The organism is Pseudonocardia acidicola (assembly GCF_012911935.1).
In the GTDB taxonomy this organism is placed as follows: domain Bacteria; phylum Actinomycetota; class Actinomycetes; order Mycobacteriales; family Pseudonocardiaceae; genus Pseudonocardia; species Pseudonocardia acidicola.
Genome location: NZ_JAAXLA010000002.1, coordinates 170,013 through 213,842, shown reverse-complemented (window position 1 = coordinate 213,842; position 43,830 = coordinate 170,013). Strand labels below are relative to the sequence as shown.

Genomic DNA, 43,830 nt, shown 5'->3' with positions numbered 1-43,830 from the left:
GGGCGGGATCGCGGTGCACCGGCTCGGACTGCCCGACTCCGGGCTCGCCGGGCGCTCCGACGAGCTCACCGCCGCGCTGCGCCCGTTCCTCGCCGACGCCGGCGCCTATCTGGCGCCCTGGCCCGGCGATCCGCATCCCGACCATCGGGCCGTCGGCATCGCCGCGGCCGCAGCTGCGCCGGTGACCGCGCACGGCTGGTCGTACCCGATCTGGATGTGGGCCTGGATGAACCCCGGCGACCCGGCCATCCGATGGGATCGCGCCCACCTCCTGCCGCTGGACCCTGCGGACCGGGCCGCCAAGCAGGCCGCCATCGCCTGTTTCACCTCCCAGATCGACCGCTCCCCGGACGGCTCCCCACCGGTGCTGAGCCCGGCAATGCTCGCCCACACCCATCGCGACGCCGAGCTGTTCTTCCGCGAACCACCGGCCGTCTCCGCCCCGCTGGGCCGGTTCGCGGAGCTCTACGCCGGGGGAGCGGACCCCTGGCAGGCCGGCTCCTGGTACGAGCGGCGCAAGCGCGACGTCGTGCTGGCCTGCCTGCCGCAGGAGCGCTACCACCTCGCGTTCGAGCCGGGGTGCGGCACCGGTGAGCTCACGGTCGCGTTGGCCGAACGCTGTGATCGGGTGCTCGCCTCCGACCCGGTCGCCGAGGCGGCCTCCCGGGCCCGTGCCGCCACCGCGACGCGCCCCGGGGTGCTGGTCACGCAAGCCGCGCTGCCGGCCGCGGTACCCGAGGAACCCATCGACCTGGCCGTGTTCAGCGAAGTCCTCTACTACCTCGACGACGAGACGGTCGGGGCAACGCTCGACCGCACCGTCGACGTCCTCCGACCCCGGGGGGATCTCGTCGTCGTGCACTGGCGCGGCTGGCCGGCCGAAGCGCCCCGCGACGCGGGCGCCACCCACCGGATGGTCCGCGCGCACGCCGCTCTCGACGACGTGGTCGAGCACGTCGACGAGCAGTTCGTCCTGCACGTGCTGAGGCGCCGGTGATCAGCGCCGTCGGAGTGGTGATTCCCGCGCGCAACGAGCAGGACCGGATCACCGAATGCCTGCGCAGCGTGCGCGCGGCGCTGCGGCAACTGCCGCCGGCGACCCACAGGGCGGTCACGGTCATCCTCGACCGGTGCACCGACGACACCCCGGCGCGGGTCGCGGCCGCACTCGACGACTGGCCCGAAGCGGCGGCCGTTCACCTCGGTCCCGGGCTGGCCCCGGCCGTGACCGGCGCGCCCGCCCGGGTGGAGAACTGCCGGTGCGGCCTCGGTGGCGGTGCCGTCACCGGACACGTCGCCGCACTCCCGGTGGACGGCGCCGCATCCGCCGTCCCCCCGCGGGACTCCGCGCCCGTCGGCGTCCTGGCGGCTGCTCCCGGCCCGGCGCCGACCGCCCTGGCCGCGCCCGACCCGGGCCCGGCGTGCCCCGCAGCGAGCGGGGTGCCGTCGTGGCGGCGTCCGACCGGGGTCGGGTGGATCCGCGACGTCGGCGTGCGTCACCTCCTCGGCCGCCTCCGCGGACACGCCGCGGAGACCATCTGGCTGCTGAGCACCGACGCCGACACGAGAGTGCCCCGGGACTGGGCCACCGCCCACCTCTGGCACGCCGCCGGCGGGGCGCACGGCGTCGCGGGGCTCGCCGACCTGCACGCCCCGGCCCGGCTGTCGGCGGACGTCCTCGAGCGCTACGAGGCGCTGGTGGCAGAGGGTCTGCACGACGGCTGGCACGACCACGTCTACGCGGCCAACCTCGGGTTCCGCGCCGACGCCTACCTGGCCGTCGGCGGGTTTCCCGTCGAGGGCCACGGCGAGGAGCACGGGCTCTGGCGCAGGATGGCCGCTGCCGGCTACCGGCTCGTCGCGCCGACCGAGGTCCGGGTACGGACCAGTGCGCGGATCCGCGGCCGGGCGACCGGGGGGCTGGCCGACCTGCTCCGGTCGATGCACCGGCCTGCACAGGGGTGTGGCGGTGCTTGACCCGGCGTCGTCGCCCCCGCACGGTCAGCGGATGGTCCGGTCCGCGCCCGAGCTCGCCCCGGAGGTCGCCGCCGCACTGGAGGCGTTCCTGCAGTACCTCGACCTGGAACGCGGACGCTCCCCGCACACCGTCCGCGCCTACCGCGGTGACCTGACCGGCCTGCTCGCGGAACTGCCCCGGCCCGAACTCGCCGCCCTCGACCTGCCGTTGCTGCGACGCTGGCTGGCCGACGCCCACGCGACCGGCACCGGCCGCTCCACGCTGGCCCGCCGCGCCGCGGCTGCGCGCACGTTCACCGCCTGGGCCCAGCGCACCGGGCGGCTGCCCACCGACCCGGGCGCCCGGCTGGAGTCGCCCCGGCCGCGGGCCGCGTTGCCCGCGGTGCTGCGCGCCGATCAGGCCGCCGACCTGCTCGACGCGGCCGGCTCCGGCGCGGCCGAGAACGATCCGGTGGCGCTGCGCGACCTGCTGCTGCTCGAACTGCTCTACGCCACCGGGGTGCGGGTGGCCGAGGTGTGCGGCCTCGACGTCGACGACGTCGACGCCGGTAGGCGCACGCTGCGTGTGGTGGGCAAGGGCAACCGCGAGCGCACCGTCGTCTACGGCGTCCCGGCCGAGCGTGCGCTGCAGCGCTGGCTCGCCGTCGGGCGCCCGGCGCTCGCCCGGCCGGCCTCGCCTCCGGCGCTGCTGCTTGGCACCCGTGGCGGCCGGCTCGATCCCCGGGTGGCGCGCTCCGTCGTGCACCGGGCGATGACGGCGGTGCCCGGCGCACCGGACATCGGGCCGCACGGACTGCGGCACGCCGCCGCGACTCATCTCCTGGACGGCGGCGCGGATCTTCGTCACGTACAGGAGTTGCTCGGTCACGCTACGCTGTCGACTACGCAGCTCTACACGCACGTGACGGTCGACCGGCTGAAGGTGGTCCATGATCAGGCGCACCCCAGGGCTTGAGCAGTCCCTGGCGGAGTCGGCGCAGGTCACGGCCTTGCCCAGCGCGCTGGCCCCGGTGCTGGTGCGCATCGAGGAGAGGCTTCAGGGGGCGCCGCCGAGAGCCACCACGACGCCGGTCCCCGGCGGTCCCCGCCCGCCCGCGCTGCGCAGCGTCGTAGGCGCCCCCGAGCCCACGGGCGAAACGGATGACACGGACACACCGACCGAACCGATCGAGGAACGGATCCACGACCTCTGGCGGGACTACGTCGCGCATCGGGGCCGGCACCAGCGCGACCGGCTCGTCGTGCACTACACCCCGCTGGTCCGGGGGGTCGCCGGACGGATGGCAGGAGGCCTGCCGTCCTACGTCGATCTCGCCGATCTCGTGCAGTCCGGGGTCTTCGGCCTGCTGGACGCGATCGAGCGGTTCGATCCGGAGCGCTGTACGCGTTTCGAGAGCTACGCGGCGCAGCGCATCCGCGGGGCGATACTCGACGAGCTGCGCGCGCAGGACTGGGTGCCGCGCACCGTCCGCGGCCGGATCCGCGAGCTGGAACGGGTGCAGGAACGGCTGGAGGGCCGGCTGGGACGGGCGGTGGCCCCCCGCGAGCTCGCCGCCGAGCTCGGGATCACGCTGCGCGAGCTGAGGGGGATGGCCTGTCCGGTGCAGCTGGTGAGCGTGGAGGCGCTGGACGAGGGGGCCGGCACGATCCCGGTGGCCGACATGCTTGCCGATGATTCCGTCCCCGACCCGATGGCCGTCGTGCAGCGCCGGGAGACCTCCCGGCAGCTCTCGATGGCGGTCGGCCAGCTCGGGGAGCGCGACCGGCTGGTGGTGCGGCTGTACTACCTGGAGAACCGGACGCTCGCCGAGATCGGCCGGATGCTCGGGGTGACCGAGTCGCGGGTCTGCCAGCTGCACACGCGTCTGGTGACGCGGCTGCGTGGCCGGCTCGAGGAACTCGCGGCGGGCTGAGTCGGTCACCGCGTGCCGCCGGGCCAGGGATCCGGGACCGGCAGCAACCGGACCCGGGCCGGGCGCAGCAGCACCAGTGGATCGAGGTACTCCGCGGTGCTGCGCCGCACGCCCCAGTGCAGGCAGGCCGGGTCGGGGCAGCCCGGATGGCCGGGGGCGAGAGTGCCCAGCCGCTCGCCCCGCGCGACGACGGTGCCGGTCGTGACGGTCGGGGTGATCGGCTCGTAGGTGGTGCGCAGCCCGTCGGCGTGCTGCACGGAGACGACGCCACGACCGGCCACCGGGCCGGCGAACACCACCGTGCCATCGCGCGCGGCCAGCACCGGCTGCCCGGGCACCCCCGCCAGGTCGACACCGCGGTGCCCCGGACCGTAGCGGTGGGTGGGCTCGTGGAACGGTGAGCGGACCACGGGCAGGGGGTGCAGCGGCCAGGCGTAGGCCGCCCCGGGTGCGAGCGCACCGGCGCCGGGCGGCCGGGCGGGACCGGGCCGGCCGGGAACGGGACCGGGCTCGCCGGGCCCGCGGGACGGCTGCGGCGGCCGTGCCCCGGGCGGCACGTGCTGCCGCGGCGCCGGCGCCGGTGGTCCTTCCGCCACCGCCCCGGCGTCGATCGGCCCGAGAAGGACCGGTCCGACAATGACCGGCTCGGTTGCGACCGGCCCGGTCACCGCCGCCGGCGGCGTCGCAGCCCCCGCCGCCACTCCGGTGCCCGCCCAGCCGATCCCGAGGGCGATACCGGCGAACAGCGCCGCCGCGATCCGCGCCGGGCGCATCACCGCTGCATCCACCGGGCCAGCCTGACCCGCCACCCGGCCGGTCCGGCCCGCTGCGGCGCCGCCGGTGGACAGCGGGACCCGCATGTGGACAACCCGGCCGTCGCCGGGACGCCGGGTGAGGCAGCGCTGCGTCGCGGCGTACACTCGACGTGCGCCTCGAAATCTCGAGGTGACTTCGCGCGCTCGCGTGCCCGTGCGCTGCCCGTCCAGGACGGGCCGGCTGCAGGGGACGGTGCCCGGGCGGTCCCGCGGAACCACGGCCTCGTCACCGGACGAGCAAGTGGACCGGCGGGTCCGGACGCCGACGCGACGCCAGGGTGGAGCCGCCGGCCGGCGCTCCGCGAACCGCATGCGCGGCGACACGCCGCGCCCGAGCGAGAGGTGAACATCGGCCATGGCCGTCGTCACCATGAAGCAGTTGCTGGACTCCGGCGTGCACTTCGGGCACCAGACCCGGCGCTGGAACCCGAAGATGAAGCGCTACATCCTCACCGAGCGCAACGGCATCTACATCATCGACCTCCAGCAGACCCTGTCGTACATCGACCGGGCCTACGAGTTCGTCCGTGAGACCGTCGCGCACGGCGGCACGATCATGTTCGTCGGCACGAAGAAGCAGGCCCAGGAGGCCATCGCCGAAGAGGCGGGCCGGGTCAACATGCCGTACGTCAACCAGCGCTGGCTGGGCGGCATGCTCACCAACTTCCAGACCGTGCACAAGCGGCTGCAGCGCCTCAAGGAGCTGGAGTCGATGGAGCAGACGGGGGGCTTCGAGGGTCGCACCAAGAAGGAGATCCTCATGCTCACCCGCGAGAAGGACAAGCTGGAGAAGACCCTCGGCGGTATCCGGGACATGTCCAAGGTCCCGAGCGCGGTGTGGGTGGTCGACACCAAGAAGGAGCACATCGCCGTCGGCGAGGCCCGCAAGCTGGGCATCCCGGTCGTCTCCATCCTGGACACCAACTGCGACCCCGACGAGGTCGACTTCCCGATCCCGGGCAACGACGACGCGATCCGCTCGGCCGCGCTGCTCACCAAGGTGATCGCCCGCGCCGCGGCCGACGGTCTGATGGCCCGCTCGGCCCGCGCCCGTGGTGCCGAGGGTGAGGACAAGCCCGAGGCCGGGGTCGGCACCGACGAGCCGCTGGCCGAGTGGGAGCAGGAGCTGCTGAGCAACACCGGCAGCGAGGTCGGCTCCGACGGCGCCAGCCTGTCCGGTGCCGGCGCCAACGCCGAGGCCCCGAACGCGGCGTCCACCCCGGCGCCGGCGAGCACCAGCAACGGCACCCAGCAGACCGCCGGCTGACAACGCCCGTTCCGGCGGCCGGCCCGGCCCGGCGAGTTCCGGGTCCGGCCGGCCGCCGTTTCGAGCGAATCACTGCCGCACCACACTTCCTCCGCGACACGGATAAGGACGAAGAGACATCACGATGGCGAACTACACCGCCGCCGACGTCAAGCGGCTCCGTGAGCTGACCGGCTCCGGGATGATGGACTGCAAGAAGGCCCTCGAGGAGTCGGACGGCGACCTCGAGAAGGCCGTCGAGCTGCTCCGCATCAAGGGCGCCAAGGACGTCGGCAAGCGCGCCGAGCGCGCCACCTCCAACGGCCTGGTCGTCGCGTCCGGCGGCACCATGGTCGAGCTGGACTGCGAGACCGACTTCGTCGCCAAGAGCGATGACTTCCAGGCCCTCGCCGACCAGATCCTCCAGGTCGCGGTCGACCAGAAGCCGGCCGACGTGGACGCGCTGCGTTCGGCCCCGCTCGACGGCGGCACCGTCGAGGACGCGATCCAGGCGCTGTCGGCCCGGATCGGCGAGAAGCTCGAGCTCAAGCGCTACATCCACATCGAGGGCCCGTCCGCGCTGTACCTGCACCGCCGGGCCACCGACCTGCCGCCGGCGATCGGCGTGCTGGTCTCCTACGAGGGCGCCGACGACGAGGCCGCCCGCGGCGTCGCGATGCACATCGCCGCCGCCCGTCCGCGCTACACCACCCGCGACGAGGTCCCGGGCGACGTGATCGAGAACGAGCGTCGTATCGCCGAGGCCACCGCTCGCGAGGAGGGCAAGCCGGAGCAGGTCCTGCCGCGCATCGTCGACGGCCGGATCACCGGGTTCTACAAGGACGTCGTGCTCCTCGAGCAGCCGTCCGTGCAGGACTCGAAGAAGACCGTGAAGGCGCTGCTCGACGAGGCCGGCGTCACGGTGAAGGAGTTCGCTCGCTTCGAGGTCGGCCAGGCCTGAGCGGGTCTGACCGAATCGGGACAGATATGGACGACCCAGGGATCGACGTCGACGGCATCCGCCCCGGCTTCCGCCGCGTGCTGCTCAAGCTCGGCGGTGAGATGTTCGGCGGCGGGGGCGTCGGCGTCGATCCCTCGGTCGTCGAGGCGGTGGCCCGGCAGATCGCCGAGGTGGTCAGCAGTGGTGTCCAGGTCGCGGTGGTCATCGGCGGCGGGAACTTCTTCCGCGGCTCGGAGCTGCAGCAGCGCGGCATGGACCGATCACGTGCCGACTACATGGGCATGCTGGCCACCGTCATGAACTGCCTGGCGTTGCAGGACTTCCTGGAACGCCAGCACCACATCGACACGCGTGTCCAGACCGCCATCACGATGGGGCAGGTCGCCGAGGCCTACATCCCGCGCCGGGCGATGCGGCACCTGGAGAAGGGGCGCGTCGTCATCTTCGGCGCCGGCGTCGGGATGCCGTACTTCTCCACCGACACCGCCGGTGCGCAGCGCGCCCTGGAGATCGGGTGTGAGGCGCTCCTGCTGGCCAAGAGCGTCGACGGGGTCTACACCGCCGACCCCAAGATCGACCCGGACGCGAAGCTCTACACCGAGATCACCCACCGCGAGGTCCTCGAACGCGGGCTGAAAGTCGCGGATGCGACGGCCTTCAGCCTCTGTATGGACAACAACATGCCCATCATCGTGTTCAACCTGCTGACCGAGGGCAACATCGCCCGCGCCGTGCGGGGTGAGAGGATCGGGACGCTGGTCAGCACGCCCGAGAGCAGTGATATCACTGATGGGTCTGTGCCGGCTTCGCTCGGCATCGAGACATCGGACACGACCTGGGAGCAGCCGTGATCGACGAGACTCTCTTCGACGCCGAGGAGAAGATGGAGAAGGCCGTCTCGGTGGCCAAGGACGAACTCGCGAGCGTCCGCACCGGGCGGGCCACGCCGGCGATGTTCTCCCGGATCGTCGTCGACTACTACGGCGCGATGACCCCGCTGAATCAGCTGGCGGCGATCACGGTGCCCGAGGCCCGGATGGCGGTCATCAAGCCCTATGACCTGAGCCAGCTCCGGTCGTTGGAGAAGGCGATCCGCGACTCCGACCTCGGGGTCAACCCGAGCAACGACGGCCAGATCATCCGGGTGGTGATCCCGCAGCTGTCCGAGGAGCGCCGCCGCGAGATGGTGAAGGTCGCCCGCAGCAAGGGCGAGGACGCCCGGGTCACGATCCGCAACATCCGTCGCAAGGCGATGGAGGAGCTGCACCGGATCGTCAAGGAGGGCGAGGCCGGTGAGGACGAGGTCGGTCGTGCCGAGAAGGAGCTGCAGGGCACCACGGACAAGTACGTCCACCAGGTCGACGACCTGGTCAAGCACAAGGAAGCCGAGCTCCTCGAAGTCTGAGCCCGGTGACCCTCTCCCGTGACAGTGTTCCCGGCCCCGCCGCTCCCGCCGCGGCAGAGCCCCGCGTGGCGACCGTGAACCCGGACGTGCCCGGCGACGGCGCCGTCGGCCCCGTCCCCGGCAACGGCGCCGTCGGCCCCGTGCCCGGCCCCGCCGGTCCGTCGCGTTCGGCGCGGCTGGGTCGCAACCTGTTCGCCGCGATCGCGGTCGGGCTCGGGCTGGGCGCGGTGATCCTGGCAGCGCTGCTGCTGGTCCGGGAAGTCTTCATCGTCGTGCTCGCGGTGGCCGCCGCGGTCGGGACGTGGGAGCTCGCCGGCGCGTTGCGCCGCGGAGCCGGGATCTCGGTGCCGCTGCCGGTGTTGCTCGTCGGCGGCCAGGCGATGGTGTGGCTGAGCTGGCCGTTCGGGTTGTCCGGGCTGGCCGTGTCGTTCGCCGTCACCGCGCTGGCCAGCCTGCTGTGGCGGATGCGCGAGGGCGCCGCGCACTACCTGCGCGACATCAGCGCCGCCCTGTTCACCGCGGCGTACGTGCCACTGTTCGTCTCGTTCGCGACGCTGCTGGTGGTGCCGTCCGACGGGGTCGGTCGGGTGCTCACGTTCATGATCTGCGTGGTGGCCTCCGACGTCGGCGGCTACGCGGCCGGGGTCATGGCGGGCAAGCACCCGATGGCCCCGACGATCAGCCCCAAGAAGTCCTGGGAGGGCTTCGCCGGCTCGCAGATCGCCGGAATGGTCGCCGGGGCGCTGTGCGTCACGCTGCTCCTGCACGGCGCGTGGTGGCTCGGTGCGCTCACCGGCGCGGTACTCGTGGTTGCCGCCACCCTCGGCGACCTGATCGAGTCGATGATCAAGCGTGATCTGGGGATCAAGGACATGGGCTCGCTGCTCCCCGGCCACGGCGGGTTGATGGACCGGCTGGACTCGCTGCTGCCCGCGGCGTTCGTCTCCTGGCTGTTGCTCAGCGTCGCCGTCCCGGTCGCCTGACCCGGGCCGGTCACTGCACCGTGAACTCGCCCTTCATGCCCAGCAGGTAGTGCTGCGGTCCGGTCCCGTCGGTACCCGGCTTGGTGCCCTGGGGCACGAAGTCGGCCACGACGTAGCGCCCCGGTGTGAGGGCGGCGAAGACGGCTGTGATCTGTCCGGGGTCGGCGGTGGCGTCGCCGATCAGGGTGATCTTCTGCGCGTACTGCTGGCCGGTCAGCGACAGCAACTGGTCGAGGGTCTCGGTGTCGCCGACGGCGACGCGGGCCAGTTGTAGCTCGTGGACGTCGGTGCCGACGTTGCTCAGCATGAACGCCGTGTTGCCCGCAGCGACGGTGGCCGGCAGCCCCTGGTACCTGTTGTCGCTGGCGGTCACCGAGATCTGCGGGTAGCCGCAGTTGCCGAGCATGTACCGGTTGAGGTTGGCCTGGGCGTTGTTGAAATCGGCGGTGTTGAGCGTCGTCAGGTCACCGGCGGCGAACGCCGCACGAGTCCTCTGGACGATGGACGTCACGTCCGCCCTGGCCGGGTCCGTCGCGGTCTGCTGGAACTTGGCCAGCAGCGGCTCCACCTGGGCGCCGTACGCCTGCACGGTCGCCTTGACCTGGTCCGGGCTCGCCGTGGGATCGATCTGCGGCGGGTTGGCCATCGAGGCCTGCAGGTTGACCGCCGCACCGCAGAACGACGCGACCGCGGGCGTCACGGCGGGGGTGGCCGGAGCCGGTCTGGGAGCCGGGACGTTCCCGCTGGTGCCTCCGCACGCGGCGAGGGCGGCGAGGAGGACCCCCAGCGCAGCCCCGATCGCGAGTCCCCGTGCACGACGATCCGTCACATCACCGGCCATGTCAGGCCCTCCCCGGCGGGAATGCGCGCAACCACCGCGCGATACCTGCCCCCCTCGTTAGCGTCGCAGCGACGGTCCGGCTCGTTAACGGTTCACAGGGTGTTGCTAGCTTTCCGCCGTGCGACGTGCGGGAGGATCCATCGAGCCTCCGATCCCGAGCCCGAACATCTGGAACTGGCCTGACCTGTACGAACGGGAGAACGCCGCCCAGGACGTCGGTGGCGAGATCTGGGCGGCGCTGCGCGAACTGGCTCCCTGGGCCGGGCTCGACGTGCTCGACGTCGGCTGTGGCGACGGGTTCCATCTCCCGGTGCTCGCCGCCGACGCGGCTTCGGTGACCGGTGTCGAACCGCACCCGCCGCTGGTGCAGCGGGCCCTGAGCCGGGTGGCCGATCGGCCCAGGATCCGGGTGCTGCAGGCGGGAGCGGCCGCGCTGCCGCTGCCCGACGCGAGCGTCGACCTCGTGCATGCCCGCACGGCGTACTTCTTCGGCGCCGGCTGCGAGCCGGGGCTGGCCGAGGCGGAGCGCGTGCTGCGCCCGGGCGGTGCGCTCGCGGTCGTCGATCTCGACTTCACCGCGCCGCCGTACGGCGACTGGCTGCGCGCCGACCTGCCCCGCTACGACCCGGCCCGGGTCGAGCGGTTCTTCGACGCACACGGCTTCACGCTGCGGCGGGTTTCCACGACGTGGCGGTTCGCCGACCGCGCGACGCTCGAGGCGGTGCTGCGGATCGAGTTCTCCGCGGAGGTGGCCGACCGGGCGATCGCCGCGACCCCGGGGCTGACGGTGCCGGTCGGCTACCGGCTCCACGTCCGGCGGCGGCCGCGGACGCTCGTCCGTCCCTGAGCCGGCCGGTCAGGCGACGGTGATCTGGTCGCCCTTCACGGTGACCGGAACGCTCTCGAGAGGGCTCTGGGCCGGGCCGTTCACAACCGCACCGTCGAGGCCGAACGTGCTGCCGTGGCACGGGCACACGATCTCGGCGTTCTGGATCTGGTTGACGTTGCAGCCCTGGTGCGGGCACACCGTGGAGAACGCGTCGAACTTGCCCGCGGTCGGCTGGGTGACGACGACGCCCTGGCTCGCGTAGATCTTGGCGCCGCCGACCGGAACGTCCGAGACCGCGCCCAGCGCGGTTCCTGCGGGGGCCTGCACCCCGCCGCCCTGGCCGGCCGAGCCGCTTGCGGAGTCGTTCGCGGCGTTCGAGCACCCGGCCAGCACCAGGGTGGCGCCGAGGGCGGCGACGCCGGCGCCGGCGACGACGGTGCGGCGGGTCAGCGGGGTGGGGGAGCCGGTGTCGGGTGCGATCGCACCGCGGTCGGTGTCCTGGTCCTGCATGGGAGCGGCCTCCTCGGGGGCGGGGGCGTCGCGGCTGTTGCCGGTTCGGGGGTTCGTCGAGCTTGTCACACGGGGTGTGGGCCTGTTGTGGGGCCGCAGCACCGGCTCGCGTGGCTTGGCTACCGTGGACGGCATGACCAGACCGTTCCGCGTGACCGGTGACGCGCCGTTGGCGTTCCTGGAGATCGCGGTGGGTGCGCTGTGGTGGATCGTCGGGGCGTCGGCGCTGGCGAGCGGGCCGGGCACGGTGGTGCTGGCCGCGGGGCTGGGCGTGACCGGTGCGCTGTGGGCCGTGATGCGGCGCCGGCACGGCTCGGGTGCGCCGCTGGGGCCCGGCCGGCGGTCACGGGTGCTCCGGCTCGCCGTCGTCGCGGTCGGGTTGCTGGTGGCGGCCGCGGTGGTGCTGAGCGCCCTGAACTGGGGCGAACTCACGGTGCCGGTGGCCTGCGTGATCGTCGGCGCGCACTTGTTCCCGCTGTCCTCGGTGGTGGACGAGCGCTCCTGGATCGTGGTCGGCGCGGTGCTGATGGTGCTCGGCGCCGGCGGGGCGCTGCTCGCCCTGGACTCCGCCGGGCAGGCGGGCCCGCAGGGCCTGGTCGGGCTCGTCGCGGCGGTCGTGCTGTGGGCTGCCGGGGCCTACCGGCTGGGACTGCTGGAGGAGCTGCGCAGCCGCGCGGGCCGCTGAGTCAGGGCTGAGTCAGGGCTGAGTCAGGGCGCCGGCCTGCGCCCACGGGGCGTCCAGCCGCGCTGCGCGGTCGTCGGGCCCGCCGCGCTGCGCGCCGCGGCTGGCACAATCAAGGGGTCATGACTGCCCTGCCGCTCGTCTTCGAGGCGCCCAAGCGCGTCGCCCCGCCCCGTCATCTCGCCGATCTCGACCCGGCTGAGCGTCGCGCCGCCGTCGGGGAGCTCGGCCTGCCCGGGTTCCGCGCCGACCAGCTCGCCCGGCACTACTTCGGCCGGTTCACCGCCGACGTCGACGCGATGACCGACCTGCCCGCCGCGGCCCGCGAGCGGCTCCGCTCGCTGCTGCCGCCGCTGGTGGACCCGATCGTGGAGCAGGCCTGCGACGGGGGTGCGACGCGCAAGACGCTGTGGCGCGGCCACGACGGCACCCGGGCGGAGTCGGTGCTGATGGGCTACCCGGACCGGGCCACCGTGTGCGTCTCGAGCCAGGCCGGCTGCGGGATGGCCTGCCCGTTCTGCGCGACCGGGCAGGGTGGGCTGCAACGCAACCTGTCCACTGCGGAGATCGTCGAGCAGGTCCGGCGAGCGGCCGCCGCCGCCCGGGACGGCGCGCTGGGCGAACCGACGCGGCTGTCGAACGTGGTGTTCATGGGGATGGGCGAGCCGCTGGCCAACTACAAGCGGGTGGTCGCCGCGGTCCGCCGGATCACCGAGCCGGCCCCGTCCGGGCTGGGCATCTCCGCGCGCGGGGTGACGGTGTCCACCGTCGGGCTGGTCCCGGCCATCGACAAGCTGGCCGCCGAGGGCCTGCCGGTGACGCTCGCCGTCTCGCTGCACACACCCGACGACGAGCTGCGCGACACCCTCGTCCCGGTCAACAACCGGTGGAAGGTGTCCGAGGTGCTGGCCGCGGCCCGCCGCTACGCGCAGGCCACCGGCCGGCGGGTCTCGATCGAGTACGCGCTGATCCGCGACGTGAACGACCACCCGTGGCGGGCCGACCTGCTCGGCAAGCTGCTGCGCCAGCAGGTCGGCACCAAGCGGGTGCACGTCAACCTGATCCCGCTGAACCCGACGCCGGGCAGCCAGTGGGACGCCTCCCCGCTGCACGTGCAGGAGGAGTTCGTCGCGCGGGTCCGTGCCGCCGGGGTGGCCTGCACGGTCCGCGACACCCGCGGCCGGGAGATCGCCGCGGCGTGTGGGCAGCTCGCCGCGTCCGAGGTCTGAGTGCGTCCAGGCCTGAGTGACCGGGCTACAGCCGCTCGCCGCTCTCCGGGTGGAACAGGTGCAGTTCGTCGCTGACCGGTCGCAGGGCCACCGCGTCGCCGCGGCGGGCACCGGAGCGCCCGCTGGTCCGCACCACCACCGGAGTGCCCCGGTCGTCGCCGAGGTGTGCGTAGAGGAACGCCTCGCTGCCCAGCTCCTCGACGACGTCGACCTGCGCCGGTATCCCGCCGTCCCCGTTCGTCGTGGTCACCGCCCACTGCTCGGGCCGGATGCCCAGGGTGACCCGATCCAACCCCGCGTCGGCGATGGCCTTGCGCTGGTCGCGCGGCAGCGGTAGCTCGGTCCGCCCGATCCGGACCCCCTCGCTCTCGACGGGCAGCGTGAACAGGTTCATCGACGGGGACCCGATGAAGCCGGCCACGAACGCGTTCGCCGGCCGGTCGTAGAGGTCGCCGGGGGTGGCGAACTGCTGCAGCTCGCCGTCCTTGAGCACGGCGACCCGGTCGCCCATGGTCATGGCCTCGACCTGGTCGTGGGTGACGTAGACGGTGGTGACCCCCAGCCGCCGCTGCAGGGCCGCGATCTCGGTGCGCGTCGAGACACGCATCTTGGCGTCGAGGTTCGACAGCGGCTCGTCCATGCAGAACACCTGGGGCTCGCGCACGATGGCGCGGCCCATCGCGACGCGCTGGCGCTGTCCACCGGACAGCGCGCGTGGCTTGCGGTCGAGGTACTCGGTGAGCCCGAGGATCTCGGCCGCCGCACGCACCTTCTCCGCCCGTTCCGCCTTGTCGACCCCCCGCATCTTCAGCGGGAAGGCCATGTTCTCCGCGACGGTCTTGTTCGGATACAGCGCGTAGTTCTGGAACACCATCGCGATGTCCCGGTCGCGGGACGCAACGCCGACCATGTTGCGCCCGTTGATGCTGATCGTGCCGCCGTCGATCTCCTCGAGGCCGGCCAGCATGCGCAACGCGGTGGACTTGCCGGAGCCCGACGGCCCGACCAGCACCACGAACTCGCCGTCGCCGACGGCCAGGTCGAGCTGGTTGACCGCCGGCTTGTCGCCCGGCGTGTAGATGCGCGACGCCTTGTCGAAGACGACCTCAGCCACGGTGCTTCCCCTTCGGCTCGGTGACGGTTCGGGTGCTCACTTGACGGCCCCGAAGGACAGCCCCTGCACGAGCTTGTTCTGCGCGATCCACCCGGCGATGATCACCGGCAGCGCACACACCGTGGCCGCGGCGCACAGCTTCGCGAAGTACAGGCCCTCGCTGGTGATGAAGCCGACGAGGAACACCGGCACGGTGGCGGCCCGGGCCGCGGTGAGGGTGACGGCGAAGAAGAACTCGTTCCAGGCGAAGATGACGCAGATCAGCGCCGTGGCGGCGATGCCGGGGGAGACCACCGGCAGCACGACCTCGCGCAGCGTCCGGCTCAGCGACGCGCCGTCCATGCTGGCCGCCTCGAGCAGTTCCCTGGGCACCTCGAGGAGGAACGAGCGCATCATCCACACCGCGATCGGCAGGTTCATCGCCGTGTAGAGGATGACCAGGGTCCAGATGTTGTCGAGCATGCCGATGTAGTTCACCAGCACGTAGATCGGGACGATCGCCGCGACGACCGGCAGCATCTTGGTGCTGATGAAGAAGAACAGCACGTCCTTGGTCTTGCGCACCGGGCGCAGCGACAGCGCGAACGCCGCGGGGATGGCCAGCGCCAGCACGAGCAGCGTCGAGACGACGGTGGCGAACAACGAGTTGAGCAGGTAGGGCCCGATGCCGGCGCCGAACACCTCCTCGAACTGGGCCAGCGTGGGGGTGAAGAACAGCGACGGCGGGGTGGTGTACGCGTCGGCCTCCTGCTTGAACGCGGTGAGCACCATCCACAGGATCGGGAAGAAGAAGCCGATACCGACGATCCACGCCAGCACCCCCAGCAGCACGCTGCCGGTGCGGCGCCGCCGCGGGGCGAGTTTCTCGGCACCTGCGCTCTCGGCCGTCTCGCGCGCGGTGGTGACGGCTCCGGTCGTGGCGGCCATCACGCGGCCTCCTCGCTCCCGCTGAAGCTCTTGAAGATCAGTCGCAGCGCGAACGTCGCCACGATGATCGTGAGGACCACGACGACGACACCCATCGCAGCCGACTGCCCGATGTCGAAGCCCAGGAACGCCCGCTGGTAGATGTAGAAGGGCAGGTTGGTGCTCGCGATGCCCGGGCCGCCCTGGGTCATCATGTAGATCGTGTCGAAGGTGTTGATCAGGTAGATCGTGCCGAGCACGATGCCGAGCTCGATGAACCGGCGCAGGTGCGGGAGGGTGATCTCGCGGAAGATCGCGAAACCGGTGGCGCCGTCGACGCGGGCGGCCTCCAGCACGTCGTGCGGCTGGCTCTGCAGGCCGGCCAGGATCAGCAGCATCATGAACGGCGTCCACTGCCAGACCAGCGCGACGATCACCGAACCCAGCGGGAACGTGGACACCCAGTCCGTGGTGTCGGCGCCGAAGGGCTTGAGCACGAAGTTGATCAGCCCGTAGACCGGGTCGAACATCGTGGTCTTCCACAGCAGCGCCGCGGCGACCGGGGTGACCAGGAACGGCGTGATGAGCAGCGTGCGGACGACCCCGCGGCCGATGAACGCGCGGTCGAGCAGCAGCGCGAACAGCAGCCCGAGCACCACCGCGACGAGCACGGTGCCGACGACGAGCACCACCGTGTTCAACGTGACCGTGCGGAACTGGCTGTCGGTGAACACCTGGACGTAGTTCTGGAGCCCGACGAAGTGCCGGGAGCCCGGCCGCACCAGGTTCCACGACTGCAGCGAGTAGAACAGCGTGAACACGAACGGCAGCTGCGTGACGATGATCGCGAAGATCAGCGCGGGCAGCAGGGGCGCTCGGCGTACCCAGCCGTCGGCCCGCGAGCCGGGGCCGCGTACCGGCCTGGCGGGCGCGCGGGCCGGTTCGGCCGGCGGCCTCTCGACGGTGGTGGTCACGTCTGCTCCTCGCTGACGCTGGTAGGCGCCCTGCCCGCGGGTGCGGTGCCGGATGGTGACCTCGCGAGGCCGGTCACGACCCCTCCCCCTGGTAGGTCGCACCGACGGTCGCTGCGTACTTCTGGGCCTGGGCGAGCGCCTCGTCGACCGTCTGCTGACCGGCGATGGCGGCGCTCAGCTGCTGGCTGACCCGGGTGCCGAGATCCTGGAACTCCGGAATCCCGAGGAACTGGATCCCGGTATAGGGCACCGGCTGGAGGGTCGGTTTCTGCTGGTCGGCACTGCCGATGGCGGCGAGGGTCGGCCCGGCGAACGCGGCAGCGGCCTGCTGGTACTCGGGGATCTGGTAGGTCGACAGCCGTGCCCCCGGCGGCACACGGGCCCAGCCGAGCTGGGCCCCGACCAGCTTCGCGTAGTCCTTCGAGGTCATCCAGGACATGAACTTCCAGGCGGCGTCGACGTGCTGGGACGTGGTCGGGATGGCCAGCGACCAGCTGTACAGCCAGCCCGCGTTGTCCTTGGCGACGATCGGGGCCGGCGCGAAGCCGACCTTGCCGACCACCTTGCTCTCGGTCGGGTCCTCGAGCAGGCCCGCCGCGACCGTCGCGTCGTACCACATCGCGGCGTTGCCCTGGCTGAACTGCGTGGCGCACTCGGAGAACCCGGCGGTGGGGGCGCCCGGTTCGCCGTACCGGCGCACGGTGTCGACGTAGAACTGGGCGGCCTGGCGGACCTCCGGGGACTGCAGCTGGGCGTTCCACTGCGGGTCGTACCAGCGGCCGCCGAAGGTGTTGATCACGGTGTCGAACGGGGCGAGGATCTCCCCCCAGCCCGGCTTGCCCCGCAGGCAGATCCCGGCCAGGCCCTTGCTCGGGTCGTCGAGCCTGGCGGCGATGTCGCGAACCTGCTGCCAGGTCGGCTTCGCCGGCATGGTGAGGCCGGCCTGCTCCAGCAGGTCCTTGCGGTACATCAGGAACGAGGACTCGCCGTAGAACGGGACCGAGTACATGTTCCCGTCGTAGGACAGCGCGTTGCGGACGGCCGGGATGAAGTCCTGGGAGTCGTAGCCGGGGGTCGCGTTGATCAGTGGCTGCAGGTTGACCAGCCAGCCGTTGCGCGCCCACTGGGGCGTCTCGTAGTTACTGATCATCACGGCGTCGAACTCGCCGCCACCGGTCGCCACCGAAGCGGTGATCTTGGCGCGGGCCTCGTTCTCGGCCAGGCTGACGAACTTCAGCCGGATCCCCGGGTTCTGTGCCTCGAACTGCGGGGAGAGCTTGATCGCGTCCTGCATCTGCGGGTTGGAGACGATCGCGATCGTCACCGTGGTCACCCCGGCTCCGCCGCCACCCAGCTCGCCGGCCCCCGCGCAACCGGACAGCACGAGTGCGAGAACGGCGAGCACCGCGCTCGGCAGCGCGCGCAGCCGCTTGCCGCGGATCCGCCGGCCGGGCGGGCCGGTGGCAGGTACGGATGGGCCGGTCGGGGCCACGGTGCCCTCCCTCGAGCCGCGGGTCAGGGTCGGCCGCGCCGAGCGGCCGTGTCTCAGGTCACAGTGGCAGAACTGTAGGCTCGACGTAAGCGCTTGCGCAAGCGCTTACGCAGTAGCCTCGGTCATCCCATCGGGGCAGCAGCCGGCACGGGGCGCGATCCACAGGTGGTCGGCGCCACCACCGTGACCGTCCGGGAGGTGTCCCATCGCCACCATGGCCGACGTCGCCAGGATTGCCGGGGTGTCCATCGCGACCGTCTCGCACGTGCTCAACGGCACCCGGGCGGTCCGCGAGCAGACCCGCGACCAGGTGCTGGCCGCCGTGCGGGCCACCGACTACAGCCCCAACACCGTCGCGAGATCGCTGGCCACGGCGCGGACCACGACGATCGGGCTCGCGCTCTCGGCGATCTCCAACCCGTACTTCGGTGAGCTGCTCTACGCCATCGAGTCCGAGGCCGCCCAGGCCGGCTACACGCTGCTGCTCGCCGACCCGCACGAGGACCCGGGCTACGAGGACACGGTCGTGCAGCGGCTCTACCGGCGCCGGGTCGACGGGGTGCTCCTCGCTCCGTCGGCCGATCCCGGCTCCGCGCTGGCGTTCCTCGACGCGCGTTCGGTGCCGACGGTGCTCATCGACCGGATCATCGACGGCGGGTTCGACCAGATCGGCACCGAGAACGTCGGGCCGGTCGCCGGGCTCGTCGACCATCTCGCCGAGCTGGGCCACCGCCGGATCGCGCTGGTCGCCGGGCACGCGGGCCTGGCCACCACGATCGAGCGGATCGAGGGCTACCGGCTCGGGCTCACCCGCCGCGGCCTGGCGTACGACCCGTGGCTGGTCGTCGACGGCAACTCCGAGGCCGAGCCCGCCCGCCGAGCGGTGCACGCGCTGCTCGGCGCCGACCCCAGGCCCACCGCGATCATCACGGCCAACAACTCGATGACCATCGGCGCCATGCAGGCGCTGCAGGAGGCCGGGCTGCAGGTTCCGGCCGACATCGCGCTGGTTGCGTTCGACGACTTCCCCTGGGCGAAGCTCTTCCGGCCCCGGCTGACCGTCGTCGCGCAGCCCTTCGCCGACCTCGGCCGGCAGGCCGTCCGCCTGCTGCTCCGCCGGATGGCCGATCCGGCGGCCCCGCCGCACACCGTGCGGCTGCGACCGCGGTTCATGCACCGCGAGTCCTGCGGCTGCCCGCCAGGGGACGGGGCCGGAGATCGTTCCCCGGCGCCCACACCCTGAGGCCTGCCCGTTCGCGGCCGCGCCGGGCCGACCGGCGCCGGGGCTCAGACCAGCCCTTCGACGGTCGCCCGGGCGCCGTCGCGGTGCAGGGAGTTCAGCGCCCACAGGTAGCTCTCGGTGAAGCGCTTGTCGTCGACGAGGTCGCCGAACACCGCACGGTTCTCGACGAACACGAGGGGCTCCTCGCGCTGCCGGCGGGCCAGTGGCACGAGGGTCTCGGCCAGCCGGTCCTGGACGTCGATCGGCTCGCCCTTCTCGTCGACGCCCTCGGCGTAGCGGGCCCAGCTGGCCACGACAGCGACCGCCCGGTCGATCTCACCGCCGCTCGCCAACTGGTGCCGGATCACCGGCAGCACCCACAGCGAGATCCGGTCCGAGCTGCCGAAGTTGATGCGCGCCAGGGTGTCGGCGATCCCCGGGTTGGCGAACCGCTCGATGAGCGTGGTCTTGTACGCGTCGAGGTCGACGCCGGGCACCGGGCTCAGCGTGGGCGTGCCCTCCCGGTCCATGTAGTCGCGCAGGAACCGGGCGAACAGCGGGTCGCCGGCGACCTCGTGGACGTAGCGATACCCGGCCAGGTAGCCGAAGTACCCCAGCGCCTGGTGGCCGGCGTTGAGCAGGCGCAGCTTCATCAGCTCGTAGGGGACGACGTCGGGGACCAGTTGCACCCCGACGTCCTCCAGCGGCGGGCGCCCGGCGCTGAACTCGTCCTCCAGCACCCACTGGGTGAACGGCTCGCACACGACCGGCCAGCCGTCCTCGACGCCGAACCGGCGGGCCAGTTCCGCGCGGTCGTCGTCGCTGGTGGCCGGCGTGATGCGGTCGACCATCGAGTTGGGGAACGCGACGCTGCCGGCGACCCAGTCGCCGAGCTCGCGGTCGCGCATCCCGGCGAAGGCGGTGAAGACGCGCTTCGCGGTGTCCCCGTTGCCCTGGATGTTGTCGCAGGACATGATCGTGAACGGCGCTAGCCCCCGCTCCCGGCGCCGGGCCAGCGCCTCGGTGACCAGCCCGAACACCGTCCGCGGAACCGCTCCGGGGCGCAGGTCGGCCTGCACGTCCGGGTTCGCGGCGTCGAACTCCCCGGTGACCTGGTCGACGGTGTAGCCGCCCTCGGTGACGGTCAGCGAGACGATCCGGGTGCTCGGGGCGGCCAGCTTCCCGACGACGGCCTCCGGGTCGTCCGGAGCGAAGAGGTACTCGACGATCGAGCCGATCACCCGCGGTTCCAGTGAACCGTCCGGCTGCTTCACCACCAGCGTGTAGAGCCCGTCCTGGGCGTCCATGACCTCCTGCATCCGCCGGTCCGACGGCAGCACCCCGACCCCGCAGATCCCCCAGTCGAACCCGGTACCGGCTTCCATCAGCCGGTCCAGGTACATCGCCTGGTGCGCTCGGTGGAACCCGCCGACACCGAAGTGGACGATGCCACAGCGGACCCGGGAGCGGTCGTAGGCGGGAGTGGGGACGGTGTCGAGGGCGGATACGGTCTCGCCGTCGAGTCGGGTCATGGTTCCCCTCCTGCGCTGATGGCGAGTGGCCCCGGTCCGGCCGGGGTTCTCGCCTTCCCCCGGCGCCCGCCTGATACTGCCACCGTGGTCAACGATCCGGACAAGTTCGACGGTGCCATGGTGGCCGGCGTCGACTCCTCGACCCAGGCGACGAAGGTCGTCGTGGTCGACGCGGCCACGGGCTCGGTACTGCGTGAGGGCCGGGCGGCGCATCCGCCGGGCACGGAGGTCGATCCGCGGGAGTGGTGGTCCGCGCTGGCCGAGGCGTGCGCGGGTGGGCTGCTCGACGGGGTCTCGGCGATCTCGGTCGCCGGGCAGCAGCACGGCATGGTGTTGCTCGACCGCGCCGGTGAGCCGGTACGCGACGCGTTGCTGTGGAACGACACCCGGTCGGCCCAGGCGGCCGAGGACCTGATCGCCGAGCTCGGCGGGGCGGGCGCATGGGTCTCCGCCGTCGGCACCGTGCCGGTCGCCAGCATCACCGCCACCAAGCTGCGCTGGACCGCGCGGGCCGAACCGGGGACCGCGGAGCGCGCGGCCCGGGTGATGTTGCCGCACGACTGGCTGACCTGGTTGCTGATGGGGCGGCCGGGAGAGGCGGTCACCGATCGTGGTGAGGCGTCGGGCACGGGCTACTGGTCGACCACCACCGGTGAGTATCGGCCCGACCTGCTGGACCTGGCCTTCGGCCGGGATCTCGACGTGCCCCGGGTGTGCGCGCCGGGGGAGGGTGCCGGGCGCGCGGCCGAACTGGTGCCGGGCGCGGTGGTCGCAGCGGGTACCGGGGACAACATGGGCGCCGCGCTCGGGGCCGGCGCCGAGCGCGGCGACGTGCTGGTCTCGATCGGGACCAGCGGCACCGTGTTCGCGGCGCACGACGTGCCCGTCGCCGACACCTCCGGGGTGGTCGCGGGGTTCGCCGACGCCACGGGCGGCTACCTGCCGCTGGTCGCAACGCTCAACGCGGCGCGGGTGCTCCGGGCCGGCGCCGACCTGCTGGGCGTCGACCTGGCCGAGCTCGACCGGCTGGCGCTGTCCGCCGAACCCGGCGCGGGCGGGCTGGTGGTACTGCCCTACCTGGAGGGTGAGCGCACCCCGAACCGGCCCACCGCCCGGGGCGCGGTGGCCGGCCTGACCGGCGCGAACGCGACACCGGCGAACCTCGCCCGGGCCGTTGTCGAGGGCATGCTGTGCGGGCTGGCCGACGGGCTCGACGGCCTGGTGGCGCACGGCGTCCCGGTGCGCCGGGTACTGCTGATCGGCGGCGGCAGCCGGTCGGCGGCGGTGCAGGCGCTGGCCCCGCTCGTGTTCGGGGTGCCGGTCACCGTGTTGGCGCCCGCCGAGTACGTGGCGCTGGGCGCGGCGCGGCAGGCGGCCTGGGCGCTCACCGGGTCGGCGCCGGACTGGGCACGTCCCGAGGAGGCCAGCATCGACCTGCCCGTCGACGGCGCCGAGATCGCCGCGGCGGTCCGGGGACGCTACGCGCTCGTGCGCGGATAACGCTGTTCCGGCGACGATTTCCGCGCACGGGCGAGCCCCAGCACCTCGGCGAGATCGAAGCTGACCGGCTGTTCGAGCTGCTCGTAGGTGGCCGACCGCGGGTCGCGGTCCGGGCGCCAGCGGACGAACTGTGCGGTGTGCCGGAACCGCACGCCCTCCATGTAGTCGTAGCGCACCTCGACGACCCGCTCCGGGCGCAGCGGCGTGAACGACAGGTCCTTGCCCGCGTTCCACCGGCTCGTCTCGCCCTTGCGCGGCGTGCGGTGGCCCTCCTCCTGCCGGGCCCAGGCCCACGGGTGGTCGTCGAACGTCGTGACCAGCGGCTGCAGTTCGGTGAACAGCTCCTTGCGCCGCGCCATCGGGAATGCGCCGATCACGCCGACGGAGACGAGGTCGTCGCCGTTGTACAGGCCCAGCAACAGTGAGCCGATCGCGTCCGGGCCCGACTTGTGCAGCCGGTAGCCGGCGACCACGCAGTCCGCGGTCCGCTCGTGCTTGATCTTGTACATGACCCGTTTGTCCGGTTCGTAGGGCAGGTCCAGCGGCTTGGCGATGAGCCCGTCCAGCCCGGCCCCCTCGAATTGCTCGAACCAGCGGGCGGCCAGCTCGCGGTCTCGGGTCACCGGGGTGAGGTGCACCGGCGCCGTCGCCCCCGCGAGCGCCTCCTCGAGCGCGGCCCGCCGGTCGATCAGCGGCTGCCCGGTCAGGTCGGTGTCGCCGAGGGCCAGCAGGTCGAACGCGACGAAGCTGGCCGGGGTCTGCTCGGCGAGCAGGTTGACCCGGCTCGCCGCGGGGTGGATGCGCTGCTGCAGCGCCTCGAAGTCCAGCCCGCCGCGCTCCCGGTCGACGATCACGATCTCGCCGTCGATCACGGCCCGCTCCGGGAAGTTCGCCTTGACCGCCTCGACGAGCTCCGGGAAGTACCGGGTCATCGGCCGCTCGTTGCGGCTGCCGATCTCGACCTCGTCGCCGTCGCGGAAGATGATCGACCGGAAGCCGTCCCATTTGGGCTCGTAGAGCTGACCGTCGGGAATCGCGCCGACGGGCTTGGCCAGCATCGGCTTGACCGGGGGCAGCACGGGGAGGTCCACGACGGGCATCCTGCCCCGTCCGGCCGGTCTGCGCTGCCCCATTCGACCCGGCCGAGTGCTCCCGGCTGCGCGGCGGGAGGATCGGGCCCGTGATCGGGACGAGGTCGCGATGGCGAGGCTGACGGCGGCCGAGCTGGCGGCGGCGCGCGAGAAGACGGTCGACGACGTGCTGCCCGGTCCGGGGGGCCCGCCGCTGCGCGTGCTGTTCTGCGGGATCAACCCGGGGCTGGTCTCCGCGGCCACCGGGCACCACTTCGCGCGCCCGGGCAACCGGTTCTGGCCGGTGCTGTTCGGGGCCGGTTTCACCCCGCGGCTGCTGCGCCCGGACGAGCAGGGCGAGCTGGCCGCACTCGGGCTGGGCATCACGAACCTGGCTGCCCGCGCCACGGCACGCGCCGACGAGCTGACGGCCGAGGAGCTCGTCGCGGGCGGGCGGCGGTTGCGGGCGCTGGTGGAGCGGCTGCGCCCGCGGTGGCTCGCGGTCGTCGGGGTCACCGCCTACCGGACGGCGTTCGACGCGCCGAAGGCCGCGGTCGGGCCGCAGGACGCCGGGCCGGGGGAGACCGGGGTGTGGGTGCTGCCCAACCCGAGCGGGCTCAACGCGCACTGGTCGCGGGAGGCGATGGTGGCGGAGTTCGGCCGGCTGCGAGCCGCCGCGGACGCGTAGCGCCGTCAGGCGTCCAGGTCCTGGACGTCCTCGTCGGGTTCCGCCTCGCCGGCGCGCGCGTCCCGGTCGGCCCACTCCAGCAGCTCGTCGAGCATGAACACGGCGTCGTCGATGCCGGCGTGCAGGTCGCCCAGCTCGGCGAACCGGGCCGGCACGGTGGCGATGGTGAAGTCGCGCGGGTCGGCGTCGTCGATCTCGTCCCAGCGGAGCGGGGTGGAGACCACCGCCTCGGGCACGCCGCGCACCGAGTAGGCGCTGCGGATCGTGTGGTCCCGGGTGTTCTGGTTGTAGTCGACGAAGATCGACTTCGGGTCGCGGTCCTTGCGCCACCAGGTCAGGTCGACCAGCTCCGGGGCGCGGCGTTGCACCTCGCGGGCGAACGCGTGCGCGGCCCGGCGGACGTCGGAGAAGCCCCAGCGGGGCTCGATCCGCACGTAGACGTGCAGGCCCTTCCCGCCGGACGTCTTCGGCCAGCCGACCGCACCCAGCTCGTCGAGCACCTCGTGCGCGACGCCGGCGACCCGGCGCACGTCGGCGAAGGACGCCTCGGGCATCGGGTCCAGGTCGATGCGCCACTCGTCCGGCGACTCGGTGTCGGCGCAGCGCGAGTTCCACGGGTGGAACTCGACGGTCGACATCTGCACCGCCCAGACCACGTCGGCCGGGTGCGTGACGCACAGCTCGTCGGCGTGGCGGCCGAACCGGGGGAACTCGACACGGCACGTGCGCACCCACTCCGGGGCGCCGCGGGGGAGCCGCTTCTGGTGCACCTTCTCCCCGGTCACGCCGGTGGGGAACCGGTGCAGCATGCACGGGCGCTCGCGCAGGGCCCGGACGATCCCGTCGCCGACGGACAGGTAGTACCGGGCGAGATCCAGCTTGGTCTCGCCGCGGGCCGGGAAGTAGACCCGGTCCGGGTTGCTGATCCGGACGGTTCGGTCGCCGACCTCGAGGTCGACGGCCGGAGCGGAGCCGGACCGGGCCGCGATGGTGACGCGCTCCGGGTCAGCGCCGCCAGGCGTGGCGCTTGCGGACCGTGCCCGCGATCACCGCGATGATGATGATCACCGACGGGATGCACATCCAGAGGATCTCGGTGACGCTCACGTGGTGGCCGATGAGCAGCAGCGGCAGGATGATCGCGACCGCGATGGCGGCGATCCGGGTGCCGTTCGGGAAGCTCCCGTGCCAGCCCCACTCCGCCGACGGCTCATCCAACGGGTCGACCGCCGGTCGCTGCGCCAGCTCCCGTGAGTTACTCGCCACGCCGTCCTCCCGCTGCACGTACGCCGGCCCGGGCGGGCCCGCCGATCAGGGTCCCATCGTCGCACAACGCGCCGGCGGGGATGATGTGTGGTGATGAGTGACGTGAAGATGCCGCGCCCGCCCGGCCGGTCCGTGCTCGTGCTGGGCTCGACGGGGTCGATCGGCACGCAGGCGCTGGACGTCGTCGCCGCCGCGGGCGACCGGTTCACCGTCGCCGGGCTGGCCGCGGGGGGCGGCGACCCGGCGCTGCTGGCCGCCCAGGCCCGCGCCCACGGAGTGCGCCGGGTCGCGGTGGCCCGCGAGGACGCCGCCGCGGCGCTGCGGGCGGAACTGCCCGGCGTCGACGTGCTGGCCGGGCCGGACGCGGCCACCGAGCTGACCGCGACCACGCCCGCCGACGTGGTGCTCAACGGCATCACCGGATCCCGTGGTCTCGGCCCGACGCTGGCCGCCCTGGAGGCCGGGGCGACGCTGGCGCTGGCGAACAAGGAGTCGCTGGTCGCCGGGGGTGCGCTGGTCACCGGAGCGGCCGAGCCCGGGCAGATCGTCCCGGTCGACTCCGAGCACTCGGCGCTGGCGCAGTGTCTGCGCGGCGGCAGCGGCGCCGAGGTGGCCCGGCTGGTGCTCACCGCGTCGGGCGGGCCGTTCCGCGGACGGAGCCGCGCCGACCTGGGCGACGTGACCCTCGGCGAGGCCCTCAAGCACCCGACCTGGGACATGGGGCCGGTCGTCACGATCAACTCGGCCACCCTGGTGAACAAGGGCCTCGAGGTGATCGAGGCCCATCTGTTGTTCGGGGTGCCCTACGAGCGGATCGACGTCGTCGTGCACCCGCAGTCGATCATCCACTCGATGGTCACGTTCGTCGACGGCTCCACGCTCGCCCAGGCCAGCCCGCCGGACATGCGGCTGCCGATCGCGCTGGCCCTGGGCTGGCCGGACCGGGTGCCCGGTGCCGCGGCCGCGTGCGCGTTCGACGCAGCGCAGGCCTGGACGTTCGAGCCGCTCGACGACGACGCGTTCCCCGGGGTCCGGCTGGCCCGCGCGGCCGGCACGGTCGGCGGCTGCCTGCCCGCGGTGTTCAACGCGGCCAACGAGGAGGCCGTCGCGGCATTCGTCGCCGGGGCGTTGCCCTACCTCGGCATCACCGATGTGGTGGAACGGACGCTGGCGGCCGCCGACGCCTGGCACGGTGATCCCGCTACCGTGGACGACGTGCTGGCAGCCGAAGCGTGGGCGCGGGCCCACGCCCGGGAGTTGGCGGGAGCCGAATCTGTGAGAGGGACCGAAGCATGAGCTTCGTGCTGGGTGTGGTGCTGTTCGCCCTGGGCATCGCGATCTCCATCGCGCTGCACGAGGCGGGGCATCTGCTCACCGCCAAGGCGTTCGGCATGCGCGTGCGCCGCTACTTCATCGGCTTCGGGCCGAAGATCTTCTCGTTCCGCCGGGGCGAGACCGAGTACGGGCTCAAGGCGATCCCGGCCGGCGGGTTCTGCGACATCGCCGGGATGACCGCGCTCGACGAGGTCACCCCGGAGGAGCGGCCGCGCGCGTTCTTCCGCAAGCCGACCTGGCAGCGCGTGGTCGTGCTGTCCGCCGGGTCGATCACGCACTTCATCATCGGCGTCGTGCTGATCTTCATCCTCGCCGTGACGTCGGGCCTGATGACCTCCCCGACGGTCGTCGGCCAGGTCGCCGACTGCGTGTCGAACCAGGACGCACAGGGCAACATCGCGCCGTGCACCCCGGCCGACCCGGCTCCGGCCCGCGCCGCCGGCATCCAGCCCGGCGACCGGGTGCTCAGCGTCGCCGGGACCCCGACCACGACCTCCGACGAGGTCCGGGCGCTGCTCGCGAACGCCGGCGGCCCGGTCCCGGTGGTCGTCGAGCGGGACGGCCGGCAGGTGCCGCTGACCGTCGACATCGCCCGCACCGAGCGGCTCGACCCGACCACCGGGAAGCTGGTCCAGACCGGCGCGCTCGGAGTCACCTTCCCCACCGTCGAGCAGTTCACGCCGGTGACGGCCATCCCGGCCACGTTCAGCTACACCGGCACGATGTTCGCCGGTGTCTGGCAGGGCCTCATGATGTTCCCGGAGAAGATCCCGCGGTTGATCGACGCCATCGGCGGCGCCCCGCGCGACCTGAACACCCCGGTCAGCGTGGTCGGGGCGACCGTCATCGGCGGCGACTTCGCCGAACGGGGTCTGTGGGAGCTCTTCGTGATGCTGCTGGCCACGCTGAACTTCTTCGTCGGCGTGTTCAACCTGCTGCCGCTGCTGCCGCTCGACGGCGGGCACATCGCGGTGAACCTCTACGAGCGGGCCCGGGACTGGACGCGCGCGAAGCTGGGCAAGGCGAAGATGCCGCCGGTGGACTACACCAAGCTGCTGCCGATCACCTACGCGGTGATCCTGGTCGGCGGCGCGATCAGCCTGCTCACCCTGACCGCCGACATCGTCAACCCCATCCGTCTGCAGTAGTGGCGGCCGAACAGATCCCGGACCGGCCGCTGGCCGTGTTCGACATCGACGGCGTGCTTGCCGACGTCAGCCACCGGCTGCACCATCTCTACGCCCGTCCGCAGCGCTGGGAGCACTTCTTCTCCGCGGCCGACAAGGACCCGCTGCTGGAGGAGGGTGCGACCCGGCTGCGGGCGGCGCTGCTGGACTACGACGTCGTCTACCTGACCGGACGGCCGGAGCGCAACCGCCGGCTCACCGAGCGCTGGCTGGCCCGGCACGATCTGCCCACCGACCCGCTGTACATGCGCTCCGACGACGACTACCGGCCCGCCCGGATGATGAAGCGCCAGGTGCTGCGCAAGCTGGCCCGCACCCGCACGGTGGCCTCGGTGCTCGACGACGACCCGGCGGTCGTCGACATCCTGGCCGCCGACGGCTGGCCGGTCGAGCTGGCCACCTGGCTGCCGCACTCGTCGACGCTGCGCGACGCCCAGGAGCGCCGCGGCCGGACCTGATCGGGGCATAGTTCGAGCCCGCTGCGTGGGCCCGGACACGGGGAGCGGCGGGGTCCGGGCACACCAGGGATACTGGAAGCGTGAGCGTCTCCCTGGGTATGCCTGCGACCCCCGCACCTACTCTCGCGGCCCGCCGGAAGACCCGGCAGCTGCACGTCGGCCCGGTCGGTGTCGGCAGCGACTATCCGATCTCGGTGCAGTCGATGACCACGACGCTGACCGCGGACGTGAACGCGACACTGCAGCAGATCGCCGAGCTGACCGCCGCCGGCTGCGACATCGTGCGGGTCGCGTGCCCGTCCCAGGACGACGCCGATGCGCTGCCGGCGATCGCGCGCAAGTCGCAGATCCCGGTGATCGCCGACATCCACTTCCAGCCCAAGTACGTCTTCGCCGCGATCGAGGCCGGCTGCGCGGCGGTGCGGGTGAACCCGGGCAACATTCGCAAGTTCGACGACCAGGTCAAGGAGATCGCGGCCGCCGCGCGCGACCACGGCACCCCGATCCGGATCGGCGTCAACGCCGGCTCGCTGGACAAGCGGCTGCTGGAGAAGCACGGCAAGGCGACGCCCGAGGCGCTGGTCGAGTCGGCGCTGTGGGAGGCCGGCCTGTTCGCCGAGCACGACTTCCACGACATCAAGATCTCGGTCAAGCACCACGACCCGGTCGTCATGGTGCGCGCCTACGAGTTGCTGGCCGAGCAGTGCGACTACCCGCTGCACCTCGGCGTCACCGAGGCCGGCCCGGCGTTCCAGGGAACGATCAAGTCGGCGGTCGCGTTCGGTGCGTTGCTGAGCAAGGGCATCGGCGACACGATCCGGGTCTCGCTGTCGGCCCCGCCGGTCGAGGAGGTCAAGGTCGGCACCCAGATCCTGCAGTCGCTCAACCTGCGCCCGCGCAAGCTGGAGATCGTGTCCTGCCCGTCGTGCGGGCGTGCCCAGGTCGATGTCTACAAGCTCGCCGACGAGGTGACCGCCGGGCTCACCGGCATGGAGGTCCCGCTGCGGGTCGCCGTGATGGGCTGCGTGGTGAACGGGCCGGGGGAGGCCCGCGAGGCCGATCTCGGCGTCGCGTCCGGCAACGGCAAGGGCCAGATCTTCGTCAAGGGGGAGGTCGTCAAGACCGTCCCCGAGCACGCGATCGTCGAGACGCTGATCGAGGAGGCCCTCAAGATCGCCGAGACGATGGAGACCGAGGGGGAGCCGCAGGTCACCGTCGGCTGACACCCACGGCGGTGCCGCCGGATCGTCACGCGGCCGATGCGAATGACCCTACGGGCGACCGGCGTTCCCGGGTTGGGTGAGCCTGGCGTGGGCACCGCCGTCGCCGTGTGGCACCTTTAGGAGGTGCTCAGAGTTGCCGGAGCCCGGCTGCTCGACGATCGTGACCGCGCCGGCGTGCGAGCGGCCCTTGATGCCGACCCCGTCGCGGCGTGCATGGTCGCGGCCCGGATCGAGATCGCAGGGTTGGATCCATGGCGTCTCGGCGGCGAGCTCTGGGCCGTCGGGTCGCGGTTGGACGGGTTGTGTTTCTCGGGGGCCAACCTGGTCCCGCTGCGGGGCCAGCGTTCGGCGATGCGCAGCTTCGCCGACCGGGCCCGCCGGCACGGCCGCAGTTGCTCCTCGCTGGTCGGCCGCGCGGAGCTGGTGCTGCCGATGTGGGAGGAGCTGGCCACCAGCTGGGCCCCGGCCCGGGAGGTGCGTCCCGATCAGCCGCTGATGGTGCTCGCCGGCCCGCCCCGGGTCGAGCCGGACCCGTGGGTGCGCGCGGTGCGGCCCGACGAACTGGACCGGTATCTGCCGGCCGCCATCGCGATGTTCACCGAGGAGGTCGGCGTCGACCCGCGCGCCGGGGACGGCGGCGTCGGGTACCGCGCCCGGGTGGCCGAGCTGGTCGCCGCGGGCCGCGCGTTCGCCCGGTTCGAGGGCGACGAGGTCGTCTTCAAGGCCGAGATCGGCGCGCTGTCCTCACAGGTCGGGCAGATCCAGGGCGTGTGGGTGCACCCCGCGCGGCGCGGCCACGGACTGGGCACGGCCGGGACCGCCGCCGTCGCGGAGCGGCTCGCCGCACTGGGCCGGGTGTCGAGCCTGTACGTCAACGGGTTCAACCACGTGGCCCGCGCGACCTACGACCGGATCGGCTTCACCCAGGTCGCCAGCTTCGCCACCGTGCTGTTCTGACGCCCTCCGCGTCCCCGCCCTGTCACCACTCCCGTGTCACCACTCCCGTGTCACCACTCCCGTGTCACCACTCCCGTGTCACCACGAACGGCACTTTCGTTCAAACCTATTGAACGAAAGTGCCGTTCGTGACACGGCGGGCGGGGTCAGGCGGCGCCGAAGAGCTTCTCCTGCTCCTCGCGGAGCTGGTCGATCAACCGGCCGGGCGGGAGCGTCACGTCGGCGTAGGTGAGCACCGCGTCCTTGGGCACGTCGCGGACCAGGGTGCAGCCTTCCGCGACGCCCATCGGCAGCAGCCCCTCGGCCCGGGTGACCGGGGTGGACTCGGCCTGGCCGTAGGTGTCGTAACCGCCGAGGCCGTCGAGGGTCTGGCCCGCAGTGAGGTCCCGCTTGGCCGTCGCGACGACGTCGACGCGCGGGCCGGCCGGCGGAGCCAGCGCGGCGTCGGCGAAGTCGACCGCGCGCACGAGCGTGTTCGGCACCTCGAAGTGGCACAGGTGGTACGGCGTGTAGAAGCTGTACAGCGGGCCCTTGCCCAGCTTGTAGAGCTCCAGGTAGTGCCGTTGCTTCGGGTCGTCGTGGGTGCCCAGCACGTACACGCCGGGGCCGGGCTTGGCGCCCACCACGTAGTCGACGATGCCGCCGAGCTCGCGCAGCTCGTCGATGTCGAAGCGGCCGGTCAGCTCGTCGACGTGCCCGTCGTGGTCCCAGCCGTTCATGGCCCGCTTCGGGACGGTCAGCCCGAACGCGTTCGCCACGATGGCCTGCTCGAAGGAGATCTTCGTGCCGTCGGCGAAGCTGGTGACCATGTACGGGTCCTGGCCCCAGCGCTCCGCGAAACCCTTCTGCGTGGTCGGGTTGCGGTAGGGGTCCTGCAGGCCCTTGATGTTGCCGGCCACCAGCGGGGTGACGCCGATGCCCTGCACGAAGCGCAGCAGGTTGCCCTGCACGCCGGGCTGGTCGCCGTCCGCGCCGGTGAGCACGACCCCGGCCTGGCGGGCGCGGTGCGCGAGCAGCGGCCCGACGGTGCCGTCGAGTTCGGCGTTCATCGTGACCACCGGCAGTCCGCGCTCGATGGCCGCGAGGGTGATCCGGGCACCGAACTCGACCGCGCCGGTGACGTCGACGACGCAGTCGAGGTGGACCGCGCGCAGCAGCTCGAACGCGTCCTGCAGAACGGCGGGCGTGCCCGCCTCGATGGCGACGTCCAGCCGGGCGGCGGTCTCCACGACGACGGGCTCGACGCCGGCGTCGGTGTAGGCGCGCTGCGCGTTGGCGAGCGTGCGGTTCGCGACGGCGACGAGCGCCATCCCCGGCACCGAGCTGACGATCTGGTTGGCCAGCCCGCGGCCCATGAACCCGGCACCGATCATGCCGACGCGGATCGGGCGGTTCTCGGCCTCGCGCCTGCGCAGCGCGGTGTCCAGGATGATCATCGGTCCGCCACCGACACCTCGGACAGCAGCGGCCAGGCCGCGTCCTTCTCCGAGACCGTGGTGACCTCGGCCGGCCACTGCACGCCCAGCTCGGGGTCGTTCCAGCGCAGCCCGCGCTCGGCGCCCGGTGTGTAGGCGGTGCTGACCTGGTACATCACCTCGGCGTTGTCGGTGAGCGTGAGGTACGCGTGCGCGAAGTCGCGCGGCACGAACATCGCGGTGCGGTTGTCGTCGGTCAGTTCGGCGCCGAAGTGCTGCAGGTACGTCGGCGACTCCGGCCGCAGGTCCACGATGACGTCGTAGATCGCGCCGCGGTAGCAGCGGATCAGCTTGGTCTCGGCGTTCGGCTCCAGCTGGTAGTGGAAACCGCGCAGCGTCCCCTTCGCGTAGTTGAAGGAGATGTTGGCCTGCTCGACCAGCGGTTCGAGGCCGGCGTCGATGAACTCCTGACGGCAGAACGATCGGGCGAAGAACCCCCGGTCGTCCTCCAGCCGCTTCAGGTCGATCAGGGCCGATCCGGCCAGGGGCGTGCTGTGAATCTGCATCGGGAGGGTTCTCGTCCTCTTCCGTCGGACTTGTCTCGTGATCTCGCCGCAGGCATGGTAGAGCGCCGTCCGGTGGGCCCCAGCAGCGCGGACGCCCGCCCAACGCCTTCGCCGGGCTGTCCAGCGGGCCGCTCGGCCGGCTCGGCGGGCGTCTGATGCTCCGGATGAGCGGCGGCGCTGCGCCGGGTCCTGCGCCCGGGCGGGGAGTTGGTGCTCAGCTGGCACGGCGGCCGTGAACCCACCCGCGTGCACCACCCCGACGCGCCCGTCCGCAGGGCGCGGCGGCGGGTGCCGGCTGGGCATACTCGGCGGGTGCCCGTGTCCGCCCGCCGCCCGACCGTCCGGACCGCCGTGGTACTCGTGACCCTCCTGCTGCTCGCCGTGGCGGCGGGCTGCGGGCTCTTCCGGGGTGGCGGGCCGCAGCGGGCCGCCGAGGATTTCCTCGCCGCCTGGGCCCGCGGTGACGACGCGGCGGCGGCCGCACTCACCGACGATCCGTCCGCCGCGGGGGAGTTGCTCGCCGCGGTCCGCCAGGCGCTCACCCCGGCGAGGCTGACCGCCGAGCTCGGCCAGGTCCGGACCGCGGCCGACCACGCGACGGCGTCGGCGGACCTGAGCTGGGACCTGGGCGCCGGCCGGCACTGGAACTACCTCGGCGAGCTCGAGCTGCACCCGGCGCCGCAGACGGAGAGGGGCTGGCGGGTGCACTGGGCGTCGACCGTGGTGCACCCGCAGGTGGCCGCCCGCCAGCGGCTCGCGCTGGGCACCGACGCGCCCGAGCCCGCCCCCGTCGTCGACCGCAACGGGGTGCCGCTGCTCGCCGCCACCACCGTGGTCAACGTGCTGTTGGACCGGCGGGCCGCCGGCGACCTGCCGGCGGTGGCCGGCGCGCTGGCCCGCGCGCTGTCCCCGATCGATCCGGCGATCACCACCCGGACGATCACCGACGGCGCCGCCCGCACCCCCGACGGGCAGGCCTACTCGGTGGTCGTGCTGCGTGACACCGACTACCAGGGCGTCCGCGCTGCCATCTACGACCTGCCCGGGGTCCGGTTCACCACCTCGTCGCGGCTGCTCGCTCCCGACGCCGCGTTCGCCCGCCAGGTCCTGCCCGGGGTGCGTACCGAGGTCGCCCCGCAGGTGGACGGGGTCGCCGGCTGGTCGGTACGGGTCGTCGACGCCACCGGCGGGACCGTGCGCACGCTGATCGAGCAGCCGCCGACACCGGGCGGCACCGTGGTCCTCGGGTTGGACCGCACCCTGCAGGCCGCCGCCGAGGACGCCGTCGAGCGGATCTCGCAGCAGGCCGTGCTGGTGGCGGTACAGCCGTCCACCGGCGATCTGCTGGCCGTGGCGCAGAACGGTTCGGCGGACGCCGCCGGGCCGTTGGCGCTCACCGGCCGCTTCCCACCCGGCTCCACGTTCAAGATCGTCACCGCGGCGGCGGCCGTCGAGGAGGGCGGGCTGGCCGCGGGCTCGCCGGTCGGGTGCCCGGGCACCACGGTGATCGGCGGCCGGCTGATCCCCAACTTCGAGGGTTTCGACCTCGGCACCGTCCCGCTCGGCCGCGCCTTCGCCCGGTCCTGCAACACCACGTTCGCACAGCTCGCGGCACAACTGGGCCCCGACGCACTGCCGCGTGCCGCGCTGGCGCTCGGGCTCGGCGCCGACTACCGGGTCCCCGCGCTGACCACCGTCACCGGCTCGGTGCCCCCGGCGCCCGACCAGGTGCAGCGGGCCGAGGACGGCTTCGGCCAGGGCCAGGTGCTGGCCAGCCCGCTGGGGATGGCGCTGGTCGCGGCCACCGTCGCGCACGGCGCATCCGTCGTGCCGCAGCTCATCCGCGGCCGCCCCACCGAGGTGCTGCAGCCCGCCACCGGGCCCGCCCCGGCCGCGCTCGAACAGGTGCGGTCGATGATGCGTCAGGTGGTCACCGAGGGCACCGCGACCCGGTTGGCCGGGCTCGGTGAGGTGTACGGCAAGACCGGCACCGCGGAGTTCACCGGCGCCGGCGGGCGCGCACACGGCTGGTTCGTCGGCTACCGCGGCGACGTCGCGTTCGCCGTCCTGGTGGTGGACGGCGGCTCGTCCGAGCCCGCGGTCGACGCGGCCCAACGCTTCCTGGCCGCCACCGGCTGACCCCGCGGTCGCCGCAGCGCTTACCCTGGCCGGGTGCCTCAGGGACAGCCCAACCGGATTCCGCTGCTCGCGCTCGCGGCCGACGTCGTCGCCGTCGTGGTGTTCGCGGCCATCGGGCGGGCCAGCCACGCCGAGGCCGACGACCTGCTCGGCCTGCTCGCCACGGCGAGCCCGTTCCTCGGCGGCCTCGCCGTCGTCTGGGCGACGCCCTGGGTGCGGGCACACCCGACGGGCCTGAAGGCGGGCGGGGCGGCGCTCGCCGGCGGTGCGGTGCTCGGCCTGCTGCTGCGCGCCGCGTTCACCGGCCGGCTGCCGCTGAGCTTCGCGGTGGTCACGGTCGTCTCGCTGGCGGTGCTGCTGCTGGGCTGGCGCGGCCTGGCCCACCTGGTCTCCCGGCTGTGGATCCGTCGCAAGCACCGCGCCCTGGGCTGAGCAGCAGCGTTCCGAGGCAGGTCACAGCCGCGGCGCGGCCTCGGTGGCCGGGCGGAACTACACTGCAAGGATGCCCGCCCGCACGTTGCTCACCCCCGGCACGCAGACCCCGATCCGCCCGGTCCCGGCGCACATCCCCCGCCCGGAGTACGTCGGCAAGAAGGCGCCGGCGAAGAACACCGACCCGTGGGTGCAGACGCCCGAGACCATCGAGGCGATGCGGGTGGCCGGGAAGATCGCCGCGCAGGCGCTGCAGGCCGGCGGTGCCGCGGTCGCGCCCGGCGTCACCACCGACGAGATCGACCGGGTCGTGCACGACTACCTGGTCGACCACGACGCCTACCCGTCCACGCTGGGCTACCGGGGCTTTCCGAAGTCGTGCTGCACCAGCCTCAACGAGGTCATCTGCCACGGCATCCCGGACTCGACCGTGATCCAGGACGGCGACATCGTCAACATCGACGTCACGGCCTACATCGGCGGCGTGCACGGTGACACCAACGCCACCTTCCTCGCCGGCGACGTGTCCGAGGAGGACCGGCTGCTCGTCGAGCGCACCCACGAGGCCACGATGCGCGCGATCAAGGCGGTGCGTCCGGGCCGCGAGCTCAACGTCGTCGGGCGTGTCATCGAGTCCTACGCGAAGCGCTTCGGCTACGGCGTGGTCCGCGACTTCACCGGGCACGGCATCGGCCGCGCGTTCCACAGTGGCCTCGTGGTGCTGCACTACGACCAGCCCGACGTGCACACCGTCCTCGAGCCGGGGATGACGTTCACCATCGAGCCGATGATCACTCTCGGCACCGTCGACTACGACATCTGGGACGACGACTGGACCGTCGTCACCAAGGACCGGCTGCGCACCGCGCAGTTCGAGCACACCGTGGTGGTCACCGCCGACGGCGTGGAGATCCTGACGCTGCCCTGAGCCGGTCCGGGGCGGGATCCGCCTGCATGGACTCCCGCGCGGGGCCCGTCGTCCGTACGCTGCGGTGATGGCGAAGGTCTACGACGACATCAGCCCGAAGCTCGCGGCGTGGATCGAGGCGCAGCCGATGTTCTTCGTGGCCACCGCTCCGCTGGCCGCCGACGGGCTGGTCAACGTCTCGCCGAAGGGTACGACCGGCACGTTCCGGGTGCTCGACAGGCTGACGTTCTCCTACATCGACCTCACCGGCAGCGGCGTCGAGACGCTCGCCCACCTGCGCGAGAACGGGCGGATCTGCGTGATGTTCTGCGCGTTCGACGGCCCGCCCACCGTCGTCCGGCTGCACGGCACCGGCCGGGTGGTGATCAACGGGGAACCGGGTTTCGACGCCGCGCTGGAGCCCTTCGGGCAGGCCGGCAGCAGCCGCCGGGTCCAGACCCGCTCGGTGGTCACCGTCGACGTCGCGCGGGTGGCCGACTCGTGCGGGTTCGCGGTGCCGATGATGGACCTGCGCGCCGAGCGCGACCTGCTCGACACCTGGGCCGTCGGTAAGACCCCGGAGATGCTCGACGCCTACCACGCCAAGAAGAACGCGACCAGCCTGGACGGCCTGCCGGGGGTGCCGGCAGACGTCCGGACCGCCGCGGTTCAGGACTGAGCGGGCGCGCCGAGGACCTCGGCGAGGCGGCGCACGCTCACGCGGCCGCCTGGTGCTTCTTGAGCGCCGCCAGCGCTTCGTCGGCGTGCAGGTCGAACGTGGACTCGCCGGCGATCTCCGCGATGATCCGCCGGTCCTGGCCGATCACGTAGGTGCGCCGGCGGGTGTGCAGGCCGCCGGGCAGCCACCAGCGCCAGGCGCCCATCTCTCTGGCCACCGCGCCGTCCTCGTCGGACAGCAGCGGGTAGCCCAGTGAATGCGAGGTGGCGAAGATGCTCTGCCTGGTGACGGTGTCTCGTCCGTCAGCGCGAAGTCGCTGACCTGGTCGCCGGGGTTCACCGGCAATCCTCTCCGTGATCCGCGCGCGTGGCCGCACGCCCGTCCGGTGTTCGCGCCGCACGCTCCGGCGGTTCACCGGGCCTCGGCGCGCTTCTTCGGTGGCAGCGGGATGAAGCCGCTGGTGCGCTTGACGTAGGCGGCGTAGCCGGGCCGCCGCTCGCCGATCGAGGACTCCAGCAACGCGGCCCCGGTGCCCTTCGCCAGCAGGAACGTCATCACGGCCGCCGAGACGATCCCGGCCAGCCCCGGCAGGTGGTGGAACGCGAGGAGCGTCAGTCCCCACCAGACGCAGGCGTCGCCGAAGTAGTTGGGGTGGCGGGTGTAGCGCCACAACCCGCGGTCCATGACCTCGCCCTCGGTGGCCGGATCGTTGCGGAACCGGGTGAGCTGCGCGTCGCCGACGGTCTCGAAGACGAACCCGACCGCCCACAGCAGCACACCCGGGATCGCGGCGATCCCGGTGCCGCCGAGAAGCGTGTCGCCGAGCCCGTACTGGCCCAGCTGCACCGGTAGCGACACGAGCCACATGATCACGCCCTGGGTCAGGTAGATCTTCCGGAAGGCGTACGCCGTCGGGTTGCCGGGCGCCGCGGCCAGCATCCGGACATAGCGCGGGTCCTCGTCCTTGCCGCGGTTGCGCCGCTGGATGTGCCACGCCAGCCGCAGCCCCCAGATCACCGTCAGCGCGGTGATCAGCCAGCGGCGCCAGGTGTCACCCTGGCCCGCGGACAGCAGCAGTGTGGTCACCGCGATCAGGGCGAAACCCAGGCCCCACACCACGTCGACGCCGTCGTGCCGGCCGCCGCGGACAACGACCGCGACGACCAGCGCGACGAGCATCAGCACGAGGACGACGACGGCGCTGACCCAGAGATTGGCCCACGCAGCCGGCCAGGGGAAACCGGTCATGGTCTCATCGTGTCCGACCCGGCACGACCTCGCGCGGCGAACCGTTGCGCGCCACGGCGACCGGAGCCGCGGCGGCACGGTCCTCGGCAGGGTCGGCGCCGAGGGTGTCGCGACGGCTGCGCGGCAGCCCGGATCGGCCCTCGGCGTCGGGGCGCGCCAGCAGGATCTGGTGCACGCCCATCCGGTTCTCCTCGAAGGCCAGCGCCGCACCCGCGAGGTAGAGCAGCCAGACCCGGTACTGCTCCTCGCCGATGAGCCGGATCGCCTCGGCCTTGTGCTGCTGCAACGTGTCCAGCCAGGGACGGACCGTCCACACGTAGTGCTCGCGCAGCGAGTGCACGTCGACGACCTCGAGCCCGGCCTGCTCCAGGACGTTGATCGTCGAGCCGAGCGGGCGCATGAACATGTCCGGGGCGACGTAGCTCTCCATGAACGCGCCGCCGCCGGGCGCGGTGTTCGTCCCGGCCGCGCCGCGCGACATCTGCTGCAGCAGCAGCCGGCCGTGCGGGCGCAGCAGCCGGTGCAACTGCGCGGCGTAGGCGGAGTAGTTGCCCTCGCCGACGTGCTCGCCCATCTCGATCGTGGCGATCGCGTCGAAGGGCTGGTCGGGAATCTCCCGGTAGTCCTGCAGCCGGATCTCGACCTGGTCCTGCAGGCCCAGCTCGGCGACCCGCGCGGTGCCGAACGCGCGCTGCTGCGCCGAGAGCGTCACGCCGACCGCGGTGACGCCGTAGTGCTGCGCGGCATGGATCGGCAGCGATGCCCAGCCGCAGCCCACGTCGAGCAGCCGCATCCCGGGCCGCAGGCCGAGCTTGCGGCAGATCAGGTCGAGCTTGTCGCGCTGGGCGTCGGCCAGGCCGTAGGCCGGACCCGCCTGCTGTGTCCAGTAGCCGCAGGAGTAGGACATCCGCGGGTCCAGCAGGAACTCGTAGAAGTCGTTGCTCAGGTCGTAATGGTGGGCGATGGCGGCGCGGTCGCGGCGGTGGGTGTGCAGCCCGCCGGACAGCCGTGCCTCCGAGGCCGGTGGCTTCGGGCGCGGGCCGAGCGCCCCGAGCCGCAGACCGATCTTCGCGGCCTCGATCCTGTCCGCTGTGGACAGCCGCACCGCGCCGAGGTCGGTGGTCTTCGCCAGCTTCCAGAACCGCGACAACCCGTCGGCGATGTCGCCGTCGACGTCCAGCTCCCCGGCGACGAAGGCCCTGGCGAGGCCGAGCTCGCCCGGGTTCCACAGCAGCCGGCGCAGCGCCCGGCGGTGCCGGATGATCGCGATCGGGGCTCTCGGGTCGTGCGCGGGGCCGGACTCGCTGCCGTCCCAGGCGCGGATCCGGATCGGCAGCGGCGCGCCGATGATGCGTTCGATCAGCTCCGCGAGCTGGGGGGCGACAGGGGTGGGCACAGGCTTCTCCTGGGGGATCGGGTCGGGCTAGTACGGACGGCGCTGCAGGGAGAACTGGAAGACGTCCAGGTAGCCGACCCGGAACCCGGCCTCGCAGTAGGCCAGATAGAAATCCCACAGTCGGCGGAAGGTCTCGTCGAACCCGAGGCGGGCGACCGTCTCCCAGCGGGACTGGAAGTTCCGCCGCCAGTGCGCCAGCGTGCGCGCGTAGTCGTAGCCGAGGCTGCGGCGCTCGGCGACGTGCAGCGTGGTGTGGTCGGCCAGGTTCCGTTCGATGGCCTCGACCGACGGGATGAGCCCGCCCGGGAAGACGTACTTGTGGATCCACGTGTAGTCGCCGCGCGCGGCCATCATCCGGTCGTGCGGCATGGTGATCGCCTGCAGGCCGACCCGGCCGCCCGGCTTGAGCAGCCGGTCCAGCGCGGCGAAGTACGTCGGCCAGTACTGCGCGCCGACCGCCTCCACCATCTCCACGCTGACGACGGCGTCGTAGCTGCCCTGCGCCTCGCGGTAGTCGCGCAGCAGCACCTGCACCCGGTCGGCCACGCCCGCCGCCGCGAGCCGCTGCTCGGCGAGCTTGGCCTGCTCGGCGGAGATGGTCAGCGTGGTCACCCGGGCGCCGCGCTGCGCGGCGCGGATCGCCAGCCCGCCCCAGCCCGTGCCGATCTCCAGGATGTGCTGCCCGGCCCGCACGTGGGCCATGTCCAGGATGCCGTCGATCTTGCGGCGCTGGGCGTCGGCGAGGTCGTCGCTGCCGTCGGCGAACCAGGCCGCGGAGTACGACATCGTCTCGTCGAGGAATGTCGCGAACAGCTCGTTGGACAGGTCGTAGTGGCGATGGATGTTCTCCCGCGAGCCCTCGACGGTGTTGATCTCCTCGGTGGGCTGGCGTGCCTCGACGTAGCGGCGGCCCAGCCGCTGCAGCGCGGGCGGGATCAGCGTGGAGAGCGTGGCCGCGAACGGGGTCAGCAGGTCGGCGGGCCGGGTGCTGGTCCAGTCGCCGACCATGTAGGCCTCACCGAACCCGATCTTCGAGTTCGCCCCCAGCCGGTGGAAGAAGGCCTGCGGCCGGACGATCCGCATCACCGGGGAGTCCGGGCCGCCGGCGCCGATGCGCTCCCCGCCGGGGAAGACCACCTGCACGTTCAGCGTCCGGACCGCGCGCCGGAACAGCACCTCGGCGATCCGGGCCCGCGCCGGGGAGTGCGGCGGCGTGGCCAGGCCCGGCCAGATGCCCTCGTTGGGCCGCGGCACGAGCCGGTTCGTGGGCGTCACGGCGGCCCGCACCGGTGGTGCCGCCGCCGCTGCGACCGGCGTGGCGGTCTCGGGCTCCGCTGTCGGCTGAGTCGGCTGAATGGTCACTGGACCTCCTCGTGCGGTGTGTGCGTGGGCCGGGGAACGACGGGCAGCCGCCGCAGCCACAGCGCGATGCCGTGGCGGCGGATCAGCGCCGAGGTCCGGTAGGTGATCAGGGGCCGCCGCACCAGCATCCGGGCCAGCGCGCCGGGGGTGGCGCGCCTGCGGGTGCCGACGACGATGGCGGTTAGGGCCGTGGACCCCTTCTGGCGCAACGTGATCGCCAGCGCGAGGCGGTCTCCGGGGGTGCGCAGCAGCATCTGGTAGTGCCCGTCCACGGACAGGAACGGCGAGACGTAGAAGGTCTTCTCGGTCTCGGTGCGGCCGGCCTCGTCGGTGCGCAGCAGGTAGCAGTGCCGCTCGCCGTAGGTGTTGTGCACCTCCGCCACCACGCACTCCAGGGCGCCGTCGGGCCGGTGGCACCAGTAGACGGTGATCGGGTTGAACACGTAGCCGAGCGAGCGAGCGTTGGCCAGCATGAGCACCCGGCCGCCGCGCAGGTCGACGCCCTGGGCTGCGAGGTAGGCGTCGAGGTTCTCCCGGATCGTGCGGGCCGGGTCGCCGAGGTGGTCGCGTGCGCAGAACCGGGCGAACGGCCGCAGCCCGGGGGGGAGCCGCGGCAGGTCGTCGAGGTCGACCAACCACAGGTAGATGCCGTGGGTGAACGAGCGGTGCATCGCGTGGCGCCGCACGTGGCGGACCTCGGCGTCGTACAGCGCCGGGACGATCACCGCGTCCTCGGCGCCCGCGTGGTCCCCGGGGCGGCCACCCTCGTGCACCGGGGCGGCCGCGGTCACCACAACACCCCCAACGCGGCCGCGGCCCGGACCCCGGCCGCGCACCCGTCCTCGTGGAAGCCCCACCCGTGGTAGGCCCCGGCGAACGCGGTGACGGCGGTGTTCAGTTCCGGCAGCCGGCGTCCGGCTGCGACCGATTCCGGCGTGTAGATCGGGTGCTCGTAGTGCATCGTCGCGATCACCCGGTCCGGTGCGACGCGGCCGGCCCCGTTCAGGGTCACGACGTGGTCCTCGGGCTCGGCGAGCCGCTGCAACCGGTTCATGTCGTAGCTGACCAGCACCGGAGCGCCGGAGTCGCTGCGGCAGGAGAGCTTGAGGTAGTTCCACGACGCCCGGGCGTTCGCCCGCCGCGGCAGCACCGAGGTGTCGTGGTGCAGCCAGGTCTCGTTGCGGGAGTACTCGAAGGCGCCGAGGACGGTCTTCTCCACCGCAGTGGCGTCCGCGAGCAGGGCCAGCGCCTGGTCGGGGTGGGTGGCCACGACGAGCTTGTCGAACCGCTGCACGGTGTCGGCGTCGTCGCGGATCTCGGCCCCGTCGTCGCCGCGGCTGACCGCGCGGACCGGGGTGGACACCCGCACCGCGGTCAGCCCTTTCACGATCCGCTCGACATAGCTGCGGGACCCCCCGGTGACCGTGCGCCACTGCGGCGAGCCGACGGACAGCAGGCCGTGGTGGTCGAGGAAGGTGAACAGGTAGCGGGCCGGGTACCGGGCCGAGATCGCCGCGCCGGCGGACCAGACCGCCGAGACCACCGGCAGCATGAAGTGGTCGACGAAGTAGCGCGAGTAGCCGCCGATGGCCAGGAACGCGCCCAGGGTGACGTCGCCGGCGTCCGGCTCGCTCAGCACCCGGCGGGCGTGCCGGTGGAACCGGTTCACCTCGGCGAGCATCCGCAGGTACTGCGGCCGGACGAGGTTCGACGCCTGCGGGAACAACCCCGGCAGCTTGCGCGCCCCGGCGTACTCCAGCCCGCAGCCGTCGCAGCGCACGCTCATCGACATGTCGGAGTCCTGCGTGCCGACCCCGAGCTCGCCGAACAGCCGCAACAGGTTCGGGTAGGTGCGCTCGTTGTGCACGATGAACCCACTGTCGACGGCGGTCGTGCCACCGTCGCGGGTGGACAGTTCGTGGGTGTGCGCGTGGCCGCCGAGCCGGTCGTCGGCCTCGAAGAGGGTGACGTCGTAGCGGCGCTGGAGCAGGTACGCGGCGGTCAGCCCGGCCACTCCGCTGCCGACGACCGCGGCGGTCGGGCGGCTCACGCGTCGCCCCGGGCGGTGAGGATCGGGCAGGTCAGGGTCATCGTTCGGCTCCAGACAGGGCGGCGCGCAAGCCGTTCGGGGCGGGTTGACGAAGAGCGTTCGAGATCTCGGGGTCTTCGGGTTCGATGCCCAGTTCGCCGAGCACGAAGCGGCGCACCAGCGAGCTCCAGTCGCCGGCCCGGCGCAGCATCGCGTGGCCGTCGCCGAACACGTCGAAGCGGCAGACCCGGTCGGTGATCTGCTTGGCGCGCACCGCGTAGGCGTAGGACTCCCGCGGGTCGGTCCAGCGCTCGCGGTCGCCGTGCGCGATGAGCACGGTGCGGCCGGCGAGCTGCTCGACCGGTTCGCCGGCGTCGAGCCACGGGGCGAGCGCGCACACCGCGACGACGGCGGCGGCGCCCGCGGCGCGCAGCGCGGCCCGCCCGCCCATCGAGTGCCCGAGCAGTACCACCGGCACGCCGGGGTGGCGGCGCTCCAGCTCGGTGAGCGCCCACTGCGCGTCGCGGAAGGCGTCCATGTCCGGGCCGTTCCAGCCCCGGTAGCGGTAGCGCAGCATGTAGACCGACAGCGGCCCTGCCCGCCCGGCGCTCGCCAGCATCCGGGCGAAGGGCAGCATCCGCAGGTAGGTGAGCCGCTTGCGGCCACCCGCGGGGCTGTGGCTGTCGGCCCGGCCGCCGTGCAGCACGAGCACGACGGCCGACGGGTCTCGGTGCCCGCGGCCCACGGGTTCGATTCGGGGCTGCGGGCCGGGGCAGTGATGTGGCATGCCGGGCAAGGCTGACCTCACGGGCGCGAACGGGGCTGCGGACGGTGCGAGCAGGTGTTCTGCCACAGCCCGCCCGCCGGATCGTGTGTGGGGGCCATGTCACACCTGTCGGTTCGTCACGCGGTCCGCCGGGATGCGCGCGTCGATCGTGCGCGAGGATCGCGCTCGGACATCACGCATGACGGGCATTCAGCTGGAGGAGTACATGGGTCCGTCCACGTCGGACGTGCCGTTGACCACCTGGCAGAAGCTGGTGCTGACGCTGCGCAGGCGGCGCCGGGGATCGGGTTTCTGGTTCGGCCTCGCGATCGAGGTGATCTGGCCGTTCGTGATGGCCTTCACCCGGCTGGGCTGGCGGGGTGGTGAGCACATCCCCCGCACCGGCGGCGCGCTGCTGGCCATCAACCACGTGTCGTTCTCGGACCCGATCTTCGACACGGCGTTCGTGATCTCACACGGGCGGATGCCGCGGTACCTGGCGAAGGCCGACCTGTGGAGCACCCCGGTGGTGCGTTCGGTGCTGGCCGGCGGCGGCCACATCCCGGTCTACCGGGA

General features: G+C 72.7%; 45 protein-coding genes (1 of these 45 cut by a window edge). 25 read left to right on the top strand and 20 right to left on the bottom strand.

The genetic code is table 11. The features are described 5' to 3' along the window. The 4 genes from HF526_RS02115 to HF526_RS02100 all read left to right on the top strand — a co-directional run. Window positions 1-997: methyltransferase domain-containing protein (locus HF526_RS02115; RefSeq protein ID WP_211176624.1), on the top strand; the 997-nt coding region annotated here is incomplete at its 5' end. Continuing rightward, window positions 994-1,977 carry a glycosyltransferase family 2 protein gene (locus tag HF526_RS02110; protein WP_169379473.1) on the top strand — a complete coding sequence of 328 codons (984 nt, stop codon included), beginning with the start codon at window positions 994-996 and terminating at the stop codon, window positions 1,975-1,977. The genes HF526_RS02115 and HF526_RS02110, both read left to right, overlap by 4 nt. Window positions 1,978-2,008: 31 nt before the next feature. Then, window positions 2,009-2,932, top strand: a complete 924-nt coding sequence (locus HF526_RS02105; RefSeq protein ID WP_169379472.1) for a tyrosine-type recombinase/integrase — start codon at window positions 2,009-2,011, stop codon at window positions 2,930-2,932. Further along, a complete protein-coding gene (locus tag HF526_RS02100; protein WP_169379471.1) occupies window positions 2,907-3,890 on the top strand; it encodes a FliA/WhiG family RNA polymerase sigma factor in 984 nt (327 codons plus the stop codon). The genes HF526_RS02105 and HF526_RS02100 overlap by 26 nt, the downstream gene beginning before the upstream one ends. Before the next feature lie 5 nt (window positions 3,891-3,895). On the opposite strand, the gene HF526_RS36745 is transcribed toward HF526_RS02100, so the two are convergent. Further along, window positions 3,896-4,678: a M23 family metallopeptidase gene (locus HF526_RS36745; protein ID WP_338051233.1), complete on the bottom strand. Its 783-nt coding sequence runs from the start codon at window positions 4,676-4,678 to the stop codon at window positions 3,896-3,898. A 382-nt stretch (window positions 4,679-5,060) separates the two neighbouring features. On the opposite strand from HF526_RS36745, the gene rpsB reads away from it, so the two are divergent. From rpsB to HF526_RS02070, 5 genes are all read left to right on the top strand, one after another. Then, window positions 5,061-5,972: a 30S ribosomal protein S2 gene (rpsB, locus tag HF526_RS02090; RefSeq protein WP_169379470.1), complete on the top strand. Its 912-nt coding sequence runs from the start codon at window positions 5,061-5,063 to the stop codon at window positions 5,970-5,972. Between the two features lie 124 nt (window positions 5,973-6,096). Further along, window positions 6,097-6,912: a translation elongation factor Ts gene (tsf, locus tag HF526_RS02085; protein WP_169379469.1), complete on the top strand. Its 816-nt coding sequence runs from the start codon at window positions 6,097-6,099 to the stop codon at window positions 6,910-6,912. Window positions 6,913-6,938: 26 nt separating this feature from the next. Further along, complete coding sequence (gene pyrH, locus HF526_RS02080) at window positions 6,939-7,763, top strand: UMP kinase (protein WP_420821575.1); 825 nt, start codon at window positions 6,939-6,941, stop codon at window positions 7,761-7,763. Then, a complete protein-coding gene (frr, locus tag HF526_RS02075; RefSeq protein ID WP_169379468.1) occupies window positions 7,760-8,317 on the top strand; it encodes a ribosome recycling factor in 558 nt (185 codons plus the stop codon). Before pyrH ends, frr begins: the two co-directional genes overlap by 4 nt. A gap of 65 nt (window positions 8,318-8,382) precedes the next feature. After that, window positions 8,383-9,300: a phosphatidate cytidylyltransferase gene (locus HF526_RS02070; RefSeq protein WP_420821574.1), complete on the top strand. Its 918-nt coding sequence runs from the start codon at window positions 8,383-8,385 to the stop codon at window positions 9,298-9,300. Between the two features lie 10 nt (window positions 9,301-9,310). Here HF526_RS02070 and HF526_RS02065 read toward each other — a convergent pair whose 3' ends face one another. Then, entirely contained in the window at window positions 9,311-10,000 is a 690-nt protein-coding gene (locus tag HF526_RS02065) for a hypothetical protein (protein ID WP_169379467.1), read from the bottom strand. Between the two features lie 259 nt (window positions 10,001-10,259). Between HF526_RS02065 and HF526_RS02060 the strand changes: the two genes are divergently transcribed. Beyond that, the gene (locus HF526_RS02060; protein WP_169379466.1) at window positions 10,260-10,988 is read left to right on the top strand and encodes a methyltransferase domain-containing protein; all 729 of its coding nucleotides are present in this window, start codon (window positions 10,260-10,262) and stop codon (window positions 10,986-10,988) included. 9 nt (window positions 10,989-10,997) lie between these two features. Here the strand turns inward: HF526_RS02060 and HF526_RS02055 are convergent, their stop codons facing one another. Next, complete coding sequence (locus HF526_RS02055; RefSeq protein WP_169379465.1) at window positions 10,998-11,480, bottom strand: Rieske (2Fe-2S) protein; 483 nt, start codon at window positions 11,478-11,480, stop codon at window positions 10,998-11,000. A 133-nt stretch (window positions 11,481-11,613) separates the two neighbouring features. On the opposite strand from HF526_RS02055, the gene HF526_RS02050 reads away from it, so the two are divergent. Continuing rightward, a complete protein-coding gene (locus tag HF526_RS02050; protein ID WP_169379464.1) occupies window positions 11,614-12,165 on the top strand; it encodes a hypothetical protein in 552 nt (183 codons plus the stop codon). A 119-nt stretch (window positions 12,166-12,284) separates the two neighbouring features. Beyond that, window positions 12,285-13,391 (top strand): dual-specificity RNA methyltransferase RlmN, encoded by a 1,107-nt coding sequence (gene rlmN / locus HF526_RS02045; protein WP_169379463.1) that lies wholly within the window; start codon window positions 12,285-12,287, stop codon window positions 13,389-13,391. A gap of 25 nt (window positions 13,392-13,416) precedes the next feature. On the opposite strand, the gene HF526_RS02040 is transcribed toward rlmN, so the two are convergent. The 4 genes from HF526_RS02040 to HF526_RS02025 form a co-directional block, all read right to left on the bottom strand. Continuing rightward, window positions 13,417-14,505: a sn-glycerol-3-phosphate ABC transporter ATP-binding protein UgpC gene (locus HF526_RS02040; RefSeq protein ID WP_169379462.1), complete on the bottom strand. Its 1,089-nt coding sequence runs from the start codon at window positions 14,503-14,505 to the stop codon at window positions 13,417-13,419. A gap of 36 nt (window positions 14,506-14,541) precedes the next feature. Continuing rightward, window positions 14,542-15,432 (bottom strand): carbohydrate ABC transporter permease, encoded by an 891-nt coding sequence (locus tag HF526_RS02035; RefSeq protein WP_169379461.1) that lies wholly within the window; start codon window positions 15,430-15,432, stop codon window positions 14,542-14,544. Further along, window positions 15,432-16,385 carry a carbohydrate ABC transporter permease gene (locus tag HF526_RS02030; RefSeq protein WP_169379460.1) on the bottom strand — a complete coding sequence of 318 codons (954 nt, stop codon included), beginning with the start codon at window positions 16,383-16,385 and terminating at the stop codon, window positions 15,432-15,434. The genes HF526_RS02035 and HF526_RS02030 overlap by 1 nt, the downstream gene beginning before the upstream one ends. A gap of 73 nt (window positions 16,386-16,458) precedes the next feature. Continuing rightward, window positions 16,459-17,826 carry an ABC transporter substrate-binding protein gene (locus HF526_RS02025; protein WP_338051236.1) on the bottom strand — a complete coding sequence of 456 codons (1,368 nt, stop codon included), beginning with the start codon at window positions 17,824-17,826 and terminating at the stop codon, window positions 16,459-16,461. A gap of 265 nt (window positions 17,827-18,091) precedes the next feature. On the opposite strand from HF526_RS02025, the gene HF526_RS02020 reads away from it, so the two are divergent. Continuing rightward, window positions 18,092-19,120 (top strand): LacI family DNA-binding transcriptional regulator, encoded by a 1,029-nt coding sequence (locus tag HF526_RS02020; RefSeq protein WP_211176623.1) that lies wholly within the window; start codon window positions 18,092-18,094, stop codon window positions 19,118-19,120. 44 nt (window positions 19,121-19,164) lie between these two features. Here the strand turns inward: HF526_RS02020 and HF526_RS02015 are convergent, their stop codons facing one another. Next, window positions 19,165-20,631, bottom strand: coding sequence for a mannitol dehydrogenase family protein (locus tag HF526_RS02015; protein WP_169379459.1), 1,467 nt, complete (start codon window positions 20,629-20,631; stop codon window positions 19,165-19,167). Window positions 20,632-20,748: 117 nt separating this feature from the next. Here HF526_RS02015 and xylB point away from each other — a divergent pair, with 117 nt between their 5' ends. After that, a complete protein-coding gene (gene xylB, locus HF526_RS02010; protein ID WP_169379502.1) occupies window positions 20,749-22,131 on the top strand; it encodes a xylulokinase in 1,383 nt (460 codons plus the stop codon). Here the strand turns inward: xylB and HF526_RS02005 are convergent. Continuing rightward, window positions 22,110-23,222, bottom strand: a complete 1,113-nt coding sequence (locus tag HF526_RS02005; protein ID WP_169379458.1) for an ATP-dependent DNA ligase — start codon at window positions 23,220-23,222, stop codon at window positions 22,110-22,112. The genes xylB and HF526_RS02005 overlap by 22 nt on opposite strands. A gap of 109 nt (window positions 23,223-23,331) precedes the next feature. On the opposite strand from HF526_RS02005, the gene mug reads away from it, so the two are divergent. Then, a complete protein-coding gene (gene mug / locus HF526_RS02000) occupies window positions 23,332-23,889 on the top strand; it encodes a G/U mismatch-specific DNA glycosylase (protein ID WP_169379457.1) in 558 nt (185 codons plus the stop codon). A gap of 5 nt (window positions 23,890-23,894) precedes the next feature. On the opposite strand, the gene ligD is transcribed toward mug, so the two are convergent. Together ligD and HF526_RS01990 are read right to left on the bottom strand one after the other, a co-directional pair. Then, entirely contained in the window at window positions 23,895-24,878 is a 984-nt protein-coding gene (gene ligD, locus HF526_RS01995; protein WP_169379501.1) for a non-homologous end-joining DNA ligase, read from the bottom strand. A 16-nt stretch (window positions 24,879-24,894) separates the two neighbouring features. Next, entirely contained in the window at window positions 24,895-25,155 is a 261-nt protein-coding gene (locus HF526_RS01990) for a DUF2631 domain-containing protein (protein ID WP_169379456.1), read from the bottom strand. Between the two features lie 93 nt (window positions 25,156-25,248). On the opposite strand from HF526_RS01990, the gene dxr reads away from it, so the two are divergent. The 5 genes from dxr to HF526_RS01965 all read left to right on the top strand — a co-directional run bounded on the left by dxr (window position 25,249) and on the right by HF526_RS01965 (window position 30,315). Beyond that, a complete protein-coding gene (gene dxr, locus HF526_RS01985) occupies window positions 25,249-26,451 on the top strand; it encodes a 1-deoxy-D-xylulose-5-phosphate reductoisomerase (protein ID WP_239028165.1) in 1,203 nt (400 codons plus the stop codon). Then, window positions 26,448-27,638: a M50 family metallopeptidase gene (locus HF526_RS01980; protein WP_169379455.1), complete on the top strand. Its 1,191-nt coding sequence runs from the start codon at window positions 26,448-26,450 to the stop codon at window positions 27,636-27,638. Before dxr ends, HF526_RS01980 begins: the two co-directional genes overlap by 4 nt. Continuing rightward, window positions 27,638-28,135: a phosphatase domain-containing protein gene (locus HF526_RS01975; RefSeq protein ID WP_169379454.1), complete on the top strand. Its 498-nt coding sequence runs from the start codon at window positions 27,638-27,640 to the stop codon at window positions 28,133-28,135. The genes HF526_RS01980 and HF526_RS01975 overlap by 1 nt, the downstream gene beginning before the upstream one ends. Before the next feature lie 80 nt (window positions 28,136-28,215). After that, window positions 28,216-29,358, top strand: coding sequence for a flavodoxin-dependent (E)-4-hydroxy-3-methylbut-2-enyl-diphosphate synthase (gene ispG, locus HF526_RS01970; RefSeq protein WP_338051231.1), 1,143 nt, complete (start codon window positions 28,216-28,218; stop codon window positions 29,356-29,358). A 123-nt stretch (window positions 29,359-29,481) separates the two neighbouring features. Then, window positions 29,482-30,315: a GNAT family N-acetyltransferase gene (locus HF526_RS01965; RefSeq protein WP_169379453.1), complete on the top strand. Its 834-nt coding sequence runs from the start codon at window positions 29,482-29,484 to the stop codon at window positions 30,313-30,315. A gap of 146 nt (window positions 30,316-30,461) precedes the next feature. Here HF526_RS01965 and HF526_RS01960 read toward each other — a convergent pair whose 3' ends face one another. Together HF526_RS01960 and rfbC are read right to left on the bottom strand one after the other, a co-directional pair. Continuing rightward, the gene (locus tag HF526_RS01960) at window positions 30,462-31,751 is read right to left on the bottom strand and encodes an NAD(P)H-dependent oxidoreductase (RefSeq protein ID WP_169379452.1); all 1,290 of its coding nucleotides are present in this window, start codon (window positions 31,749-31,751) and stop codon (window positions 30,462-30,464) included. Further along, the gene (gene rfbC, locus HF526_RS01955; RefSeq protein ID WP_169379451.1) at window positions 31,748-32,296 is read right to left on the bottom strand and encodes a dTDP-4-dehydrorhamnose 3,5-epimerase; all 549 of its coding nucleotides are present in this window, start codon (window positions 32,294-32,296) and stop codon (window positions 31,748-31,750) included. The genes HF526_RS01960 and rfbC overlap by 4 nt, the downstream gene beginning before the upstream one ends. A 312-nt stretch (window positions 32,297-32,608) precedes the next feature. Between rfbC and HF526_RS01950 the strand changes: the two genes are divergently transcribed. From HF526_RS01950 to HF526_RS01935, 4 genes are all read left to right on the top strand, one after another. Next, the gene (locus HF526_RS01950; RefSeq protein WP_338051230.1) at window positions 32,609-34,435 is read left to right on the top strand and encodes a penicillin-binding transpeptidase domain-containing protein; all 1,827 of its coding nucleotides are present in this window, start codon (window positions 32,609-32,611) and stop codon (window positions 34,433-34,435) included. A gap of 33 nt (window positions 34,436-34,468) precedes the next feature. Then, window positions 34,469-34,867 (top strand): DUF3054 family protein, encoded by a 399-nt coding sequence (locus HF526_RS01945; RefSeq protein WP_169379450.1) that lies wholly within the window; start codon window positions 34,469-34,471, stop codon window positions 34,865-34,867. 70 nt (window positions 34,868-34,937) lie between these two features. Next, a complete protein-coding gene (map, locus tag HF526_RS01940) occupies window positions 34,938-35,795 on the top strand; it encodes a type I methionyl aminopeptidase (protein ID WP_169379449.1) in 858 nt (285 codons plus the stop codon). A 67-nt stretch (window positions 35,796-35,862) separates the two neighbouring features. Then, a complete protein-coding gene (locus HF526_RS01935; RefSeq protein ID WP_169379448.1) occupies window positions 35,863-36,453 on the top strand; it encodes a pyridoxamine 5'-phosphate oxidase family protein in 591 nt (196 codons plus the stop codon). Window positions 36,454-36,490: 37 nt separating this feature from the next. Here HF526_RS01935 and HF526_RS34430 read toward each other — a convergent pair whose 3' ends face one another. The 7 genes from HF526_RS34430 to HF526_RS01900 form a co-directional block, all read right to left on the bottom strand. Next, window positions 36,491-36,670, bottom strand: a complete 180-nt coding sequence (locus HF526_RS34430; protein WP_338051229.1) for a hypothetical protein — start codon at window positions 36,668-36,670, stop codon at window positions 36,491-36,493. 194 nt (window positions 36,671-36,864) lie between these two features. After that, window positions 36,865-37,701 carry a DUF1295 domain-containing protein gene (locus HF526_RS01925; protein WP_169379446.1) on the bottom strand — a complete coding sequence of 279 codons (837 nt, stop codon included), beginning with the start codon at window positions 37,699-37,701 and terminating at the stop codon, window positions 36,865-36,867. Window positions 37,702-37,705: 4 nt separating this feature from the next. Next, on the bottom strand, window positions 37,706-39,097 hold the full coding sequence (locus HF526_RS01920) for a class I SAM-dependent methyltransferase (RefSeq protein ID WP_169379445.1): 1,392 nt from the start codon (window positions 39,095-39,097) through the stop codon (window positions 37,706-37,708). Window positions 39,098-39,124: 27 nt separating this feature from the next. Continuing rightward, window positions 39,125-40,351, bottom strand: coding sequence for a class I SAM-dependent methyltransferase (locus HF526_RS01915; RefSeq protein WP_338051235.1), 1,227 nt, complete (start codon window positions 40,349-40,351; stop codon window positions 39,125-39,127). A 104-nt stretch (window positions 40,352-40,455) separates the two neighbouring features. After that, window positions 40,456-41,184, bottom strand: a complete 729-nt coding sequence (locus tag HF526_RS01910) for a DUF1365 family protein (protein ID WP_169379496.1) — start codon at window positions 41,182-41,184, stop codon at window positions 40,456-40,458. A gap of 62 nt (window positions 41,185-41,246) precedes the next feature. After that, a complete protein-coding gene (locus HF526_RS01905; RefSeq protein WP_169379444.1) occupies window positions 41,247-42,509 on the bottom strand; it encodes an FAD-dependent oxidoreductase in 1,263 nt (420 codons plus the stop codon). Window positions 42,510-42,546: 37 nt separating this feature from the next. Beyond that, window positions 42,547-43,233, bottom strand: a complete 687-nt coding sequence (locus HF526_RS01900; protein ID WP_338051228.1) for an alpha/beta fold hydrolase — start codon at window positions 43,231-43,233, stop codon at window positions 42,547-42,549. A 220-nt stretch (window positions 43,234-43,453) separates the two neighbouring features. Between HF526_RS01900 and HF526_RS01895 the strand changes: the two genes are divergently transcribed. Next, window positions 43,454-43,830, top strand: the 5' end (the start) of a protein-coding gene (locus HF526_RS01895) for a lysophospholipid acyltransferase family protein (protein WP_239028164.1). Its footprint extends 478 nt past the window's final position; 377 of the gene's 855 nt are visible here — the first part of the coding sequence; the start codon lies at window positions 43,454-43,456; the stop codon falls past the right edge of the window.

Excerpts from the sequence above, each read along its gene's own strand:
- tsf (WP_169379469.1), top strand. The coding sequence starts at position 6,097 with ATGGCGAACTACACCGCCGCCGACGTCAAGCGGCTCCGTGAGCTGACC.
- HF526_RS02050 (WP_169379464.1), top strand. The coding sequence starts at position 11,614 with ATGACCAGACCGTTCCGCGTGACCGGTGACGCGCCGTTGGCGTTCCTG.
- mug (WP_169379457.1), top strand. The coding sequence starts at position 23,332 with ATGGCGAGGCTGACGGCGGCCGAGCTGGCGGCGGCGCGCGAGAAGACG.
- HF526_RS02105 (WP_169379472.1), top strand. The coding sequence starts at position 2,009 with ATGGTCCGGTCCGCGCCCGAGCTCGCCCCGGAGGTCGCCGCCGCACTG.
- HF526_RS02055 (WP_169379465.1), bottom strand. The coding sequence starts at position 11,480 with ATGCAGGACCAGGACACCGACCGCGGTGCGATCGCACCCGACACCGGC.
- HF526_RS01925 (WP_169379446.1), bottom strand. The coding sequence starts at position 37,701 with ATGACCGGTTTCCCCTGGCCGGCTGCGTGGGCCAATCTCTGGGTCAGC.
- dxr (WP_239028165.1), top strand. The coding sequence starts at position 25,249 with ATGAGTGACGTGAAGATGCCGCGCCCGCCCGGCCGGTCCGTGCTCGTG.
- rfbC (WP_169379451.1), bottom strand. The coding sequence starts at position 32,296 with ATGCAGATTCACAGCACGCCCCTGGCCGGATCGGCCCTGATCGACCTG.
- HF526_RS02020 (WP_211176623.1), top strand. The coding sequence starts at position 18,092 with ATGGCCGACGTCGCCAGGATTGCCGGGGTGTCCATCGCGACCGTCTCG.
- HF526_RS02015 (WP_169379459.1), bottom strand. The coding sequence starts at position 20,631 with ATGACCCGACTCGACGGCGAGACCGTATCCGCCCTCGACACCGTCCCC.
- HF526_RS02100 (WP_169379471.1), top strand. The coding sequence starts at position 2,907 with ATGATCAGGCGCACCCCAGGGCTTGAGCAGTCCCTGGCGGAGTCGGCG.
- HF526_RS01980 (WP_169379455.1), top strand. The coding sequence starts at position 26,448 with ATGAGCTTCGTGCTGGGTGTGGTGCTGTTCGCCCTGGGCATCGCGATC.
- rlmN (WP_169379463.1), top strand. The coding sequence starts at position 12,285 with ATGACTGCCCTGCCGCTCGTCTTCGAGGCGCCCAAGCGCGTCGCCCCG.
- map (WP_169379449.1), top strand. The coding sequence starts at position 34,938 with ATGCCCGCCCGCACGTTGCTCACCCCCGGCACGCAGACCCCGATCCGC.
- HF526_RS01960 (WP_169379452.1), bottom strand. The coding sequence starts at position 31,751 with ATGATCATCCTGGACACCGCGCTGCGCAGGCGCGAGGCCGAGAACCGC.
- HF526_RS02035 (WP_169379461.1), bottom strand. The coding sequence starts at position 15,432 with ATGGCCGCCACGACCGGAGCCGTCACCACCGCGCGCGAGACGGCCGAG.
- rpsB (WP_169379470.1), top strand. The coding sequence starts at position 5,061 with ATGGCCGTCGTCACCATGAAGCAGTTGCTGGACTCCGGCGTGCACTTC.
- HF526_RS01935 (WP_169379448.1), top strand. The coding sequence starts at position 35,863 with ATGGCGAAGGTCTACGACGACATCAGCCCGAAGCTCGCGGCGTGGATC.
- xylB (WP_169379502.1), top strand. The coding sequence starts at position 20,749 with ATGGTGGCCGGCGTCGACTCCTCGACCCAGGCGACGAAGGTCGTCGTG.
- pyrH (WP_420821575.1), top strand. The coding sequence starts at position 6,939 with ATGGACGACCCAGGGATCGACGTCGACGGCATCCGCCCCGGCTTCCGC.